The sequence below is a fragment of the Chromatocurvus halotolerans genome, from assembly GCF_004340525.1.
In the GTDB taxonomy this organism is placed as follows: Bacteria; Pseudomonadota; Gammaproteobacteria; order Pseudomonadales; family Halieaceae; genus Chromatocurvus; species Chromatocurvus halotolerans.
Genome location: NZ_SLWX01000008.1, coordinates 115,344 through 166,626, shown reverse-complemented (window position 1 = coordinate 166,626; position 51,283 = coordinate 115,344). Strand labels below are relative to the sequence as shown.

General features: G+C 61.3%; 39 protein-coding genes and 1 other annotated feature (1 of these 40 running past the window's edge). Of the genes, 19 read left to right on the top strand and 20 right to left on the bottom strand.

Features of this window, described 5'->3' with window-relative positions; genetic code table 11:
- The first annotated feature begins 264 nt into the window (after positions 1 to 264).
- Positions 265 to 501, top strand: a complete 237-nt coding sequence (locus EV688_RS10870) for a hypothetical protein (protein WP_117317899.1) — start codon at positions 265 to 267, stop codon at positions 499 to 501.
- Between the two features lie 400 nt (positions 502 to 901).
- On the opposite strand, the gene EV688_RS10865 is transcribed toward EV688_RS10870, so the two are convergent.
- From EV688_RS10865 to EV688_RS10850, 3 genes are all read right to left on the bottom strand, one after another.
- Positions 902 to 1,177, bottom strand: coding sequence for a HigA family addiction module antitoxin (locus tag EV688_RS10865; RefSeq protein WP_205686633.1), 276 nt, complete (start codon positions 1,175 to 1,177; stop codon positions 902 to 904).
- Between the two features lie 490 nt (positions 1,178 to 1,667).
- On the bottom strand, positions 1,668 to 2,648 hold the full coding sequence (locus EV688_RS10855) for a cytochrome b (RefSeq protein WP_117317901.1): 981 nt from the start codon (positions 2,646 to 2,648) through the stop codon (positions 1,668 to 1,670).
- A gap of 22 nt (positions 2,649 to 2,670) precedes the next feature.
- Positions 2,671 to 3,669 carry an NADP-dependent oxidoreductase gene (locus EV688_RS10850; protein WP_117317902.1) on the bottom strand — a complete coding sequence of 333 codons (999 nt, stop codon included), beginning with the start codon at positions 3,667 to 3,669 and terminating at the stop codon, positions 2,671 to 2,673.
- A gap of 101 nt (positions 3,670 to 3,770) precedes the next feature.
- On the opposite strand from EV688_RS10850, the gene EV688_RS10845 reads away from it, so the two are divergent.
- Positions 3,771 to 4,667, top strand: coding sequence for a LysR family transcriptional regulator (locus EV688_RS10845; protein WP_117317904.1), 897 nt, complete (start codon positions 3,771 to 3,773; stop codon positions 4,665 to 4,667).
- A 642-nt stretch (positions 4,668 to 5,309) separates the two neighbouring features.
- Here EV688_RS10845 and EV688_RS17900 read toward each other — a convergent pair.
- Both EV688_RS17900 and EV688_RS10835 read right to left on the bottom strand, forming a co-directional pair.
- Positions 5,310 to 5,522 (bottom strand): cysteine-rich CWC family protein, encoded by a 213-nt coding sequence (locus tag EV688_RS17900; protein WP_117317908.1) that lies wholly within the window; start codon positions 5,520 to 5,522, stop codon positions 5,310 to 5,312.
- A complete protein-coding gene (locus EV688_RS10835; protein ID WP_117317910.1) occupies positions 5,519 to 6,262 on the bottom strand; it encodes a pseudouridine synthase in 744 nt (247 codons plus the stop codon). Before EV688_RS10835 ends, EV688_RS17900 begins: the two co-directional genes overlap by 4 nt.
- A gap of 311 nt (positions 6,263 to 6,573) precedes the next feature.
- On the opposite strand from EV688_RS10835, the gene EV688_RS10830 reads away from it, so the two are divergent.
- Entirely contained in the window at positions 6,574 to 6,804 is a 231-nt protein-coding gene (locus EV688_RS10830) for a hypothetical protein (protein WP_117317912.1), read from the top strand.
- A gap of 207 nt (positions 6,805 to 7,011) precedes the next feature.
- Here EV688_RS10830 and EV688_RS10825 read toward each other — a convergent pair whose 3' ends face one another.
- From EV688_RS10825 to EV688_RS10800, 6 genes are all read right to left on the bottom strand, one after another.
- Entirely contained in the window at positions 7,012 to 7,704 is a 693-nt protein-coding gene (locus EV688_RS10825; protein ID WP_117317914.1) for a GGDEF domain-containing protein, read from the bottom strand.
- Between the two features lie 9 nt (positions 7,705 to 7,713).
- Positions 7,714 to 8,948 (bottom strand): IS3 family transposase gene (locus tag EV688_RS10820; protein WP_117317916.1). Its coding sequence is split into 2 segments (ribosomal slippage): positions 7,714 to 8,663 and positions 8,663 to 8,948, totalling 1,236 coding nucleotides; the frame shifts between segments, so codons are not numbered across the junction.
- Positions 8,539 to 8,670, bottom strand: a sequence feature (AL1L pseudoknot). (Overlaps the previous gene by 132 nt.)
- A gap of 47 nt (positions 8,949 to 8,995) precedes the next feature.
- Positions 8,996 to 9,319 (bottom strand): PAS domain-containing protein, encoded by a 324-nt coding sequence (locus EV688_RS10815; RefSeq protein ID WP_162883908.1) that lies wholly within the window; start codon positions 9,317 to 9,319, stop codon positions 8,996 to 8,998.
- 277 nt (positions 9,320 to 9,596) lie between these two features.
- Positions 9,597 to 10,922 (bottom strand): M20/M25/M40 family metallo-hydrolase, encoded by a 1,326-nt coding sequence (locus EV688_RS10810; RefSeq protein ID WP_117317920.1) that lies wholly within the window; start codon positions 10,920 to 10,922, stop codon positions 9,597 to 9,599.
- A 135-nt stretch (positions 10,923 to 11,057) separates the two neighbouring features.
- Positions 11,058 to 12,116: an aldo/keto reductase gene (locus EV688_RS10805; RefSeq protein WP_117317922.1), complete on the bottom strand. Its 1,059-nt coding sequence runs from the start codon at positions 12,114 to 12,116 to the stop codon at positions 11,058 to 11,060.
- Positions 12,104 to 12,457, bottom strand: coding sequence for a TIGR04076 family protein (locus tag EV688_RS10800; protein WP_117317924.1), 354 nt, complete (start codon positions 12,455 to 12,457; stop codon positions 12,104 to 12,106). Before EV688_RS10800 ends, EV688_RS10805 begins: the two co-directional genes overlap by 13 nt.
- 136 nt (positions 12,458 to 12,593) lie before the next feature.
- Here EV688_RS10800 and EV688_RS10795 point away from each other — a divergent pair, with 136 nt between their 5' ends.
- From EV688_RS10795 to EV688_RS10775, 5 genes are all read left to right on the top strand, one after another.
- Complete coding sequence (locus EV688_RS10795) at positions 12,594 to 14,477, top strand: DUF885 family protein (protein ID WP_162883909.1); 1,884 nt, start codon at positions 12,594 to 12,596, stop codon at positions 14,475 to 14,477.
- Positions 14,477 to 15,778, top strand: a complete 1,302-nt coding sequence (locus EV688_RS10790; protein ID WP_240624362.1) for a divalent metal cation transporter — start codon at positions 14,477 to 14,479, stop codon at positions 15,776 to 15,778. Before EV688_RS10795 ends, EV688_RS10790 begins: the two co-directional genes overlap by 1 nt.
- A 245-nt stretch (positions 15,779 to 16,023) precedes the next feature.
- Entirely contained in the window at positions 16,024 to 18,156 is a 2,133-nt protein-coding gene (locus tag EV688_RS10785) for a hybrid sensor histidine kinase/response regulator (RefSeq protein ID WP_117317928.1), read from the top strand.
- Between the two features lie 293 nt (positions 18,157 to 18,449).
- Positions 18,450 to 20,246, top strand: coding sequence for a putative 2OG-Fe(II) oxygenase (locus EV688_RS10780; protein WP_117317930.1), 1,797 nt, complete (start codon positions 18,450 to 18,452; stop codon positions 20,244 to 20,246).
- A gap of 239 nt (positions 20,247 to 20,485) precedes the next feature.
- Positions 20,486 to 23,284 (top strand): TonB-dependent receptor plug domain-containing protein, encoded by a 2,799-nt coding sequence (locus EV688_RS10775; protein ID WP_117317932.1) that lies wholly within the window; start codon positions 20,486 to 20,488, stop codon positions 23,282 to 23,284.
- Between the two features lie 111 nt (positions 23,285 to 23,395).
- Here EV688_RS10775 and EV688_RS10770 read toward each other — a convergent pair whose 3' ends face one another.
- The gene (locus EV688_RS10770) at positions 23,396 to 24,367 is read right to left on the bottom strand and encodes a class I SAM-dependent methyltransferase (RefSeq protein ID WP_117317934.1); all 972 of its coding nucleotides are present in this window, start codon (positions 24,365 to 24,367) and stop codon (positions 23,396 to 23,398) included.
- 245 nt (positions 24,368 to 24,612) lie between these two features.
- Here EV688_RS10770 and EV688_RS10765 point away from each other — a divergent pair, with 245 nt between their 5' ends.
- From EV688_RS10765 to EV688_RS10755, 3 genes are read left to right on the top strand one after another with little or no spacing between them, the layout of a single operon-like run.
- Positions 24,613 to 25,986: a hypothetical protein gene (locus EV688_RS10765; protein WP_117317936.1), complete on the top strand. Its 1,374-nt coding sequence runs from the start codon at positions 24,613 to 24,615 to the stop codon at positions 25,984 to 25,986.
- A gap of 10 nt (positions 25,987 to 25,996) precedes the next feature.
- Complete coding sequence (locus tag EV688_RS10760; RefSeq protein WP_117317938.1) at positions 25,997 to 27,169, top strand: hypothetical protein; 1,173 nt, start codon at positions 25,997 to 25,999, stop codon at positions 27,167 to 27,169.
- Entirely contained in the window at positions 27,166 to 27,951 is a 786-nt protein-coding gene (locus EV688_RS10755) for a HEAT repeat domain-containing protein (protein ID WP_117317940.1), read from the top strand. The genes EV688_RS10760 and EV688_RS10755 overlap by 4 nt, the downstream gene beginning before the upstream one ends.
- 42 nt (positions 27,952 to 27,993) lie before the next feature.
- On the opposite strand, the gene EV688_RS10750 is transcribed toward EV688_RS10755, so the two are convergent.
- Positions 27,994 to 29,454, bottom strand: a complete 1,461-nt coding sequence (locus EV688_RS10750; protein ID WP_117317942.1) for a tetratricopeptide repeat protein — start codon at positions 29,452 to 29,454, stop codon at positions 27,994 to 27,996.
- Positions 29,455 to 29,715: 261 nt separating this feature from the next.
- On the opposite strand from EV688_RS10750, the gene EV688_RS10745 reads away from it, so the two are divergent.
- Positions 29,716 to 31,167 carry a metallophosphoesterase gene (locus EV688_RS10745; RefSeq protein ID WP_117317944.1) on the top strand — a complete coding sequence of 484 codons (1,452 nt, stop codon included), beginning with the start codon at positions 29,716 to 29,718 and terminating at the stop codon, positions 31,165 to 31,167.
- A complete protein-coding gene (locus EV688_RS10740; RefSeq protein WP_117317946.1) occupies positions 31,167 to 35,006 on the top strand; it encodes an alpha/beta fold hydrolase in 3,840 nt (1,279 codons plus the stop codon). Before EV688_RS10745 ends, EV688_RS10740 begins: the two co-directional genes overlap by 1 nt.
- 34 nt (positions 35,007 to 35,040) lie before the next feature.
- Here EV688_RS10740 and EV688_RS10735 read toward each other — a convergent pair whose 3' ends face one another.
- From EV688_RS10735 to EV688_RS10720, 4 genes are all read right to left on the bottom strand, one after another.
- The gene (locus tag EV688_RS10735) at positions 35,041 to 37,875 is read right to left on the bottom strand and encodes a TonB-dependent receptor plug domain-containing protein (RefSeq protein ID WP_162883910.1); all 2,835 of its coding nucleotides are present in this window, start codon (positions 37,873 to 37,875) and stop codon (positions 35,041 to 35,043) included.
- Positions 37,876 to 37,935: 60 nt separating this feature from the next.
- Positions 37,936 to 39,378 (bottom strand): ATP-binding protein, encoded by a 1,443-nt coding sequence (locus EV688_RS10730; RefSeq protein WP_162883911.1) that lies wholly within the window; start codon positions 39,376 to 39,378, stop codon positions 37,936 to 37,938.
- A gap of 50 nt (positions 39,379 to 39,428) precedes the next feature.
- Positions 39,429 to 40,088 carry a response regulator transcription factor gene (locus EV688_RS10725; protein WP_117317951.1) on the bottom strand — a complete coding sequence of 220 codons (660 nt, stop codon included), beginning with the start codon at positions 40,086 to 40,088 and terminating at the stop codon, positions 39,429 to 39,431.
- 217 nt (positions 40,089 to 40,305) lie between these two features.
- Positions 40,306 to 41,388 (bottom strand): diguanylate cyclase, encoded by a 1,083-nt coding sequence (locus EV688_RS10720; protein WP_162883912.1) that lies wholly within the window; start codon positions 41,386 to 41,388, stop codon positions 40,306 to 40,308.
- Positions 41,389 to 41,534: 146 nt separating this feature from the next.
- On the opposite strand from EV688_RS10720, the gene EV688_RS10715 reads away from it, so the two are divergent.
- On the top strand, positions 41,535 to 43,103 hold the full coding sequence (locus tag EV688_RS10715; RefSeq protein WP_117317955.1) for an SLC13 family permease: 1,569 nt from the start codon (positions 41,535 to 41,537) through the stop codon (positions 43,101 to 43,103).
- On the opposite strand, the gene EV688_RS10710 is transcribed toward EV688_RS10715, so the two are convergent.
- Complete coding sequence (locus EV688_RS10710; RefSeq protein WP_205686634.1) at positions 43,075 to 43,728, bottom strand: SOUL family heme-binding protein; 654 nt, start codon at positions 43,726 to 43,728, stop codon at positions 43,075 to 43,077. The genes EV688_RS10715 and EV688_RS10710 overlap by 29 nt on opposite strands.
- Before the next feature lie 205 nt (positions 43,729 to 43,933).
- Between EV688_RS10710 and EV688_RS10705 the strand changes: the two genes are divergently transcribed.
- The 5 genes from EV688_RS10705 to EV688_RS10685 all read left to right on the top strand — a co-directional run bounded on the left by EV688_RS10705 (position 43,934) and on the right by EV688_RS10685 (position 48,085).
- Positions 43,934 to 44,914, top strand: a complete 981-nt coding sequence (locus EV688_RS10705) for a phytanoyl-CoA dioxygenase family protein (RefSeq protein ID WP_117317957.1) — start codon at positions 43,934 to 43,936, stop codon at positions 44,912 to 44,914.
- Positions 44,911 to 45,753, top strand: coding sequence for a class I SAM-dependent methyltransferase (locus EV688_RS10700; protein ID WP_117317959.1), 843 nt, complete (start codon positions 44,911 to 44,913; stop codon positions 45,751 to 45,753). Before EV688_RS10705 ends, EV688_RS10700 begins: the two co-directional genes overlap by 4 nt.
- Before the next feature lie 42 nt (positions 45,754 to 45,795).
- Positions 45,796 to 46,695 (top strand): class I SAM-dependent methyltransferase, encoded by a 900-nt coding sequence (locus tag EV688_RS10695; RefSeq protein ID WP_162883913.1) that lies wholly within the window; start codon positions 45,796 to 45,798, stop codon positions 46,693 to 46,695.
- Positions 46,696 to 46,810: 115 nt separating this feature from the next.
- A complete protein-coding gene (locus EV688_RS10690) occupies positions 46,811 to 47,086 on the top strand; it encodes a hypothetical protein (RefSeq protein ID WP_205686635.1) in 276 nt (91 codons plus the stop codon).
- Between the two features lie 108 nt (positions 47,087 to 47,194).
- The gene (locus tag EV688_RS10685; RefSeq protein ID WP_117317963.1) at positions 47,195 to 48,085 is read left to right on the top strand and encodes a metallophosphoesterase family protein; all 891 of its coding nucleotides are present in this window, start codon (positions 47,195 to 47,197) and stop codon (positions 48,083 to 48,085) included.
- 29 nt (positions 48,086 to 48,114) lie between these two features.
- Here EV688_RS10685 and EV688_RS10680 read toward each other — a convergent pair whose 3' ends face one another.
- Positions 48,115 to 49,944, bottom strand: coding sequence for a purple acid phosphatase family protein (locus EV688_RS10680; RefSeq protein ID WP_162883914.1), 1,830 nt, complete (start codon positions 49,942 to 49,944; stop codon positions 48,115 to 48,117).
- A 23-nt stretch (positions 49,945 to 49,967) separates the two neighbouring features.
- Positions 49,968 to 51,283 carry the 3' portion of a TonB-dependent receptor gene (locus EV688_RS10675; protein WP_117317967.1) on the bottom strand. 1,291 nt of this gene lie beyond the right edge of the window, so the window shows 1,316 of its 2,607 coding nt (coding positions 1,292-2,607); its start codon lies off the right edge, out of view; the stop codon is at positions 49,968 to 49,970.

Genomic DNA, 51,283 nt, shown 5'->3' with positions numbered 1-51,283 from the left:
TGGTTTCGTTAAGAATTCCAGCGAGTTAGGTGAGATTCCGGCGGAACGTGACCGCCGATTCCGGCACCGTGACCGCTGATTCCGGGGAAAACCCCAAAATCGGTCACGATAAAACGGAATGGGCGGTCACGATCACCCGGAACAGGCGGTCACGATGAAACGGAATGAGTGGTCACGTTGGTCCGGAATACGCATACGCTACATAGTGCTCTCGATTGAAATTCAGAGAAAGTGCCGGAAGCGGTGTACCGAGCCGCTCACTGATTGACACCCGATGCGATACCGGATGGTTTGTTCGGTCTTCTCGGTGCGATTCAGTTGTGTGATAGCGATGGCGAGTGGCACGACGTGTCCGGTGAAACCATTGCGATCTCAAATGCCGCACCCGCGGAGAACCCGGATGTGCTGTTTACTGTGCCCGAGTTGAACATCGTTTCCATCAAATACCGGCAACGGCTTGCCCGGCTCTCTACCCTGTTCCATGATTTATTGAACCGCTGACCGACGGGGACGGCAGGAAGGACGGAGCAGGGTCTTAAGCAAGGCCTGCGCCGGACCCTCATGGCAGTAAGAATTTGGTCGTGGGCTGGCAACAAGCTAGCAATAACGATGTGCATCATGGTCTGAGACGAGACGGAGTGCCCCTTGTTAACGCCCTCGCCCCATCATTGCTGTAGCCCATCAAAAAGCGCCAAAATCTCCGCGGAGACGCTTTTCGGTTATAAGTGGCAATGAAGAAAGCGTTATTTAGGAATATAGTTTATAGGAACACTGACCGAATCGGCCACGGAGGGCGAAAAGGATCACGCTGCTCGACCCGAAAGATGTCGCGGCCCGCAGCACGCCGTTTATATGCCCAAAAAACAACTGGGTATCGACGCTGAACGTCTCCCGGCACTCATCAAGCCGCTCCCTGGCTGTGACGCAGTTGGAACAGGTCGTAATTGGCTTGCATAGAGAGCCAGAACTCGGCGCTACCGGCACCCGCCTGTTCCAGTACCAGAGCCATATCCGGTGTTACGGAGGCACTGCCATTGATGAGCCGGTTCAGGGTGTTACGGTGGCAGCCGAGTCGTTGTGCGACCGCGGCTACGCTGTCGATTTTGTGCCCGTCCTCATCCTCGATAAGTCGTTGCCGGATGATCTGGCCCGGATGCGAAGGATTATACATAGGCATCGTGTTTTCTCCTGTCAGTGGTAATCGTCATAGTCCAGCAGGTACACATTGCCGTCTCTAAACTCGAAGAACAGTCGCCAGTTGCCCGACACCTTTGTCGACACACTCCCCAGCTGTTGGAAAAAACCAGGGCGGAGCATGGGGGAGATGTGCGGGACTTGCTCTGCACCGTTGTGTTCCGTTGTGCGAAATTCGCCGTGGGCGCTGGATCGCCGGCCCGGTCGATTTAGTTTAATAAAATCAATTGATTAAAATTTTTCAGCACGACTCATAATACTGGCGTCGCTGGCCGGACCGCCGGACCGTCAAGTCCAGCCGTAGCTACCACCTCCCACCGCAGGCTGGTTTGGTACGAACTGAGGTGCCTCAATAAACCTGATCGTGACTGCCGATATCCATCAGAATAATGTCGCGATCCTGAATCAATAAATTCAACGCAATGCGATAACACATGTTGATCGACACCGACGACAGGCCGCTGAGAGCACCATTATCCCACCATGCGCTTGATAGCCTGTGGGTGCTTGTCGATGTAGTGATGCTTGAGCGCACCCAGGATATGGGCTCCCAGAGTGATGTAAAGGACGTAAGGCAACAGATACTTGTGGAAAAGGCCCCAGACAACGGTCCCTGTGTCGCTTGGGGCCCAAAGGGGTGGCAGTTCCCAAATAAAGAAGAACGTCGGATAGCCATGAAAACTCGTCATCACAAATCCGGTGACGGGCAGTGCGATCAGGAAACCATACAGCGCAACGTGCACCCCGTGGGCCAGCTTTCGCTCAACTGGCTTCAGGCTCTCAGCCAGGGCGGGGCGACGTGTTCTCAAATTCCAGATCAAGCGCGTGGCCAGTAGTACGAATACCAGGACCCCAATGGTTTTGTGAACCACGTAGTAGGCGTTTCTGTAGTCTGTGCCTTCAGGAATGATCGATGCAAAGGTCCCCATCGGGATCATGGTGATAAACAGCATTGCTGTGGACCAATGCAGTAATCGAGAGACACGACCGTATCGCTCCGGATCGTTTTCGGTCTTGAGCTCGAGTGCTTTATCCTCACCGGACTGCCTTATTCCTAACAGCAGCAGGAACAATCCCGCCGCCAAGGCAATAAGTCCCTGAAGCCACAGTAGTGTGGGCTTCGCTGAGTCCAGAGGTGTTTGATTGGGTTTCGGATTCTCCAGAATTCCTGTGCCCAGGACAAAGAGGAAAAACCAGGCGGCCACCGCCAGGCACCCCAATGACGCCAATATCGTGCCAAATGACCGGGCTTTCGGAGACACCGCGTTCATGCACCAGGCCGTGACCAGTGAGGTGACCACGATGGCGAGTGCGATCCAACTGTCCAGATCGTTCTCTATACGCGTTGCTGAGCCGTCGTTACCGGCGGACAGGTTTATCGCCTCGGAGGCGAGTGCGGGTTCTATCGCCAGCAATACCACAACCCCCACATAGGTCCATTTCAAATTGTTCATGCGATTCTGCCAAGGGAGTGGGTTAGAGTTTTACGATGAGCTTGCCGCGATTCTCGCCGGTGAAAAACAGGTTCAGACCGTCAATCGACGATTCCAGACCATGCAGGATATGGGTGCGATATTTAATCTTACCCGCCATGACATAGGGCGTGAGCTTGTCGAGCAACGCTGGAACGTCATCAAAATGATCTGGCATGGCAAAGCCCCGGATAGTGATCCGCTTTTTGATCAAAGGAATCCAGTTTGGCCCGGGAGCGGGTTGCTGGCTGGTGTAATCCGCGATCATGCCGCAGACCACAATTCGGCCGTGAGCATTCATGCGGTCGAACACATGCTGTTGAACCGGGCCGCCGGTATTTTCGAAATAGATATCAACGCCGTTCGGGGCGAGCTCTGCGAGTCTGGCTTCAATATCATCAGTCTTGTAGTTGATGGCGCCATCGAAACCCAGCTCCTCCTTGATCCACTGACACTTTTCCTCATCGCCTGCGACACCGATGACGTGGAGGCCGTCTGCCTTTGCCAATTGACCGACCAGGGAGCCGACCGATCCAGCGGCGCCGCTGACGACGATGGTCTCACCCGGTTTGGGGTCACCAAAACCGTACAGACCCTGGGTCGCCGTAAGCCCAGGTAGCGCAAAAACGGAGAGGACGGTTTCGGCATCGAGTTCGGGGCGAAGTTTGCTCAATCCCTCGCCCTGGCTGACCAGATATTCAGACCAGCCGAGCATGCCCCTGACCTGATCCTCCACAACGAAGTCCGGATGGTGACTGGCGACAACCGTCCCGACACCGCTGCTGCGCATGATGTCTCCAATTCCGACGGGGGGGATGTAGCTCTCTGGATCCGGACTCATCCAGCCGATCATCGCCGGGTCCAGGGACATGTGAGTCTGTTTTACAAGGATCTCCCCGGGACCGATTTCCGGGATCTCCTGCGTCCGCACGTCAAACAAATCCTTTGTAATTGGGCCTGGTGTTGGGCGTGCTGCGAGATGGATGCTGGTGTATGAAGCCATGATCGAACCCCTGTATTGGTGAAGGAGCCATTATTTGTTGTCTTTTAGATAATTTATATAAGAGTATTGTCCAAACTCTATTGCCATAAAGACAATAAAAAATGGACGAACTCAAAGCGCTGCGCTATTTCTCCAAGGTCGTTGAGACAGGTAGCTTTACCAAAGCCGCAAGCGTTTTTGATGTTCCGCCGTCGTCACTTTCGCGCCGGGTGGCCAACCTGGAGGCAAGCCTCGGTGCGACGTTGTTAAAGCGCAGTACCCGAGTGGTCCAGGTGACTGAGATCGGCCTGCTGTACCATCAGCAGGTTCAGGAAATCCTGCTTCAGATTGAGCAGAGTAATGAGACGGTCCGAAGCTATCACGCGAAACCCATAGGACGGTTGCGCATCAGCTCCATGGTGAGTTTTGGTGAGGGTATTCTCCTCCCGTTGATGGAAGACTTTAAGCAGGAGTATCCGGACATTGTCCTCGACATCAGTTTGAGCGACGAACTGACCGCGCTTGGGCGCGACGACGTGGATATCGCGATTCGAGGTGGCTACCCCCCGAACGAACGAATTCAGGCGTTGCGACTGATGGATAACGAGTTTGTTCCAGCCGCTGCTCCCGGCTATCTCAAGGTCCACGGCAGCCCAAAGTCAGCCTTTGATCTCAGGCAGCACAAGGGACTGTTTTTTCGTACCCCGACGGGACCCTCACCCTGGTTGTGTGAGAGCGACGGTGAGTGGCACGACGTGTCCGGTGAAACCATTGCGGTCTCAAATAATGCGCCATGGCTGGGGCGTCAGGCTCTGGCAGCCAAGGGGATCATTCTGGCGCCTGCATGGTCACTCGCGGATTATCTCGACAGTGGGAAGCTGGTGAAACTGGATTTATCGCCGGCCCCGAGGGTTAGCCAAAACTCTAACCTGGCGATTTATCTGCTCTATCAAAAACAGCGTTATCTGGTGCCGAAGGTGAAAGTCGCTGTGGATTTTCTGGTCGCACGTTGCCGATAGCGCAGCGGATGTGCTGTTTACTGTGCCCGGGTTGAACATCGTTTCCATAAAATACCGGCAACGGCTTGCCCGAATCACCAACCTGCTCCATAGTTTATCTAACCCCTGCCCGACCGGGATGGCAGGAGGCGGCGAAGCAAGGTCTGGAATACACAGCCAAGCGCTGGCAACCAGCCCGCAACACGCTTGTGCATCACGGTCTCAGACGAGACGGAGTGCCGCTCGTTAACGCCCTCGCCCCATCATTGCTGTCGCCCCATCAAAAAGCGCCAAAATCTCCGCGGAGACGCTTTTCGGTTATAAGGGACGGCCAGGAAAGTGTAACTCCGGGATATAGTGCATAGGAACACCGACCGAATCCGCCACGGAGGGCGAAAGGGTGACGCTGCTCGACCCGAAAGATGTCGCGGTCTGCAGCACGCCGACAACACGCCCCGGAGTTCAGGGCCGGAGCCCTGGCCCTGGCGGAGAAGGTCGGAGTGGCCAAAGCAGCGCAGGAACCTGAGCAGCACGAATCTCAGCTGTCTGGCTGGAGGACAAAAGCCCGGGCGGCTCAGGATCGGTCTGCAGGTCCAGTCGAGAGCCTGCCCGGCTTTATCGGGCACACTCTCAGCGAGGATGTCGACTCTCGGCAGGCCGTGCTCAGCGGGACCTGAACGACGCCGGGTCCCGATTGTAGCGACGCACACAGGCCTGGCAAATGCAGGCCTTGCCCTTTGCCGGAGCAGGAACCAGTTCAACAAGTTCCGCAGGTATGGTGGCGGCAATGCACCAGCAGGGCTGCCTGCTCTTCGCCATGCAGGTATTCGCTTCGCCACAGAATGGGCACTTGCCTTCCGCGTCGGCCGCCGTCATGGACAAAACTCCCGGTCTCGCGTTCCGAAAACCCGATGCGACACCTCCGCCAGTTCACTTGCGCCAATCGGCCTGGTGGCGCCCGGCTCCAGACCACCCAGGCACACAGGCCCTACCGAGACGCGGTGCAGCGCGAGCACCTTGTTCCGGAACGAACCGAACATGCGCTTCACCTGGTGATACTTGCCCTCGACCAATGACAGCCTGGCACGGTGCGCGGAGAGTATTTCCAGCCGGGCCGGCAGTGTGGTGATGCCTTCATGGGCAAACTCAATTCCCGCCTGAAACGCAGCTACATACGCCTCGTTCAGGGGCTCGGATAGCGTCACCTCGTAGGTCTTGGGGAGTTTCGTCTGCGGCAAGCTGATCCGGCGTGACCACGCCCCGTCATTCGTCAGCAGCACCAGGCCCGTGGTGTTGAAGTCGAGGCGCCCGGCAATGTGCAGCTCGTCCTTGCGGGGATGGTCAACCAGATCCAGTACCGTCGGGTGCTTGCTGTCCTTTGTCGCACTGACCATACCCCTGGGCTTGTGCAAAGCGAGATAGACCGGCTGCCTGCTCTGCAGGCAGACACCATCCAGCTCAACGTGGGTGAGCTTCGTCACCGCCTGCTGAACCGAATCCGCCACAGCGCCATCCAGCATTATCCGCCGCTGCGCCAGCAGCAGGCGAGTGTCTGCTATCGAGTAATCGCTGTGCTGGCTGATAAAACGATCGAGCCTGGTAGTGTAGGAGCTCATGGCAGGCTGGCAAACCGGACTGGCTTCGGCATCATTGTTTCACATCAGACGCAGGTCATCATCCAGAACTTCGGCGATGTGCCGAAAGCGTCAGCGAGATCCAATGCTGGCTCTGCATTGATACCGCACTACCTGCGGCTGAGTTCATTGCGCCGCGCCTTCGTCCAGCCTGAGCGGAGCTATACAGGAGAATCGCGAGGCTTGCGCTGCCTGCCCGTGTCAGGCTTGATACGCTTTGTTCGGATGCGTTTCGACCGTGCCTGTTGCATCAACTCAACCTTCTGCATCAAATAAATACCTGGAGCGATGTCATGAACCGAGTCTGCCGCCGCCTGTCATTACTGCCTGTGTTGCTGCTGGGTCTGTCCTTCGGTGCGGCCTGCGAGGATTCCCCCGAGCATGACTGGAACCCGGCCCACCGCGCGGGTGACCCCCTGACCCAGCCGCAGGCCCGGTCCTTTTTCGGGGACGCACTCTATGCCAGGAAAGATTCGGCAGGTGTTGTGGCAGACGCAGACGCCCTGCTGTCTCGCGAGGGGTGATGTGGAAGGCGCGCGCCAGATTCTTGAACAGCTCATGGAGGACCCGTTCTGGCCGGGTTTCGGCCGAATCGCTGCCGAAACGGAGCTGGCACAAATGGACGGGCTGCTCCCGGCGCTCCCTGCCGGGGGATAAACACGCCGCCGTGGCCCGCTGATCCGCATTACGCGAACGCGCGTCAAACAAGCCTGGACGATTGTGGGCCTGTGTCACTTCTCCAGGGGACCATCGGCGAAGCTGATCCGATTCGCACCCGCATGCTTGGCGTTGTACATGGCTTTGTCGGCGCGCTCCAGAAGCTCGTCGATGCTGATCTCACGCCCAAGGAACAGAGCTACACCAATGCTGCCCGTGCAGCGGTGCTCGATGTGTCCTGCCGGCTCATCGCCATTACTGTCGTTTGCTCGCAGCCGGTAGAGTCTGGCGAGCTTGACTCGCAGTTTCTCCGCCAGCTGTTGCGCCTTTGCCCGCGACGTCTGCTTGTCGGTATCCAGCGCACCCAGCAGCACAACGAACTCGTCACCGCCCAGGCGCGCCACGGTATCCGACTTGCGCACGCTACCCAGTATGCGCGCCGCGGCCTCAATCAGGAGCGCGTCGCCAAGGGCATGACCGCACTCGTCGTTGAGTTCCTTGAATTGATCAAGATCCAGCAGCAAAAGCGCACCGTAGTTGCCGCTGCGCTGGCTGGCTAGCATGGCCTGATCGATCCGGTCCTCCAGCAGACGGCGGTTGGGCAGTTCAGTCAGAGGATCGTGGTAAGCCATCTCCAGGATTCGCTGCTCGTCCGCGACACGATCTGTGATGTCGCGCGAAACCACGACAACGTGACTGGGCTTGCCAGCATCGTCCCGGACCAGCGCACCGCAGGATGAATCGCACCGGGTATTCCGGAGGCTCATTGGTTTGAGTCAGGCCGCCATGGCCGACTCGGCTTCCTGTTGATAATACGCTGCTTCGTACTCCGCGGGCGGCATATCCCCGATCGACGTCAGAAGCCGGCGGTTGTTGAACCAGTCAACCCATTCCAGAGTGGCAAATTCAACGTCATCGACGTTCTTCCACGGACCACGCTTGTGGATAATCTCTGCCTTGTAGAGCCCGTTAATCGTTTCAGCCAAGGCGTTGTCGTAAGAGTCTCCACGGCTGCCCACTGACGGCTGCATGCCGGCCTCTGCCAGTCGCTCCGAGTAGCGAATCGATAAATACTGGCTGCCACGGTCACTGTGGTGGATGACGCCCCGCACGCCACCACGAGCCCATACCGCCTGCTCCAGCGCATCGAGGACAAGGTCCGTACGCATTGAACGGGCGGCACGCCAGCCTACGATGTGGCGTGAATACACATCGACAACGAAGGCGACGTAAACAAAACCGCTCCAGGTCGCCACATAGGTAATGTCAGCGACCCACAGCTGGTTGGGGCGATCCGCAGTGAACTGTCGCTTCACCAGATCGGCTGGGCGGACGGCGTCCGTGTCGGGAATCGTGGTGCGACAGCGCCGGCCGCGCCGCGTGCCTTCAAGACCCAGGCGCTTCATCAGGCGGGCCACGGTGCAGCGGGCAATGCAGATGTCTTCACGATTCATCTGCCGCCAGACCTTGTGAATGCCATAGACGCGCAGGTTCTCGTCGAAAACACGCTGCACATCAACGCAGATTTCGTCATCACGCTTCGCTCGCGCGGAGCGGCGCTGTGGATCACGTTGTTTAGCTTGATGGTCATAAAACGTCGACGGGGCGATCGGCAGTTCCTTGCAGATCGGCTCGACCCCGTAGCTGTCTCGATGCTGGTCGATGAACGACACCATCACTTCGGTCGGCGCAGGAAGGCCTGCCCGTCGAGCTCCGCCTGGGCAAAATAAGCCGACGCCTTGCGTAAAATCTCGTTAGCCCGCTTTAACTCACGATTCTCCCGCTCCAGCGTCTTGAGGCGCTCGCGCTCATCGCTGGTGACGCCATCACGCAGCCCCAGATCTTTCTCTGACTGCCTGACCCACTTTCGCAACGTCTCCGCCGTACATCCAACTTTCGCCGCGATAGAATTCATTGCCGCCCATTGGGATTCGTGCTCTCCCTGCTGATCCAACAGCATACGAACGGCCCGCTCCCGAAACTCCGGGGAATATCTGCTTTGCTTTGTCATTGCTCCATCCTCTCAAGGTTAGGAGCCTCCGACAAACCCGGTGCGATTCAGGATTCCATGTAATGCTCGCTTCCATCGGGTAAAAGAAAACGGAACGTCAGCATGTGGCCACGGCCCGTCTTCACTGTTTCGCGGAACGCTGTCTTTACTGCCTTCAGGTCATCAGGGTGAACCTCAGCAAAGGAATCTGTGCCAACAAGATTGCTGCGGTTGCCGAACAAGGTTGCGTAGGAACGGCTGTTAAAAACGCGACGTCCCTCGAGGTCCAGCACCGCAACATAATCACCGACCTGTTCAGCAATAACGCGGAAAAACTCTTCTCTTGCCAGAGCCTCGGAAAGCGCAGTGCGCAAGGCGGCATTTTCCTGCACCAGCTTGCGGTGTCCTGACGCGCCCTCGCCTGCGCCGCCGTCCTCGCCCCTCATGCCTGCGCTCCTTGCACAATCGTCAGGTCTACCGAACAACACCGTATATCATTGTTTCGTCCCGGTCACAACGACAGCGCCCCAGGACGGTGGGGGGGCAAAAACCGTCAGCAAGTAAAACTGGCGGACGGTCAGATGGCTGCGTAGCGAAACTCGGCCTCCAGCCAGGCTGAGGCAAACAAGAATTCATGGCCCGCGCAGGACCGCGCGGCCACGTGCTCCACTAGCGCTCCGCCCCGGTCGTCAGCCGGTACAGAAAGATCGCGGCACGACTGGTCGCGGCCGGCAGAGACGTCAGGTCGAGAGACTCACCGGGGGCATGGGCACCGCGGCCTTGCATACCAAGCCCGGCAAGGCCGTCGCTGTAAGGTGCAACAAAGGAAATGTCCGCTGCACCGCGCCGACCCGGGTCATAGACCTCCAGGGTCCCGAGACCCAGGTCTTCGCTCACCTCGTTGTAGCTGGCCATGAGCGCCCGGTTGCCTTCCGTCGGCGCCATTGGTGGATAGCCATCCTGAAAAGTGATCGTCGCGGAGGTGCCGGGACGGCCGCCCTCCGCTACGACCCGACGCATGGCCTCGCGGGCCCGCTCCAGCTGCTCCTGGCTGATGGTGCGCAGCCCGCCCTGAACAACGACGCGCTGCGGCACCACATTGGTCTTGCCCGCGACCGTGCCGCGGTTCTCACCGGCATCGTAGGAGACATCCGTCCCCCCCAGAATAGCGCCGGCGTTAAAGGTGAGATACTCCTCGCCGCGAACCTCCTGATAAAACGCGTTGAGAATGCGCGCGGCCTCGAAAACAGCACCGGCTCCCACGTCTTCGGAAAAAATGCCGGACGAGTGCGCCTCCCGTCCCTCGACCTCAAGCATCCACTCGCTGGCACCGCGCCGGGCAATGCTCACGTACTCGGTATCGCCATCGCGTGTCGCGCCCTCGAACCCGAGCGCGACATCAACCCGCTTGCCCGCCTCGATCAGATCCCGACGCACGAGCTCCAGGGGCTGACCGGGGCTCTCCTCATCACCGATGAAGGCCACCGTGATATCCGCGCCCTCGAGGACGCCGGCAGCGGCCATGGCACGCAGGGCGAAGATGATCGCGACGTCACCGCCCTTCATATCCGACACACCGGGACCCACCACCCGGTCGCCATCGCGCTCGAAACCCTGGAAGGGGTGATCCGGCTCGAATACCGTATCCAGGTGGCCAATCAGGAGAACACTGCGCCCGGCATCGCCCCGGCGCCGGGCAAAGAGGTGGCCCGCGCGCTGCACCGACGGCGGCATCGCCACCCAGCGGGTTTCGAACCCCAGTGCCGCCAGCTCAGCCTCCAGCACATCACCGACCGCCCGCACTCCCGCAGCATTCAGGGTGCCACTGTTGATGCGGGTAATACGCTCGAGAAGCTCAACGGCCTCCTCCTCATGCGTGGTTATCCAGCTCGCCATCCGGCGCTCTGGCTCGGTGAGTTCGGCCAGGGCAACGGCGGGGGCCAGGATGAGGGCAAGAACAAGGGCAAAAAGGGTGCTGCCTCGGTCTGCATGCATGGGCGGTCTCCTCAGGGAAATTAACCCTCGAAAGTCAGGGGATTTTGATCAGGCCGTGCAGGGGACAGAGTAAGCAAAGGGCGCTGTGATCGCCAGCGTGGATTTCATCGCGCGGTTATCGGGCCTGGCAGGCGGTCAGTCACTGTTCAGGTCGTACTTCATGATACGCCCGTGGGGGCCATTCTTGTCGCGCTCCAGGTCGAACACATCGCCGGCCGGCACGCCCAGCTGCCCGCGCAGGGCTGCAATCACAGCGCGGTCCTCCTCATCCAGCTTCAGGCGGAAGATCTGCTCGCAGCGGTCAACATGCGCCGCGTTGCGGGCGCCGAGTATCACCGCGGCGACCTGAGGCTGATCCAGCACCCAGCGCGCCGCCACGCTGGCGATGCTGCTCTGGTGACGGTCGGCCACGGCTTTGAGTCCTCCGAGGAGGTCCTGCAGGGCATCCCAGCCGCCGGCTTCCTCGATCATCAGCCGGTATTTGATCAGCGAGCGGTTGTCGAGGCCGGGGCCACCGGGAGCCGTGGGATCCGGCTCGCCCAGCCAGCGGTCGCTGAGAAAGCCCCCGGCCAGGCTGCCGTAGCACAGCAGCTGCATGCCGTGCTCACGGCACAGGCCGATCAAGGATTTTTCCGGCCGCGGGTCCAGCAGCGAGTACTGCACCTGTGTGGTGGCGAGGGTGAGTCCGGCCTCGAGCAGGGCGCGGGTCTGTTCACTGTTGAAGTTCGTCAGCGAGAGCAGCGCGATCTTGCCCGCCTGCTGTAGCTCGGCAAGCCACTGCGCCGCCTGCTCGCAGCCCGGTGCCGCATAGTTCCACCAGTGGAACTGCACCATGTCCAGCTGCTCCACGCCGAGGCGTGACAGCGAGCGGTCAATGATCTGCTCGACCTTCGCCTTGGTCAGCTGACCGAGCTCCCCGTAGTCAGGCACGTACTTGGTGTGCACCCGCACCGCTAGTGGCTCGGCGCGCTGGCGATTGGCGGCGATGAAGCGGCCGATCAGTGCCTCCACGCCGGTATAGATGTCGGCGCAGTCAAAGGTGTCGATGCCCTGTTCCACAAAGGCGAACATGTCGGCCACCGGGTCATCTGACAGCGCCTGGCTGTGGCCTTCGGACAGCTGCCAGCCGCCCTTGATAATGCGCGAGATATCGTAATCGCTGCGCAGCTCGCAGCGCGGGATCATTCCTGCCATGGGTTGTGCTCCGGCAGGGGTTCGACGGTGGTCTCGGCGCGGCTGAAACGGCGCTTGCCGATGCGGCTGATGCGAAAGCGCGCCCCGCAGTGCGGATCCGGGCAGGCGATCACGTGGTCGGTGGCCATCCAGTCGTGGTCATTCAGTGGCCGTTGCTTGGCCGGAATCAGTGGCAGCAGGGCAGCCAGTGCGTACAGCGAGAACGGCTTGCCCGCATCCATGACAATATTCTCACCGCGCACCTCAAAGCCGCTGCCCAGTTCGTGGCTGCACACGAATGGCCGCTCGCCGGCGATGGTCTCTACGCGAAGATCATAGAGGGTAAAGGCCGGCTCACTCATGGCGCAGGGCTCCGCTGGGGCAGTGGCCGCGCAGTTTAGCATGTGGCCGGGTGCCTGTGGCTATGCCGGGACGCCTGCTATGATCGCGCAGCGGCTGCCCGATAGTGCGCGGGCTGAATCAACGAGGGGGACGGTGATGGAGCGACGGCAAAAACGGCGGGGCGTATGGCTGGCGGCGGTGCTGCTCTTCAGTTTCAGCTTCAGTTTCAGGATCGGGGCGGCCGAGTCGACCGAGGCCGCGCAGCTGGTCCAGGCGTATCTGGATGCCTGGGTGGCCTTCTACCCCAGCCGTGCCTACGCCGACGGGCATGCCCCCAGCGCCGCGGCCTTTGAGGATTATGCGCCCGAGCGTCTGCAGGCCTGGATCGGACACAACACGGCCGTGGCCAGCGCAGCACGCCGTCTGCTGAATGAGACGGAGCTAGCAACGTCCACAGCGCTGGATCTGCAGGTGCTCGCGCAGCAGGTCGAGGCCGAGCTGGCGCACTGGCAGCAGCAGAACCCGACACAGACTCAGCCACAGTGGTACAGCGAGCAGATCTCCCAGGCGCTGACCCACCTGCTGGTGCGCGCCGCAGACGGCCCGGTGCGCAGCGCTGCGGCCATTCGCCGGCTGGAGGGGGTGGAGATGCTGTGTCTGTTGGGGACTGAGACGCTGCAGCAGGGGCGCCTCGGACCCACGCGCACGGCGCTACGCACGCTCAAGGGCACCCAGGCGTTTTACAATAACGAGTTCGCCCGGATGGTGGCGCAGTGGCCAGCGGCTGCCGATGGCCGCACGGTGAGCGAGACGCTGACCCGGGTGCTGCCGGCGCTGGCAGCGCTGATTCACCATGTGGAAAACGCGGTATTGCCGGAAGCCTCGCCACAGCCGGGCATGGGCGAGGCGCGATACGCCGCGGGGCTGGCGCGCCGCACCGGTGGCCGCTATACGCCGGATTCACTGCGCGCCGTGGCGCTTGAGGAGGTGCGCGCGGCGCGTGCGCTGATGCAGCGCGAGGCGGTGCGCTGGTATCGCAGCCTGCCGGAAGCCGGGCGACCGGCCCTGTCTTTATCCCTGACAGACCAGGCGGCTGCGGCGGCAGGCCTGGCCGACCTGCCTGCGGCCGAGCCTTCGGCGGGTGCTGGCAGCGCGGCCGAGGCCCGCAGTGAGGCGCTGCTGGCGCTGGCTCTGGAGGCCATGGAGCAGGCACGCGATACGCGTGGCGCCGAGCTGCTGGCCAGCTTTACCGGGCTGACCTTCGCCGCCGAGCGTTTTGTCATTGCGCAGGATCTGGCCAGCGTGCCACAGCCCACCACGCTGAAGATCGCGCTGTCGCCGGCGCATTTCAGCGGCGCCGCGGTGGGTGGAGTCTACCCCAGCGGGCCTTTCGATCCGGACGCCGACACCCTGTTCTACCTGCCGTCAGTGCCGGACAGTGCCCCCGAGGCCGTGCGCGAGGGCTTCTACCGCTCCTTCAACACCCACTTCAATACCATGATCATCGCGCACGAGATGTTTCCCGGGCACTACCTGCAATACAAGGTTGCGGTCGCTGCCGCGCCGCCGGTGCGCACCCTGTTCCCGAACGGTCCCTACGTGGAAGGCTGGGGCACCTTTGTGGAAGAACTGATGCTGGATGCCGGCTGGGCTGACAATGCCCCGCTGACGCGTCTCGCGCACCTGCGCAAGCGGCTGGAGAATGCCACCCGTGCCTACGTGAGCGTGCAGGTGAATACCGCCGACTGGGGTGAAGCCGAGGTGCTGGCGTTCGCTCGCGATGAAGGCCTGCTGGCGCCGCAGTTCGCCAGTAATCTGTGGCAGCGCGTGCTCAACTCGCCGCTGCAGCTGGGGGACTACATGAGCGGCTACCTGCAGTTCCGCCAGCTCTATGCCGATCGCGAAGCCATGGGCTTTGCCACCGTGCGCGACTGGGTGGACGCCATACTGCGCGCAGGGCCGCTGCCGCTGGATCTGCTGCCCCAGGCGCTGGCTGCCGCCGCCGGCCCCGAGGCAACGACCGACGTTCGCCCGCGCTGATGTTGCTCGCCCGACTGCTGCGCGATCTGGTCGGCCCCGCGGCGGTCATGGCTGCCGGCACCATGGGTGCTGGCGCCATCGCCTCTTTTTTGCTGGCCGGGGCCTGGTTCCGCTACGAGCTGCTATGGGTGCTGCTGCTGATGCTGCCCCTGTTTGTGGCCTCGGCCGACAGCGCCTCACGCCTGGGTGCCCTGAACCCGCACACCGGCATGCTCAGCCTGGTGGGCCGCTGGCTGCACCCGGCGCTGGCCTGGCTGATTCTGCTGCTGGTGGTACCGGTGCACTTTCTGGTGTCCATGGGACAGCTCTCTGTGATGAGTTCTGCCCTGTTTTCCCTGACTGGCCTCAACGAGAGCGCACTGGCGCAGGACCTCCGGGTCGCCGTGCCGCTGTCGGTAACGCTGGCCGCAGCCGTGCTCTGGCTGGTGTTCTCCCGCGGTTACGAGCGGCTGCAGCGCGTGATGACCCTGCTCATGGTGCTGATGTTCCTGTGTTTTCTGATAGTGGCGCTGCGCGGGCTCAGCGAATGGCGCGCCATACTGCCGGGCTTTGTGCCCACTCTGCCGGCTGACCTGCCCCTGCCGGGCGGTAATTCGGTGCGCGTGGCCAGCACGTCGATCATCGCCATGGTCGGTGCCGCCATCGCCCCGGCCGCCCTGCTCGGCCTGCCCTATCTATGCGCGGATGCCGGTGCCGACAGCCACCAGCTGCGCCAGGCATTGCGCCAGTCGGTGCTCAATCTGGGGGTGATCTTTGGCGCCTATGCCTTCTTCGTGCTGGTCGCCGGTGCCTTCGCCCTCCATCCGCTGCCGGAGCACGCGGGTTTTGAGGATGTGGGCCAGGCCGCCGGGGTGCTGCGCGCCGCACTGCCCGCGGCGGTGGCGTTTCTGGGGCCGATGATCTTCTCGCTGGGCCTGTTCATCGCCGCCATGACCACGCTGGTGGTCGCCGCCCAGGTCACCGTCTACCTCATGCTCGATGCCTTCGGCAAACCCTGGCGCTTCAGCGCGGACAACCGCGGGTTCCATGTGCTGCTGGCAATATTCGTGCTTGGCGCTGCCGCGCTGGCGCCACTGTGGTCCTTCCCGGCCCTGCTGAAGGTCATCCTGCTGATGGGCATCAACGTGGTGGTTATCCCGCTGGTCTACCTTATTCTCATTGTGCTGATCAACACGCCCGGCGTCATGCTTGAGCACACCGCCGGCCGCTGGCGCAACGCCTTCCTGCTCACCGGCCTGCTGCTCTCACTGGGCCTTGCCGTGCACAAGGCGCCGCAGTACTACCATCTACTGACCGCTTGAGCCGGACCTGCGTGGCGAGGCCCCGAGCGTCAGCACATGATCGTCGTGCGCCTGCCTGCGCGGACCGCGATTGCAGCCGGTGGGGCTCGTCGCCGTCCATTTGGGGGTGCCCGGTAGACGTCTGCCTACATTCATAAGGTTACAATGTGCCTGCGCGATCAACTTGAACTGACCCGGTCACCAGGCCATGGCCTGCGCTCCGGGTGACCTTGCAGCTTAGGAGGGGACAGAAGGCGTCCGGGAAAATGGCTCCAATCGAGGATACAGGTCCAGACCGTCGCCAGCAGCAAGCGCAGAATGTCGTTCTGATCGCTCTGTTGATCGCGTTTTCCGGCGCCATGCTCGGCGTTGTCTTCGGTATCGTGCCAGGGTCGGTGAGCGGACCCGAAGTCGGGGTCATCAGCTTGCTGGCCATCGTGACGGGCGGGCTGACGATTCTGGTGGTGTTGAAACCGGCGATGGCGACAAGCGTCATCACCGGCGTGTTGACTGTTTACTTTGTTTTTCACCTGAACGCCGGCGCCATTATTGTTCTTGAGGCTTCCGGGGAGCTTGTAAGGACCATTCCCTACATTACGTGGTTCTTCCCCCTGGTCGTGTTTCACCAGTTCACGAATTTCGGCTTCCACAAACGCGTCATCAGCCTTCTTGTCAGTCTGAGCCCGTTACCGATGGCAATTTATGCGCTTGCGCATATCACCGAGCCGGTCGCCATCGAAACCGTGGATGCGATCGTGACATTCCTGTTCAGCTTTTTCGCCTTCGTCGCCTTTTTCGGCTTTTTCACCCGACACCGTGAAGAGGAGGTTCAGCGCGCGGCCATGGCAGAAGAGGCGGAGCGCAGCGCGGCTGTGCTGCGCGTGAGCGAAGAACGCTTCAGATTACTGGGCCTGGCCACGAATGACCTCATCTGGGACGCCGATCTGAAGTCCGAAAAGATATGGTGGAGCGAGTCCCTGTTAAACACATACGGCTATGACCCACATGGATCGAGCACTGAACTGACCACATGGCAGAGCTGGATCCATCCCGATGATCGCGACCGGGCAGTCAATGACATGCGTTCGGTGATTGTCAACGGTGAAACCAGCTGGACCAGCGAGTGTCGGTTTGTTTGTGCGGACGGCCGGGTCCTGGACGTGGTTGCTCGAGGCCTTTTCCTTCGGGACGAATCCGGCGAGCCGATCAGGATGATTGGCAGCGCGACGGATGTCACGGAGCTTCGGGTTCTGGAGAAGAAGCTGCGTCAGTCGCAGAAAATGGAGGCCGTGGGTCAGTTGACAGGTGGTATCGCCCATGATTTCAACAATCTTCTGACAATCATTGTGGGGAGTGCCGAGAGCCTGGCCGATATTCACGCAAATAACCCACAGGCGCATGAACTGGCCAGAACCACATTGCAAGCAGCGGAACGCGGGGCAGATCTGACCAGCCGCCTGCTCTCCTTCGCGCGGCTTCAGGCACTCATGCCCGAACATCTTCATCCGGGGCAGTTGCTGAGTGGCATCGAAGGGCTTATCCGCCGGACGATAGATGAAGATATCGAGATCGGGATATGCGTTGCCGATAATGTCCGGCCCATTGAGGTTGACCGAGGGCAGCTTGAGAATGCCATTCTCAATCTGGTGATCAACGCTCGCGACGCCATGCCGGAGGGTGGAAGACTGACAATCGAGGCTTCCAACGTGACACTCACCGCGGACGATCTACTACCCCATGAGGAAATGAAGACAGGCCAATACGTGGTGATTGCCGTGTCTGACAATGGCTGCGGAATGCCCCGGGACATCATGGAACGGGCCTTTGACCCCTTCTTTACCAACAAGGCAGTCGGCAAGGGGTCTGGCCTTGGCCTGTCGATGGTCTGGGGGTTTGTCCGACAGTCGAACGGGCACGCCCAACTCACTTCGGAGCCGGGTGAGGGAACGACGGTCAAACTCTACTTTCCGGCGTCCATGACGGTGGCACCCGAGAACCGAATGCCCACCACACCGGCGGGTCTGGCAAGCGGAACAGAGCGAATCCTCGTGGTCGAGGACGACGAACTGGTTCGGAAACACGTTGCAACGCAACTCGCCAGCCTTGGCTATGAAATCCGGGAGGCCGCGTCCGCAGCCGAAGCACTTGCGCTGATCGAGAGCGGCTGGACCGCCGACCTGCTGTTCACTGATGTTGTGATGCCGGGCGGCATGAACGGGAAGCAGCTTGCCGATGAGGCCCTTCTCCGGCAGCCAGGACTACGGGTGCTTTTCACCTCCGGCTACACAGAGGATGCAATTGCGCATCAGGGGCGGCTTGACCCTGGTGTCCACCTTCTGAGCAAACCCTACCGGCGCGCAGATCTCGTTGCGAAAATCCGGGAGGCGCTTGAGGGCTAGCAACGCGCGTCAGGCAAGTGCGGCCTTTGCTACCGATTTGACGTTCGGCACGTCATTTTACCTGAGCCTCCAAGTGTGCGCAATATTCAGTCTTGACCCGGAGAGCGCAACGCCTTCCTGCTCACCGGCCTGCTGCTCTCACTGGGCCTTACCGTGCACCAGGCGCCGCAGTATTACCAGCTGCTGACCGCTTGAGCCCCTCGGGATCAACAACATTCTGGACACGGAGGTGGGCTGAAGCCTACCCTTTTCTGTTATCGGCATTTGCGCGCCACGGCGGCAAATCAGGGTGAATGACAATGTCACTGGCAGATTCCCTGCAACAGATCTATTCGCTGTACCAAAAAAAACAGTTCGCCCGGGCCCAGGCCGCGCTGCGACCGATCATGGCGCGGCACGCCAACTCACCGGATGCCTGGCGTCTCGCGGGCATGCTGGGTCGCGCCACGGGACAGCGTGACCAGGCGGAGCACGCCTTGCGCTACGCGCTATCGCTGCAGAAAAACCATCCGGAGACCCTCAACACGCTTGGCAGCCTGATGCGCGACCAGCTGCGGGAGTTCGAGGCCGAAGGCCTGTATCGCACGGCTCTCGATCACGCGCCGCAGCACACGGCCGTCAAGACCAATCTGTGCCGGCTGCTGCTGGCTCAGCAACGCCCGCTGGAGGTGATACGCCTCACCCAGGACCTGGCGAGCCAGGGGCCGCCTGCCCTGTGGCGCCTGCGCGGCGAGGCGCTGCTCACCATGGGACGCGCCGAACTGGCGCTTATCGCCTTCGACCGCTCACTCGCCCTGGAACCGGCGTCGGCGACCGGCATGCAGGGCTGGGTACGGTCGCTGTTCGAGCTGGGGAAGATCGCCGACGGCGCAGCGGTTGCCGAGGCCCATGCCGCCGGCAACGTCGGCTTTGCCGTACTCCTGGTGCGGGCGCTGATGGAACAGGGCAAGTGGTCACAGGCCACGGAGCTCGCCCGGGCCACCGCAGCCCGGGATCCGAATGCCCCGAATGCGTGCTTTGTGGCGGCTCAGCTGCTCTGGATGCAGGGTGAGACGGCAGCGCTGGAGGACCTGCTGCAGAACGCAGTCGCCCAGGCGGCAGGGCCTGGCCCCCTGCTGACCTGTGCGGAAATACGGCGCAGCATGGGTGACACCGGGGCGGCGCACGCCCTGGTCGACCTGTGCGAATCCCGCTTCGGTGCCTCGACGCAAGCCGCCTGCGTGCGCAACAACACGGCCCTCGAGGAAGGCAACCTCGCCCTCGCCCTCAAGGCCGGCGAACGCGCCTATCAGCTCGGTGAGCAGGACATTCGCTGTCGCGCCTCCTTTGTGCAGTCACTGCTGGTGAATGGCGCGGCCGAACGTGCGCTGCCTATCATCGAGGAGACGCTCGGGAAGGCCCCCCAGCACCAGCTGTGGCTGGCCCTGTGGCGCGACGGACTGCGCCAGCTCGATGACGAACGACAGGCATGGTTGATGGATTACGACAAAATGGTTGGCAGCATCCGGCTGCAGACTCCCCCAGGCTACACCGACCTGGCAGAGTTCAACCGTGCGCTGGCGGAAGTGCTCAGGCCACTTCACCAGGCAAAGCACCACCCCCTGGACCAGTCACTGCTGCAGGGAAGCCAGACGTCGATGGACCTGCGTTTCATCGACAGCCCCGTGATCCGGCGGTTCATGGATAGCGTGGGTCAGGCGATCAAGGGCTTTGTGTCCGCAATGCCAGACGACAATACCCATCCGCTGTACTGCCGCAAGGACACCCTGGCCGCCCCCACGGCCATGTGGTCCGTGCGCCTCGAACCCACGGGCCGCCACGTCAACCACATTCACTCCCAGGGCTGGCTGAGTTCGGCCTACTACGTGGACCTGCCTCCGGACGACGCGAGTGACCCTCGGGCGGGTTCGCTACAGCTGGGTGAGCCAAGGTACCCGACGCCCGGTACGGCGGTTGAGCGGACCGTGCCTGCCGAGGCGGGTAATCTGGTGCTCTTCCCCTCCTACGCCTGGCACGGCACCGTGCCAGCACGGACCGGCACGCGCCTGAGTATCGCCTTCGACATCACGCCACAAAGCGAACTGCGCTGAGCTGTCAGGCAAGCCGGCGATCACCGACCTGCAGCACTTTCATTCCCTGAATCTCACGATCCTGCGCCCTGCAGACCTGACGGCCTGAGTGCCGTGGACTGTATTCCCTGTTGATTGCGTGAAAATGTCGCAAAAAAAAACGCTGCGTGCGTACATCTGTGCGCAATCCGTGATTTACTTCCGGCGTGGCGCGCTCTGTCAAGGCTCCACGCCGAAACATAACTCAAAGGGGATTTACCATGTTTGCAAAAAAACGTCTCAGTATGGCGGTCACCGTCGCCATGGGCCTCGGCTCCGTCGTGGCAGGTGGACCCGCAGCGCACGCACAGGAGCCGCGACTGGTCGAGGAAGTCGTGGTGACGGGTTCGCGCATCGCGCGCAGGGACTTCACGTCCAACAGCCCGGTGGTGACAGTGGATGCAGAGCAGTTTGAGCTCACCAACACCGTCAACACCGAAAACCTGCTGAACCAGCTGCCGCAGACCGTCGCGGGTTTTAACTCGACCAGCAACGGCGGTGGCGACGGGACCGCTACCGTGAACCTGCGCGGCCTGGGCGCTCAGCGCACACTGGTATTGATGGACGGTATTCGCGTAACGCCATCCAGCGACCAGGGTATCGCGGACCTGAATACTATCCCGCCAGCCATGATCGAGCGGGTAGAGGTAGTGACCGGCGGTGCATCGGCGGTATATGGCTCCGACGCGATCGCCGGTGTTGTGAACTTTATTATGAAAAAAGACTTCGAAGGCATCGATATCTCTGTTGCACAGCAAATGTCAGGAGAAAACGATGGCGGAACGACGAACTTCAACTTGACCATGGGCGGTAACTTCGCCGATGGCCGCGGCAACGCGGTGGTGTCGCTGGGCTACAACGAGCGTGAGTCACTGCTGTCCAGCGAGCGAGAATACAGCCGCTTTGCGCTGGCGCAGGACCGTGCCAACGACCGCGTTGTTCCCGGCGGTTCAACGGCGAGGCAGGGCACCCAGATACAGGTCGGCTCCATCAAGTTCGACCCGGACGGCAACGTGTCTCCCTTCGTACAGCCCGACGACCTGTACAACTTTGCGCCCACCAATTATCTACAGATCCCGCAGGAGCGCTTCCAGCTCTCCAGCTTCGCCCGCTTCGAAATCAACGAGAAACTGGAAGTGTACGCTCGCGGCACGTTCACCAACTACCAGGCCGACCGCCAGCTGGCGCCGCTGCCGTTTGGCTTCTCCGGCCCCACAACCTTTACCGTCGACGGCAACCCGTTCCTGACCGCCGCGGCACAGCAGGAGCTGAGCGAGCGTTACGGTGAAGGCCAGCCGGACGTCAACGGGAACGGCCTCGCCGACCAGGTCAACGTGCTGCTGTTCGGCCGAGTGACAACGCCGCGTGAGTTCATCTCCAACCGCAACGTGGCCCAGTTCGTCTTCGGCGCGCGAGGCGACATCACGGACAACTGGAGCTACGACGTGTACTTCTCGGAAGGCCGTTTCGAGAACGCCGAGACGGTGATTGGCCAGTTAAGCAATCCCAGCCTGTTCCAGGCTCTGCTGCTCGATACCTCCGATCCCGACAACGTGACCTGTCAGGATACGTCTCTGGACTGCGTGCCGGCGAACATCTATGGGGAAGGCAATCTCACGCCCGAGATGGAGGATTTCTTCCTGGTAGATGTCAACGCCAACACGGACGTTACGCAGCGCGTGTTCGCGGCCAATATCAACGGTGACTCCGGCAGCTTTGAACTCCCGGGCGGCAAGATCGGTTTTGCCGGCGGGTACGAGTTTATCTACAACAGCTCCGATTTCCGTCCCTCCGAGAACCTCGGCAACCCGAACCTGAACCAGCAGGCTTTTCCGCCGGTTAACGGTAAATTTCACAGCAAGTCGCTGTTCGCCGAGTTCTATGCGCCAATCCTGAGCGGCGCGCCGTTTGCGGAGATCCTGGCGCTGGAAGGTGCTTACCGCACGTCGGACTACACCACCGTGGGTACGGTTGATGCTTACAAGATCGCCGTTGAGTGGGCGCCGATCGCAGACATTCGCTTCCGCACATCGTTCAACACCGCGGTTCGCGCACCCAACATTGATGAACTTTTCGGGCCGCAGTCGTTCGCCGCCCAGGGCGCGGTTGACCCCTGCTCCGCCGTGGCCTTCGAAGAAGGCATCGCGGACGTGGCGGGCCGTCGTGCGCTGTGTATCGCCACGGGCGTACCGGACAACCTGGTGTTCTCTCCGGACATCAACCTGCCGGCTGATCAGGTTCGTGCACTGACCGGTGGCAACCCCGACCTGGCGGAAGAAGAGGCGGACACTTTCACGGCCGGTTTCGTACTCACTCCCGCCATGCTGCCCGGTCTGACCGTAAGCGTCGACTACTTCTCCATCGAGATGGCGCAGCGCATCGGAATATTCGGCGGCGGCGGCGAAAACATTCTGAGCACCTGCTACGGCGATCCCAATATCGGCGGCCTGGGTTCCCCGTTCTGCAACGCGGTCGTACGTTTCCCCGGCGGCCCGGTAGAGCTGACGCTTGCGAACAACCAGAACGCGGCGGAATCCAATCTTGAAGGTGTCGACCTGGCAGTCCAGTACAGTTGGGACAACAGCCTGGGCTTTTGGACGGTGAACTACGCCAGCACGTTCTCGATGGAAAACAGCTTTGTCGCCTTTACCGGCGCGAATGAAGTGGATTGCGCCGGCAGGTTTGGCAACACCTGTAATCCACTGATTGGCACCGCGGATCCGGAGTATCGTCACCGCGCTACGCTGCGTTGGAACAACAACGCCAATCTGACGGCACAGCTGGTCTGGCAGCACATTGGTGAACTCGATAATACGGACACTACCGCCGTGACCGAGTTTCGCACCATCGACGCCTACGATTATCTTGACGGATCTGTCTCGTACAAGTTCATGGAAAACTACCGCGCAACCTTTGGCGTAAACAATATTGCGGACAAGGAGCCACCGCGCGCGGGTGCCAACGCCGTGTTCGACCAGATCGGCAGGATGTTCTTTCTCAACGTGGGTGCGTCTTTCTAGTCGCAGAAAGTCGTTTCTCCGCATCAAGGGTGGGCTTAACAGCCCACCCTTTTTTTTGCCAGGCCCCCGTGCCGACGCAGACCGGTTCGCGCCCGGGCAAGGCCTTCGACATCACGCCGCAGAGCGAACGGCCAGGAGCTGCCAGGCAAGCGGCCGCGCGTCGACCTTCAGCGCTCCGGCTTCGCGTACCGACAGTCCCTGTTGCTGCCAGGCGCGGGTGACCGACGCCATCTGTTTCGCGCTCAGTGCTGCACTGACCATGCCCTGCATACGCCCGTGGTAGCTGTTCAGCTGGTCATCAATGCGGCGCAGCCAATGCAATACCGCGGCCGGATCGTGGAATCCGGCGCGTTCGTAAACCTGGCTCACATCCTGGCAGAGGCGACGAACCCAGGGCATGGCCGCACAGCTCGGACCGGTCCTCACCAGGGTCGCCGTCGCCTGTGTTGCCCTGCGCAGTGCCGCGTTAATGCGGTTGAGGTCGCGTCGTCCGCCCGTTCCCGGGGCGTCCAGCAAAGTGAACAGTCCCAGCATGCCCTTCAGCAGACCACTATCGCGCATGGCGGCAAGCACCCGGGCATTGTCTCGACAGCCCTGGGCGATGGTGCCCTCGGCGTGGTGAGACAGCAGCATCAGTTGCCCGTCGGGCGCCAACAGCGCCGCGACATCGAGCAGCGCGTCACGCCCCGCATACTCGAGGCCGAACTGACTGACCACGGCGTCCATGCTGCCCGCTGCTATCGGTAGCCGTGCGGCATCCCCGACCACGCCCTGCAGGGCTCCCCCGGACGCCGTGCACAGTTGCCGCACGGCCGGCTCCGCCACATCCAGCGCCAGCAGCTGCCAGTCAGCTCCGCCCCCTGCCAGTGCCGCCATCAGCCGTTGCGTGACGAAGCCGCCGCCGCAGGCAAGGTCGACAAGGCGTCCACCCGTCCTGCCGGCGAGCTCTTCCGCGCGCTGGTCCCAGAACCGCGTCAGCGCCCGGGTGCCGGGGTGGTCATCCGGCATCGCTTCCCCGGTGCTGCCCGACTCCCAGTAGTCGCTCCAGGCGTCTCGCGGCGGAACGCCAGCGTCAGGACTCATCGGCTTGTTGATAAAACGGATGGTTGTTTTGCCTGTCCACAGCCTTCACCTCTCTCTGCCATCATTTACTGCCTGCCTCAATCGTAACCGGACTTAAGCCCTGGCCCACGCGTGGAAAATGAACGGCGCATTCTGCCCCTTCGTGTCTATACTTAAAAACATTGTCGAAGCCGTCAGAGTAATCGCGGTCCCGGGCTTCGCAGGATAGTGACATTCTCTCTGATCCGCAGCAGGGGTGCCCAGTCATGACCTATCGAGACCATTTCCGCCCGCTCGACCGCAGGGAATTTATCAAGCGAGCGGGCGCGGTCGTTGGCGGCGCGATCCTCCTGCCCTATGGGTGCAGCGAGAGCCAGAGCGGCGTCACCGACAATGCGCCACCCACGCAGTACACCTTCTTCAGGATTCTGGACAGTTCTTCGCCGGTTCTGCCAAAGGCGGCGGAAATTACGCCCGGCATCATGATCAATGACGCGGGTCGCATCCTGTTTTATGGCGACCTGGGAGGTGACAATTATGCACTTTTCGAACTGTTCATGGATTACACAGCCAGCGGTCCGGTGGTGCGCGAGGCGCAGATCGTGGTTGAAACCGGACAGGCCTATGACGGAGGGCCAGCGGTACAGCGGATTCATCGAGCTGATACCAATGGCCGTGGGGATATCTCCCTCGTGCTCGATTTTAGTGAAACAGGCACCGGGCCGGCGGAGCCAGCAGAACTGCCTGCCGTTTTCCTGCGCGCAGAGAACCGCCTGCAGCGCATTTTAAGCTTTGGTGATAAAGGACCCGACGGGGCGATGTTTGGGGGCGCCTTTGGTGACCTGGCCATTAACAATGACCGGGACGTGCTTCTGGTGTCGCATTACGTTTCCGCGGAGAAGGATTTTGGTCACGGCGTTTTTTCATTGCCAGAGGCATCCCTGACAGCTTCCCGCCTGCTGCAAAGCAGCGGCACGGCGCTACAGGGGAGAAACGATGCGTTCATCAGGGGCTTTGGCCTGGTTGATCGCTACGGCGGGGGCAACTATCTCGCGCAGACACAGGTTGCAACACAATCACCATTGACGGCTGGCGCCGGCGGGCCGGGGAGCGGTTCCGTGGGTTCGTTGTTACAGGGCAACGTGCAAGCGGGCCGGACCGCTGCGCCTCCCCGTGTACTGAGCGCGCCACAGACGCTCAGCCTTGAATCAGAGGTGTCGGGAGAAATCATCATGGGCCCACGCGCCGGTGCCGACAATGCCGCAGCCTGGATTACCCACAGCCCGGACGGTGAGCAGCAGCGCCTGTTTTTCAGCAGCAATGCAAGGCCTGTGTCTGAAATCGCCAATACGGTCGGCGATCCCGCAATCTTCTCGCTATCCGCTCCCGTTCTCAGCGGCAACGGCACACTGTCGTATCTGCAGATCAACGATGACGAACAACGCCCTCCCGAGTTGAAGGTGGTCGGCGCGGACGCGCCGGTAACTGTCCTGCAGGTCGGTGACAGGATCGGCGGAGAGGCGATCACCGGGCTGATGTACGGTTATCACAGCCGCCAGGCCGATGAGGCTGGCCGCATCGTCGTTTACGCGGAATTCGGCGAAGGCGAGGCGGCAATTCTCGTCGGCATACCCGCATAGGAGGGCGATCATGGCAACCATCCAACCCACCCGGATTGGCACCGCCTATACCCGCAGTGGCAGCACTGACGGTCTCGATATCTGCGATGGCGTTCCTCTGCTTCCACAGATTGGCGCCCTGCAGGCAGGCACCTCCTTTTCCTACCGTGACCCGGTCAGGATCCTGGCTGTCAGCCCCAAGCGCATTCTGTTGTGGCGACTGTCTGGCAATGTCGGCTACCAGCTGGTGGCCGGCGTCTGCGGACCGGCCTACGCCGCGACGTTCATGGTAGAGGGAGAAACCCGCGGCCGAGACGTGAACCTGCGGGTATCACAGGACGAAGCGGCGGCGGGCGTGTTTGCTGGCATACGCGTGGATTTCCCGGGCAAATTTCAGGTTGATGCGGGTTCGCCGCGGTGGACCTATAAAAAAGGGTTCTATCTCAAGTGGTCGACGGCGTTTCGGAAAACCTTTACGCCATCCATCGATGTCCTCGGCCTGCTCATCAAGATCATCAGGAAACTGATGCAGGAAATGAGCAAAAACAGCGACATAAAGGAAGGTGAAGAGCTCGAAGGTGAGCCGAGGGAAAACAAGGAAGAAGAGAAGAAACCCGAGCCCAAGCCTAAACCGAGTGTCAGGGTGAAGTCCTGGGGGATGTTTGACAAAACCGATAACACATTCAACAGCAACAAGGGCACTGTCTCACCCGAACCGACGCTAACCCTGATTGTCGACCTTGTCCCTCTGTGGCCTGAGCTGGTGGCAGTGGACAAGGGCCTGAAGGCCCTCTGGGGTGGATTAAGCCTTGGACCGAAGTTCCACTTTATCGTGCCCGTGCACATTCGCTTCAAGCGGGTGCAGCTGGATGAGGCCGAAGTCCGCTCCCTTGAATACAAAGACGGTGGACTCACGGGAACGCTGGACCAGGCTGTCGACACGGTAACCCGCCTGCAGGTAGACATGGACCACAACCCGGCACTGACGTTCGGCACCTCGTTTTACCTGAGCCTCTCGGTGTGCAAAGTGTTCAGCTTTGATCCGGAGAGCCCAATGCTTCGACTGGACAGGATACTTGGCGTCGAAGTCAGCGGAGGCCACTACTGCAATGGTTTTGTGAATGAAGTGGGCGTCGAGACCTCTCCGGCGGAGCCGCTGGTACCCTGCGCGGATGCCTCCATCGCGGTCATTCTTGATCCATGACGGGTGATGCACAGGTACGGGAGTTCCGGATCAGAAGCGTGGGGGATCTGCTGCCTCTGCTGGACCATGCCGATCCCGGGGTCCGTGCCGCGGCGTTTTCAAGCGTGCTCGCCGATCCCGACAAAGCGATGGCACTGGCGTCATACAGGAACCGGGATATCGTCGATATTTTCATCGACAGGCTGAAGAGGCCTCTGCCGCAACGCGACAAGGTCCCGCTGCTTTCTGTCCTCGGTCAATTCAACGATCGCCGGGTGGCTGCCTTCTTCCGTGGGCTGCTGCTGCGGGAGAACAGTGATGAACTCCTGCATATCGCGGCGCGATATGTCATCGATACCGGTCTTGAGGTACCGATGGAAGAGCTGCTCCGCTTGCTTCACAGTACCGACAGCATGAGCAGGAACCGCATCGCCGCCGCGCTGCTGCATGGTCACAGAAACCTCAGCAGCGCCGACTGTATCCGGGTCGCTGCATTCAGTTCAGGCACGTCACCGTTTCCGCCGCTGGATAGCGCGACCGCAGAGGCCTGGCAGCAGCAGCTGGATTCACCCTTGCGTGACTATCTATGCCTGGTATTGGAGACGAGCGGGCCTGCGCTTGAGGACTGGGAGATTCTGTGGCCAGCCCTGGAGGCGGAGCTGCAGAGCTGGCTGGTACGGCGTGCCTGTCATCATTCGCCGCCGGTAGACACCATCATTCAGCTTGGCCTCGCTTCACCGCGTGACGCGGTGCGGTTGTCAACTGCCCGCTATATCCGGCTTTATGGACTGGCGCGACCCTGATGCATCGGGGGTATGGCGCGCTTTCAAGGCGATGACACTGCGTTATGATTCGCCGTCATCCGGCCAGAACGCTGTGAGCTGCTCCGCCTGAGCGTATATCTCAGGCCGTACCCGGTTGTGCACCACATAGGCCAGAAACCGCCCGGGCGTGATGTAGGGTTGGAAGGTGTGCGCCAGTTGCAGCATGGTGTCTTTCGCTGCGTCGAGCCTGCCCAGCTCGAGGCACGCCAGAATCTTTCCGACATAGGCGGGCGTATACCCCACGAGGGCGATGGACTGCTCAAAAAAAATCAATGCCCGTTCCGGATCGCCGCGTGCAGAGGCCAGGGCGCCGCGGAAAAAGTTCCATATGTACTGGCGGGGATCGCGGGGTGACAGTGTAAAAGCGAGATCTATCTGCTTTTCGGCTTCGTCGATCTTTCCGCACTTCAGCAGCATGTAGCCGTAGTCCGCCTGGACGTGCGCATTGGTGGCGTCCGCATCGACCGATTTTGCCAGGTAGGGAAGCCCCTGTTCATAGCTGTCGAAAAATGCACTGACCCAGCCTCGGGCATGCAGAACAAGCCCGTCCATGGGGTCGAGCCGGACTGCCGCCTCGGCATCGCGTATCGCCTGCGCTTTGTCATCGCGACGCTGTTCGCTGAAACCGAACGCGACAGCGGTCGCAACAGTGACGGCGCGGGTTGCCAGCGCCCGCGCATCCCCCGGGCCGCGCGCGACGGCGATCTCAGCCAGCTTCCTCGCCTCCCGGAACGTGTCTCCGTCATGCCCGCTGAACAAGAACGCGTGGTAAGCCAGGCGGGTGAGAGCGGACGCACTCAGATTATCGGTGCCAAGATTGAGCGCGTGTCTGACTTCAGCGCCAATGATGGGAGGCACTAGCTGGGAAGCAATCTGCAGGGCGAGGAAGTCACTTTCGCCGACGGATTCGCCCAACTGCCGTGAATAGTAAGCAGACCAGAACTGGCCGCCTGTCCGCAGATCGGTGAGCTCGGCGGTGATCCTGATATCCGCTCCGCGCGGGCGGGTGCGGATTTCCAGTGCGTACTTCATTCCCTGTGAACGGAGCGTGTCCAGAGGGACCGCGTCATTCAGAAAGCGAACCTCAAACAGCGATGAGCGAACCAGGATGGTTCTCAGGTCGTCGTTAAGCTCGTTTGCCCAGTCGTCATCCCGGTCGTCGTTGACCTTGTCGATGACCGGCAAAATGGCAAGGGTCGCCTCTGACGCCATGGGGGTTGACGCCGCGAAAGGCTCACGCGCAGGAATCAGATTCGGAGCGCCCGGCCCGGCGGCGGTCATTGCCGGTTCTCCCTGCGCGCCTGCTGCTGCCACGACCGGTGCCGGGGCCGACTTTTCTGCCAGGCTACGCGACCTGTCGGACCGTCGATCGCGAACAAGCCTGTAGACGGGACTGAGAACAAAGCCCAGCAGCGCAAGCAACCCCACGACAGCACTGATGGCTGCCTCGCGTTCACCAAGCCATGCGATTATCGTTTCCATTGTGGGTTGCCATTCACCCCGTATGGCTATTCCGGTAACAAGTCTACATCAATCAATCAGCGTTTAGCGCGCACGACGTGAAAAGCCGTTCGACGCGTCCGGCTTTGTGGTCTATATCATTAGTGGGACAGGTGGTGAGTTACGCGACGCTCTGAGTGACGGCTTCATGGCGGCCGGGGATTTCCAGGACAGCGGCTGGGTCTTTCCGAACTCGCTGTGCAATCCACAGAACACCTATGATAACAACAAGGTAAGCACAGGATGGCAATACAACTGATCTGCCTGTCGGATCTGCACCTGGGGGCTGATCACAGCGTCCTGACCCAGCTTGACGGTACACAGCGCGCGAGTCGTTCATTATCGGCGTTTGCCGATGCGTTTTCGTCCTTGCTGGAGCATTTGCCGGTCACGAAAAACACGCGTCTTGTCCTGCTGGGGGATGTACTGGATCTTGGGTTCTCCAGCCTGCCTGACGTCGTTGCGACCTTCAGGGTCTTTGCCGAGACCTTTCTCTCGTCGAGGGGCGGTAAAAAGCTCTCGCCGGACATCTTGTTCGTCCCCGGCAACCACGACCATCAGCTGTGGCAAACGGTAAAAAACACCTACATGGTGCGCCAGGTCGTTGAGGGCATGACGCAGGATCCGCGGGAAATTACCCACCTGTTCAATCCGCAGCACCTGGAGTCCTATCTGCTGCAGGATATTCTCAAGTCCGTACCCGGGACCCGGGACTGTAGCGTCCAGATTGCCTATCCCAATTATGCGGTGCTGGATGACAGTGGGCAGAAAGGGGTGGTGCTGCATCATGGACATTATACGGAGTCCATGTATCTGGCCATGAGTGCCCTCCGGCAGCGGCTTCAGGGCAGGCTGTCGCTTTCCGAGGATATGAGTGAAATCGAGAAAGACAATGGCTACTGGGTGAACTTCCTCTGGTCAAGTCTGGGGTCATCGGGCTTTGGTCACACGGCGTTCAACATGTACGAGACCCTGCTCGATACGGGCGCCAGTCACGAATTCATCAGGGCGTCGGGGAAAGTCATCAGGAAGTTCATGGTGGAATCCCTGAGTCTGAGCGACAACACGGTACAGTCTCTTGAACCGGGGCTCAGCCTGGAGAAGATCATCGACGCCATGCTGGATGCCAGCGTGGGAAAGTTTGCCGGATCCGAGCGCCTGAGTTTCGGCAGCGTCCTCTCACGAGACGGTATCGTAAAGCTCAAATGGTATCTTGGCGGCCCGGTGAAAAACCAGTTTCTGCAGGAGCGGGTTGACGTGCCAAAAGACCTGAGCTTTGTTTTCGGACACACGCACAAACCCTTTGAGGACAGGCTGCCCATCCCGGGCTTCGCAGATCCTGTCAAGGTGTTCAACACGGGCGGGTGGGCAATCGACAAACCGGTAGTCAGCAGTGTTCAGGGCGCCGCCGCCGTCTTTATCGATGACAATTGTGATGTCGGTTCCCTGCGGCTTTTCAACTGCTCTCCCAATGGCGAGGTGACGCCACCCCATATCGCAGGTGCCGGCAGTCTCGATGACGCTGAACGGCCACTTCTGCGGCTGCTTGAAGACGCGCTGTCGCGGAGTACGGAAGACTGGTCGAAGTTCAGCGCCGCGGTGAGTCATGACGTGCAGCGCAACACCTCCCGAGTGCTCGATCGTTACTTTGATCCCGCGTCGGACACCGGCGTCAGAATCGGCAGGGCGGTGTGATGAAGCCGATTTCCATCACCCTCGATAAGGCCAGAGACCATTACGACATCCTGGTGGTGGGTTCCGGGTATGGCGGCGCGGTTGCGAGCTCACGCCTGGCCCGCGCGGGTCGCCAGGTCTGCCTTCTGGAGCGTGGATGCGAGATTCTTCCGGGCGATTTTCCCGATAGCATTTCCTCCGCGAAGGACCAGTTTCAGCTGAATACACCCATGGGACCCATGGGCAACCCCAAGGGTCTGTTCGATATCAAGGTGAACGAGGATCTCAATGCGCTGGTGGGCTGCGGACTCGGGGGAACCTCGCTGATAAACGCGAACGTGGCGCTGGAGTTCAAAAAGAACGTCTTTGACCAGGATAGCTGGCCAGAGCAATATCGATGCGGCGACTTCCTGGAAAAGTACTATCAGCTTGCCCGGGGCATGCTGGGCGCCAATCCTTACCCGCGGGATGATCTGAACAAGCTCAAGGCGCTCGAGCAGTCTGCCCGGTCGATGGGCCTGGATTTTTACAAGCCACCGATCAACGTGACCTTTGAGGATCGTATCAACGAGTTTGGTGTCGAGCAGCGCGCCTGCACGAATTGTGGTGACTGCTGCAGCGGCTGCAATTACGGCTCCAAGAACACCACACAGATGAACTATCTGCCCGACGCCCACAACCACGGTGCAACCATCGTCTGTGAGGCACGCGTTGAGAGGCTGGAGAAACTCGCTGATCAACAGTGGCAGCTGCAGGTCACTGACCTGTCCGACGATGCCGCCACCCCGCGGGTTTTGACCGCCAACATCGTGATCCTGTCTGCAGGCACCTTCGGTAGCACCGAAATCCTGCTGCGCTCCCGTAAAGAGAATGTGCTGGAATTCTCTTCGCGGCTCGGTAAGCGGCTTTCCGGCAATGGCGATGTTCTGGGTTTTGGTTACAACAACTACTGGGCACTCGACGACGAGAAAAAGCCCAGGCCCGTATACGGCGTTGGAATGGGCGCAGCAACGGCGCCGAAGACCGTGTTTCCCGGACCCTGTATCACCGGCATTATCGACAATCGGGAGTCTGTCAGCCTTGAGCAGGGCCGCGTCATCGAAGAGGGGGTTATTCCGGGTGCGCTGGCAATGGCGTTACCGCCGGTCTTCTTCTTCGCCGGTGCCCAGTATGCCAATTTCCTGCATTACGGTATGCAGCAGGCCGCTGAGCGGCTTGAAGACGCCAGCGACCTGGGCAATGCCATTGCCAATGACCCGGGATCCCTGGCATCGCTCGCCTACTCGGGCACGGTATCGAGAACCCAGACCTACCTCATCATGAGCTACGACGACTCCGGAGGCACCCTGCAGCTGGATAACATGGGCAACGTGCGGGCCAGCTGGAACGACGTCGGTCGCAGCAAGTGCATCCGTGATGATAATGCGGCGCTGCAGGATGCCAGCGCGGGCATCATGGGACAGTTTATCCCCAATCCCATGTGGTCTGAGCCCCTGGATTACAAGATCATCACCGTACATCCCCTCGGCGGCTGCTGTATGGGTGATGACGCTGATCGCGGCGCGGTAAGTCCGCAGTGTGAGGTGTTCAGCGCGGACGGCAGCGTGCACGATGGCCTGTATGTGATGGACGGTGCCGTAGTGCCCACGGCAGGCGCCGTCAATCCGTTGCTGACAATCGCGGCTATTGCTGAGTACGCCGTAGCGAGCCTGGCTGGAAAACACGGCTGGACCATTGACTACTCACTCAACGCCTCACGACCGATAGTGCCTGAAGCGCCCTCTGATCATCGCAAGCGTGCTTCCCACGGTCGCCACGAGGGGACTGCCACGCTTGCCGAGCATATGGACGATTCCGTCCTGGAAAAACACGCGGCCTGGGGAGCGCTTGGCAAGCTGCTCGGCCGGCTGAAAGCATCGCTTGAGAATGACTCGATCGACGTGGCGAAGCGCATACTCCGTGTCCTGGTGAAGGACTATCCGGACTTCTTCAGCCCGGGCGTCAGTTTTGCGGAGACGATGCGTGGCTTTGCCACCACAAATTTCGACACGCACAAGCCAGACCCGGCGCAGAGAATCTCAAACGATTATCAGCTGGCGTATGCGCAAGGCAAAGGTGACGGTCATGCGATTCAATACGATCTCACTATCAGTGCAGAGAACCTGCACGAGTTCACCGAGAACCATCGTGCGGAAATTACCGGACATGTCTCCTGCACGCTCCTTGGGAAAGCACCTCTGGAAGTGACCTCAGGTGAGTTCTTCCTGTTCAATCCGGATGAGGACCAGGTAGAAACCTGGACAATGAACTATCGCCTGCACCTGAAGGGCGAGCGAGGCCCACTCTACTTTGAGGGAACCAAGTACCTGCAGCGGAAGGCGCATTCGCACTGGTGGACCGATGTAACAACATTGTATGTCGACGTTTATGAAGGTGACGGCAGGCACGGCAAGCATCTTGTCCAGGGCATGATGTTGTTGGGCATCGATGATGCGATCGCCATGAGCCAGACTGTCAGGACACCGCTGCAGAAACACAAGCACCGGCCGCTGGAACACGCGATGGCGAAGCTGCTGGCATCCATGGCCAGAAAATACCCGAAACTGGAAAGTGCGCTGGATACGCTTTTCGTTGCGCGATTTGGCGCTTTTGTGGCGCAAACGGTGTTCACGGCATACGGTGGGTTGCTGGCAAACCTGAAAAATTTTCCCAGCGCTGAAAACGCGGTTCGGCAGGGTGACCGGCGGGCATTGAGCCTGCCGGAGCCAGAGAGGATACCGCTGACAATGCCTGACGGGGCAGGCATCACCCTTTATCGCTATGCGCACCACGAGGCGAAGCCACGCCGGCAGATTGTGCTGGCACCGGGTTTTTCGGTCACCGCCGACTCATTTGCCACCCCGACAGTGGATCGCAACCTTGCAGAGTATCTCTTCCATGCCGGCCCAGAAGACAATGCCTCCGATCGCGGTTTCGACGTCTGGATGCTGGCCTACCGTGCCAGCCCGGATTCCGGCAATACCCGGACCGACTACAGTATCGACGATATCGCAACTCATGACTGGCCCGCCGCCATCCGCTTCATTCAGGAAGCGTCAGGGGTAAGCGACGTACATGCCATTGCGCACTGCGTGGGGTCAATGTCGCTGCTGATGGCCTTGCTGAATGGCATGACCGGCGTGCGCTCAGTGATCAGCTCGCAGCTGACCCTGCATCCGGTGACCAACTGGCAGAACTTCCTCAAGGCGGACATTGACCTCGTCGCGCTGCTGGAGCACAGCGACGAGAACCACATACCCGACAGCCTGCCGGATATGCGTGAAACGATCCCGCTCGTCCCCGCAAAGGCCGACAGGAGCGGCAGTCCGGACAAACAGTCTGCGGCGCTTGACGTACTCTGCTGGCAGGTGCCCCTGCCGCCGGGTGAAGAGTGCAACAACCCCGTCTGTCGCCGGGTATCAGCCATTTTCGGCCCCTCGTATACGCATTCCCAGCTCAATCACGCAACGCATATAGCGCTGGAAGAGTGGTTCGATACCATTGCGGTCAAGCCATTCCGGCAGCTGGAACGGATTATCGAAAAGCAGTATTGCGTTAATCGCGAGGGCGAAAATACCTACCTGCCCCAGGTTTCGCGGCTGGCTCACATACCGATTCATTTCATCGCCGGGGGGCGTAACGAGATCTTTCTGCCGGAGACATCGCTACGCACCTGTGAATGGCTCAAGGCCCATAACACGAGCGGCGACTACAGTCGCCAGGTGTATGAGCGATACGCGCATATGGACTTTTTCATTGGCCGCTCTGCGGCAGCGGACGTTTACCCGGATTTTCTCGTTTTCCTTGAAAAACATTCCTAGTGGGCCATGCCCGGATAAACGATCCACAAAATAATTACAACAGGCGCTGAGTCAGGCGCAGCCAGAAGGTGGTGCCGAGCAGGCGATAGGTCGAGACATCGGTGTTACCTTCATCCGCATTCACGAACAGCGGTGGTTGATCATCCAGCAGATTGTCAATGCCGAACACCAGTGACGTTCGAGTTGGCAGCGCATAACCCACGGTGACGTCGTGGTAGACGACGTCGCTTATGCGGTTCACGGTGCCCGGGAATACCTCGCCCCCGCTCTCCTCGAGGGCCCCAATCCACTGGGCCTCGTACCCGACTGTCCACGAACCTGCACGCCAGTCCAGCCGGTAGTTGCCCTGCCATTCCGGGATGGCACCGAAGTTGTCCCGGTCGAATCCGCCGGCGCCGGCGAAGGGCGCCGCACCGGGAAACGCCACCAGCTCCCGATCCAGTACATGGCTTATCATCAGCCGATGGCTGAAGCTTCCACCGAAGCCCGCGTGTCGGTACTGCGCGTCGAGGTCAAGTCCCCGCGCGGTTTCCGTTGCGAGGTTCTGCAGCTGAGCCTGTACGTCCACGATACGCCCACCCAGCTCGCGATTGATCCGTCCGCAGAAAGCCTCGGCGCCTGTCGCCAGGCATTGCTCAAGAATCGTATTGGCGCCGAGACTGGCAATACCGGCGTCAATTTCCATGTCATAGTAATCCAGGCTCAGCTGAAACTCCGACACTGACTGCGGCGTCCAGGTGACTCCCAGGGTACGGACTTCTGCCTGCTCCGGACTCAGGTTACGGTTGCCGCCAGACAGCTCCGGGGTCTCCTCGCCGCTTTGAGCAAAGCTGCCGTCGGCGGGAACGCCCTGGGCCACGCAGCGATCAATCTGGACCGACGTCAGGCGAGAAAAATCAGCGCAGGGATCGAGGACAATCGGATTGGCCTGGCTGAAACCACCAAACAGTTCACCGACGTTGGGTGCTCGGAACGCCTCGGACCAGGCGCCACGCAGGCGCACAGACTCGTTCACGCTCCAGTACAGCCCGGCCTCGGATACAACTTCCGTGCCGAAATTGGAGAAATCCACCCAGCGCGTGCCAAGATCCATCGATACCGATTGTACCCACGGCGCATCGGTGAGCAGCGGAATCCCCACCTCAAGGTAGGCTTCATTGCTGTCAAAGCTGCCGCGGGTTATCGCGCGGGCGCTGCCACTGGTGTTGCCGCGGACCGTCTGCGGATCGGGTATATCTGCCGCTTTCTCCTCCCGATACTCGAAACCCACGGCCACCTGCAGGGCGCCCGCCGGCAATGCAAACAGATCACCAGCAAGGTTGGCACTGGCAACCGTCTGCTCATTGAAGCCACTGTCACGCAGATCAGTACCGGCGTAGGCGAGCATTTCCGACGTGATACTGCCCGCGCCACCGAACAGGTTCAAGGGCACGCAGTCGGCGATCGGTGCGGCCGGCGTCCCGCAAACGGCGTTGCCGCTGCTGTCGCGGAAGGACGGCCCCAGTGCAGTGCGCAGCCGAGAATCCAGAAGGTCGCCGGTCTGGCGTTGATCGATGGTGTTGCGGCCGCGGTTCAGGCTGACGTCCCAGAACCAGCCTTTCACCGTTCCGTCCGCGCCGAGCACGAAACGCCATGCCTCATTATCCTGCACAAAATCGCGGGGCCCGCCCTCGATCAGGCGACGCCGCACGTCGGTGAGCCTTTCGCCAAAGGGATTGAACAGGTTATCGGCACTGACATCCACATCTTCTTCGCGGTTGGTGAAAAAAGGAAGCGGTGCCAGTCGGGTGCGGGAATCGCGCTGGTGGTACAGCGTCTCGGCGAATACATTGAACGCCGCGGTGACGCTGTAGCGACCCTGTGCAAACAGTGACAGGCGTTCCGAGGGTTGCTGCAGATCCTCGAAGGGGTTGAAATTGTAGCGATCGGTATCGGGGGCGGTGTTGTCGCCGATCCAGGGCCGGAAATCACTGAGGCTGTCGCCATCGGCGCCGTCGATCAGCGTCAGGTTGCCAAGCCCGGTGTTGAAGCGTCCCTGCGGCGGCGCAGAGCTGCCATCAAACGTCGGCGTGTTGTCAGGGCCAGTAAAGGTGAGCCGGCGCTCGGAGAAACTGCGGTCTCCCTTGCCCACGGACTGTTGATCAACGTACTCCGCGCCCAGCATGAACTGCCAGCGATCCCGCTGCTGGCCATAGGCGAGGCTCAGCTGCGCCGCTTCGCCATCGCCGCGGCGGGTACTGGTACCCTGTAGATTCACGGCCAGTCCGTCGGTCTGCTCGCGGGTGATGATGTTGACGACGCCCGCCACGGCGTCAGCGCCATATTCCACCGAGGCGCCGGACTTGAAGATCTCCACCCGCTCGACCATGACCATGGGCAGCATGTTGAGGTCGACGATGCCACTGCCACCGCCGCCCCCGGGGACCATCCGGCGGCCATTGATCAGCACCAGGGTGCGCTCGGGTCCGAGTCCGCGCAGCTCGACGGAGGCGATGCCCCGGGAAAGCCCGCCGCCCTCCCCACGCGCGCCGGTGCTCGTATTCAGGGGCGATCCCGCCATGAAGGGGGCCTGCTGCAGAAATTCACCAAGGAAACGCTGCCCCGATAATTCAAGTTCCTGTCGTCCAATCGCCGTCAGCCCATAGGCGCCGTCGGAAATATCCGTGCGCAACCGTGTGCCGGTCACAATGACGTTTTCCAGCTTACGCGCCGTGGCGCTGCTCTCGCTGCTTCCGGTCTGGGCGCGCAGGGCCGCGGGTGTCACCAACAAGGCGCTCGCCGCCAGCCATAGCACCAGGGCTGACAGGCCGTGCAGCGTGCCGGCGTCGACAGGGTTGCGGCTGGGTGGCAGGCTCATTGTCTTGTTCATGTGCATGATCGTTTCCTCGATTGCCCCGATGCACCCTAGCAAGATGAGCTTAAGGCAATCTTAAGGGGTGTTCGCGGACCGGGACAGGTTCGCAAAGACCACCCGTACACACAGACCGGCGTCTGGCGCGGTCGGCAGTATGTCGATCCGGGTCCCGTGTAGCCTGGCGATGCGCTGCACGATCAATAAACCCAGCCCGTGACCGGACTCATCTGTCTGGCGCTGCCCTCTCCTGGGTGGCGTGTCGCCCGCGTCCAGAAACCCCTGCAGTTTTCCCCGCTGCTGTCGCGACATGCCGGCACCCCGGTCACTCACGCTGAGGCTTACCCTTCCATCTTCATGCTGGATAGCAACACATACCTCCGCACCCGGGGGTGAGTGCCGGATGGCATTGTCCATGAGGTTACGCAGCAGGATTGACAGGCTGACAGGCTCCGCATTCAGCCTGCAGACCTTGCCGCTGATCTCGAGGACGAGCTCGACAGCCTGCTCATCCGCGACTGGGGCAAGATCCGCCATGACATCCCGCGCGAGCACCGCCAGGTCCACGGACTGGTGTCGCAGCGCAGCGTCATCGCCTTCCATTCGCGACAGCTGCAACAGCTGGTCGAGTACTCGCGACGCGCGCGCACACTGGCGAATGATTTCAGCGTAGGCGACGGCCGATCCGTCTTGCAAAGATCGGGACGCCGCCAGCTCCGCCGTGGTTTTGATCACGCTGAGGGGCGTGCGCAGCTCGTGTGCAACGTCGGCGCTGAAGCGGCGTTCACGATCAAATGCAGCGGTTGCCTTGTAGAACAACTGGTTGAGTGCGGCTACGAGGGCACTCACTTCCTTTGGTGCCGCGGTTGCCACCGGTTCCAGCAGATCCGCGCGCCGCGCGCGGATCTGCTGCGACAGACGCTGCAGGGGGCGCAGACCATGCCCCACCACCCACCAGACCAGGATGCCGACCAGCGGTGTGAACACGAGGGTGATGCCCGACTGGCGGCGCACAATATTGGTGATGAGCTGGCGCCTGATATCATCCCGTTCGGCAACGCGCACCGTGAACTGCCGTGCCGCGTCATTCAGCGTATAGACGTGCCAGAGGGTCTTTGCGCCATTCGTTTCCTGCCAATGCTCAGAGAATCCCGGCTGCCCGGATTGCCGCAGCAGCGTCGGCGCATTCGGCGACGCCACTGACAGGCAGGCGTCCGAGGTACTCTGGCCGTGTGACTCGCAGATAATCGCATAGGCAAGCTCGCGCCTGTCATCTGCCGCCAGCGCGTTTTTTTCACGCTGCAGATACACACCCTGCATCAGCGGCAGCAGTCTCTGGAGTTCGGCTCGGAACCGCGCCTCATCCAGGTGTTCGCCAGCGCGTGGCTCTGTCTGCGTCCACAGCAACATGATTGCCGCGCTCTGCTGCAGGTGGGCGTCGAACAGGGAGGCAAGTTCGCGCCGGGCCCCCGAACCGCTGATGCCGATAATCAGCGCCAGCGCGCAGACAAGAGAGAACATCAACCCCAGCATCAAGCGAGCGCGTATGGAATTGACTGCCGACGTGGCAATCAGGACGTCACCAGCATGTAACCGACACCGCGCATGGTGCGAATTCGCTCGGCGCCGAGTTTTTTTCGAAGATGATGCACGTGCACCTCAATGGCATTACTGGCGACAGGGTCGAGCCAGCCGTAGAGCTCGGTTTCCAGTCTGTCGCGAGTGACAATCCTGCCGGCATTTTCCAGCAGCAGCCTGAGGAGCATGAATTCGCGGCGCGTGAGCGGTAGCGGCTGGCCAGCGAGCGCGGCGGTTTGCGTGGCAAGCTCAAGCCGAAGCGGACCGCATTCCAGCGCGCTGGCGCATGTCCCGGATGCACGCCGCAGGATCGCTCTCAGCCTGGCGAGCAACTCATCGAAATCGAATGGCTTTGCGAGATAATCGTCGGCACCGGCATCCAGACCGAGGACACGATCTTCTGTGCCGTGGCGCGCCGTCAGTATGAGAATGGGCGTGTTGCTGCCCGAGTTCCGCAGGCGCCGGATCACATTGATGCCAGACAAATCCTGCAATCCGATATCGATGATGGCCAGATCAAACGACCCGCTGTTCAGCAGGCGCAGAGCGTCGATGCCCGAGTAACTCTGCTGAACGCGGTAGTCTGCTGCCACAAGGCCTTCTGTCAGTACAGCGGACAGCGCATGATCGTCCTCAACCAGGCAGAGGTTCATGCCGTGACTCTCAAGGTCGGGTTAGACTCGCATGGTAGGGCGGCGGAAGGGGCCGGGCAACTTTCGCTGGCACCACTGTCACCGTCCCGACATCTCAGTCATTGTGTCGTGGGCAATGTCTCGTCGCTTTCCCAAGAGAATAACCGAATTCCACCCGTTCAAAAGCGGCGTGCGGGATCAACGATCACCCGTTGGGCATGCGCGACGGGGATTTGAATCAGCAGGCGACCAGATTCCGGCCGCCATCCTTTGCCTGGTAAAGCCTGTCGTCCGCGCGCCGCAGGGTGTCTTCAATACACTCGCCAATGCGATGATCCGCGACACCCTGGGAAACGGTAACCTGGCCTCCCCCGGGCAATCCGGAAAAATGCCGGGCTGCAACTGTGTCACGGATACGCGTTGCCATTGCGCAAGCGTCATCCAGCGATGTCTCGGGGAGAATAATCACAAATTCCTCGCCGCCGAAACGGCCCACAAAATCGCCCTCGCGCACCACGCCCCGCAGGGCATCTGCAATCTCGCACAGAATCCGGTCGCCGGCCTCGTGCCCCCAGGTGTCGTTGACCTCCTTGAAATTATCGACGTCCAGCATACTCACGCACAGTGCGTCCTGCTCATCAGTGCGCCGCTCGGTGCGTGCTGACTCTCTCGTCAGTTGCGCCATCAGGGAGCGGCGGTTGGGCAGCCGTGTCAGCGGGTCCAGCGTGGCCAGTTCAGCCAGTTCGCGGTTCTGGGTTTTCAGCCTGCGACGCATACTCGCAACGACACTGCCGAGGTAGGCGTTTATCACCAGTACGCAGGTGTAGGCGAAGACGACAACGGCTTCCAGCAACAGATTGACGCGCTCAGGCGCCCACAGTGACAGTGCCACCAGCAATCCCAGATAGCCCCCAAGAATACAGCCGACCATCAACAGCATCCCGCATCTACCGAGGCGGAACATGCCAAACAGCAGACTGCTGGTGCCCATAAGCAGCAGGACCATACGGGCCTGCGGCTCCACGACATGGAACATGATATAGATGACGGGAAACACGGATAGCGTGATCTGCCGAGCCGTCATGCTGGGGTCTTCAAAGCGCAGGTTGACGCCGGTTTTTACCAGCGCGAAAAACACGAGATCCAGGGCTGCAATCATTCCCAGGTAAATCATCACCGGCAGGCCGGGGACCATACCCATGCCGTACAGCGCGCCAACAATCAACATGGTACAGGCTTGAACGCCAACGCCCCAGACCATGCGCTTGAGGCGCAGCGACTGTGCCTGATCGACAGTGTAGGTTTCTTCGTTGATGACCATGCTTTGCATTAAGGCGGTGAGGGTACGTTATAGTACGGGACGCCTTGCCGCCAGCAAAGGGCGCTGGCCCGGGCGATCGGAGTTTCTGCGTCGCCTGAGCCACATGCCGGTGCCCTCGGGCGCGGCAGCGCCGGAAGAGCCAACACATGCCAACACATAACAACAGCAAGGACGCACTAACGCCCATGCCACCAGACAGCAACACCGCGCCAGACCCGAAAGCCGCCAACAGCCGGCCTTACTCCAGAGCCCAGGCAATCGGCCTCGCACTGGGCCCGTCGCTGTTTGCGCTGACGATGCTGTTCTTCACGCCCGACGGCCTGGATTACGCGGGCCGCGCCGTTCTGGCCACAACGCTGTGGGTCGCCACCTGGTGGATCACCGAGGCCATTCCCATTCCCGGCACCTCGTTGCTGCCACTGGTGCTGCTGCCGGTCTTCGGCGCGCTGGACAGCGCAACGGTGACCTCGTCCTACGGCAATGACATCATCTTCCTGTTTCTCGGTGGCTTTTTCATCGCCACCGCCATGGAAAAGTGGAACCTGCACAAACGCATTGCGCTGGGGATCATTGACGTTGTCGGCACCAGCACCCGGCGCATCCTGCTCGGCTTCATGCTCGCCACGGCCTTCCTGTCCATGTGGGTGTCAAATACCGCGGCGGTCATGATGATGATCCCCATGGCACTGGCCATCACCGCACAGGTGGCCAGCGGCCTTAAGGGCAAGCCCGAGGAGCGCGACCTGCCCACCTTCGAGAAATCGCTGATTTTCGGTGTCGGCTATGCCGGCACTATCGGCGGTGTCGGCACCCTGATCGGCACGCCTCCCAACATCATTCTGGCGGCACAGGCACGGGTCCTGTTTGATGTCGAGATCACCTTCGCCGGCTGGATGGCGGTCGGCGTACCTGTGGTCATCCTGCTGCTGTCAATCGCCTGGCTCTACCTGGCCCGAGTGGCCTTTCCTACTCGCATCCGCGAACTGCCCGGCGGTCGCCGCGTGATCCACGCCGAGCGGGAGGCCCTGGGTCGCACCTCCTTCGAGGAAAAAGCGGTGGCCGCAGTGTTTCTCTTTGCCGCCTTCCTGTGGATCACCCGAGGCTTTATCTGGGCCGACCTGCTGCCGGAAATCCGCGACGGCATGATTGCCGTGACCGCGGCCGTGCTGCTGTTTGCGATTCCCGCGAAAAGCCATCGGGGCAGCCGCATCCTGGACTGGACTGATGCGGTGAACATTCCCTGGGGTATCCTCCTGCTGTTCGGCGGCGGCCTGGCCATCGCCGCCGGCTTTCGCGAGACCGGCCTGGCGGAATGGATCGGTACGCAGCTCACGGTACTGGAGGGCCTGCACCTGATGGTCATCATCAGCTGCGCGACCCTGCTGATTCTGTTCCTGACGGAGATCACCTCCAATACCGCCACGGCCACCATGATCCTGCCGGTGGTCGCGGCCCTTGCGCTGGCCCTGGAAGTCCATCCCTATGCACTGATGATCCCCTGCGCCATGGCCGCCAACTGCGCCTTCATGCTGCCGGTTGGCACGCCCCCGAATGCCATCATCTTTGCCACCAACAAGCTGACCATCCTGGAGATGGTGCGCACCGGCTTTCTGATGAACCTGATCGCGGCGGTGATTATTGTGCTGATGGTATATTTCCTGGTGCCGTGGATGTGGCGCATGGACTTCAGCGCGATACCGGCGAGTTTCCGCTAGCCGGCACCCGCACAGGCACCAGAATCTCGTTGCGACGCAGGAACCAGGGCATGAATGGCGGATTGTATTTCGCCCAGGTTGCCGGCCCGACCGCCTGAAGACCGCGCGCTTCGATCCATTCCCGCAGCGCTGCCTCGTTCCTGTCGTAGGCGGACTGGCTCCAGAAGCCCGAGTAGCGGACTGCCGCAACAGTCCGCGCCGGCACCTGGCGCAGGGTAATTTCCGGGCTCTCCGGCTCGGGGAGGGTCTCAAGCGTGAAATGGGACGGCATCATGAAGCTCACGGCCCAGCCCTCTCCCCGAGGCTCCTGGCCGACGGGCGTCGTCATGTCAATGTTGCCCGCAGGCGCCGACTGCCCGACCGGCGAGGTCATGGCGATTTTCTGCCGTGGCCTGTTGTTGCCGGCAATGTACTGAAAAAGCCGGTTGAAGGCCTGGCTGCCTGCCCCCTCAAAGTCACTGGAAACCACTGTCTCCGCGACAATGTGCGGCGCGTAGTCGCGCAGCTCAAAGGGCTTTTCCGCTAGCCTTACCGTGTATTTTGCCTCTTCAATTGCCATGACCTTCCCTGCCGCCAGCAGCTCCATGAGGAGCACTGCCAGGATGATGAACTGTCGTCGGATCATTGTGCAGGCTTCCGGCATCCGCGCGCACCTTCCGGGCGCTTGAGTCATCATTGTAGCGAAAGAAACCGCCAGGTGGCTTGTCCGGCGCAAGCCCCGGATTTCCCGTACTCGGGAATGGCTTGTGCGCATTCGGTTTCAAAAAGGCACATTTCCCGCGCTGCGCCAGTTTCGTTAAGCTGTTCCCTCAGATGATCCGGGAGTTCCGATGTCCGAAAGCGCCGCAAGCGATAACACCGATATCAGTCAGCCGTGGGATCAGGATAACCAGGCCTGGTGGGACTGGTATGTCAGCCTGGCAGACAACGCCGGTGAAGACCCGCGGATCCTGCCGGCACCACCCATACCGGACCTGGAACTCCCCGATGACCCCGCCATTGTCAGGGAGCTATGCGCACCCTATCGCGTCAGCGAAGCGCAGCGCACCTTTTTCCGCAACAACGGTTTCATCAAGCTGAAGCAGGTGTTCTCACCCGGTGTGCTGCTGCGGCTGCGCCGTGAGCTGGTTCGGCTGCTTGACATCGAATTCGGTGTCGATCCGGATACCGATGCCCGGAACCGCTTCCTCAGTCTCGAAATGATCTGGCAGGACAACCCGCTGCTGAGGGCCTATGTCCTGTCCCCGCGGCTGGCGCAGATCTCCGCGGAACTCCTCGGCGTTGGCGCGGTTCGTCTGTACCACGACAACGTGCTGGCCAAGCAACCCGCCTGCGGGCGCACGCCGTGGCATTTTGACGATCACCACTTCCCCTTTGACACCCACAATGTGGTGACGGCCTGGGTCCCCGCCCAGGCAATCCCGCTGGAGATGGGCCCCCTTGCCTTTGCCTACCCGCTGGATGTTCATCGCCTGGTGGACGCAGTGAGCTTCGAGAAATCCGGCACCGGCTATGACCGCAGCGTCGCCGATATCTTTGCACGGAATAACGTTGCCATTGATGAAACGCCCTTTGACATCGGCGATGTCAGCTTCCACCACAACCTGAGCTTCCACACCGCCGCCAGTAACCGCACCGACCGCAGCCGGATTGTGCTGGCCAACACCTACTACGAGGATGGCGCCCGCATTATCGATTCCCCGACCCTGGTGTCCGGTGACTGGCAGAAGTTCATGCCCGGCGTCGGCCCGGGCGAGGTCGCGGCAAGCCCGCTGAATCCGGTGTGCTGGCCCGTGGAGATTGAGCGATGAAAGACGAATTGCTGGCGCGAAGTTCAGCGCACTGGTCAGAGGCCCGGCGCCCGGGCATGGAGGCCTTCTACACGCTTGCCACGGACGATTACCGATACCTGGCCGAGGCACGCGACTGGGCGACCTGGCTTGCACAGGCGCAGGCATCCGCCGGCGAACGGTCTCTTCGCCTGCTCGACGTTGCCTGCGGATCCGGGAAATTCCCCAACGCACTGGTTCGCCATGCCGGCATCGCCGCGCGCAGCCTGCCTCCGATCATTACCGATCTGCTGGATCCCTCGGCATTCTCCATTGCAGAAGCCCGTGCGGCACTGCCGCTGCCATTTACGCCCGCGGATGAGCATGAGGTAACCCTCCAGGACTTTGATCCACCCCCCGAGGGTTATGACATCGTCTGGGCAACCCATGCGCTCTATGCCGTGCCGCGCCAGGACCTGCAGGCGGCGTGCGCGAAGTTCTGCGCCGCCATCGGCAACAACGGCCAGGGTATTATCGCCCACAGCGCCGCAGCCGGCCATTACGTGGAGTTTCATCGGCGCTTCCTGGCTGCCTTTGGCAAAGGCGATATCGAACCCTACGTCTCTGCGGAGCAACTGGCTGCCTGCCTGCGGGCAAGCGGCGCCAGAGTGGATGTTACCGACATCTGCTACGACACCATTGCCCACCCCGACGCCACCGGTGCCGTGGAGGGCTACCTGCAGCGCTGCGTGTTCGACGACAGCGTTCCGCTCTCTGAGCTGCTGTCGCGGTCGCCGACCTCAGAGTGGCTGGCAGACTGCCAGACGACCGATGGCTGGCGCTTCCCACAGGTGGCTCACCTGCTTGACGTCACGCTCTGATTCCCGTTAACCCTGCAAGCGGCAGGAAAAAGGACATTCCCGTTGAACAATTTCAGTCCCCTGCGCTCCGAATGGACAGAAAGCCTTGCACGCGGCGAGCAACCCGACGCCGGCGCACTACGTTTACACCTGCGCGCCATCCATCAGGATCATGCCGGTTTTACCGAGACCTGCGCGCAGGCGTGTCGCGACGCGGCGGGACGCACGAGCTACGAATGGCTGGCCGAAGCCGCACCCCATGGCGAAGCCCATGTGCTGGACCTTGCTTGCGGCTCCGGCGTACTGCTGGATATTCTGCATGCACGAAACCCGGCGCTGTCCCTGGTCGGTATTGACATGTGTCCCGAAGAACTGACGCTGGCGCGGCATCGACTGCCCTGGGGAGCTGCACGATTGCTGCAGGCGGAAGCGCAGCATCTGTGCGTACTGCAGGATGACTCGATGGACGCCGTGCTGTGTCACTGGGCCCTGACCCTCATGTATCCGATCGAGCCCGTCCTCGGAGAGGTAAGGCGAATCCTGAAGCCGGGCGGTACCTTTGCGGCGCTGGTGGACGGGCCGATGCAGGCTGCCCCGGGCTATGCAGAGACACATGACCTGATCTATGGGCATGTGCAGGCGGAACTCCCCGACTACGGCACTATTGATCTGGGTGACCCGCGCGTGCGCGGCACCGACAGTCTGATTGAGCTGGTGCGCGCCGTATTTCCGCAGGCAGACGTGAGCGTCGAGACCGGCGTCGTCGCCATGCACGGAACAGCGGCGGAAGTGGCAGAGGCTGCGGCCGGTTTCTTTTACGCAGCCTTCACGCTGTCGGGCGCGCGGCGAGCGCAGATGCTAACGGAACTGTCACACCTGCTTTGTACCCCGGCCACCACCGCGTCAGCGGATACCCCGGCCCGCTTCGCCATGCCGGTCAACCGTTTGCTGGTAAGGCCGTGATCACCCACCGAATCCGTCGCGCGGATAGTCTCCTGGCTGGCACCGGGTTTGAATGAGGGAGGGTAGCCGACTCCGCGGTGGCGGTTGCTGTGAGCTGTGTCGCCGACAGGTCACAGTGCTTACGCGACACCACCTGATCCCCCAGACGCGCCACAGGAACCGCCGCAACAAGCGCGATTTCGACCGCGATGACGTGAAGCACAGGATTGCACTGCTGTGCCGGCCCTGCCACGCACATGTGCACGCAACGCTCGACAACAAAGCTCTGGAGCGTGAATTCAACACCGTCGAAGCGCTGGCCGCGCATCCCGAGATCGCCCGCTTCGTGGCCTGGATCGCGCAGCGGCCGGACGGGACGCGGGTCGGATTCCGGCGCTGGAATGAGACGTGACGGCAGCTTGTCGCGACTCCTCCGAGGTGTTCGCCGAGGCGCTGTCACACTCACGTCATTGTTGTGTGTTACTTCTCTCCAACTTAACTTCCATACCCGGAGACCCCCATGACACGGATTCAAAGCGGCGCTATTGCCCTGACACTGTTGCTCGGCCTTGCGCTTGTCATCCCGGCGGCCTTCAGCGCCGACAGCAAAGACGTTGTTCTGCGATTCGCCGCGCTGGGCGACGCTGAGCCCAAGCCCGAGCCCCGCTTCCCGCACATGGCGGCGGCGGTAGAGGACGTCAACAGCCTGGCGCAGGCCATGGATGTGGATTTCGTCATCGGCGTTGGCGATATCGCCCACAAGGGAACCCGCATTCAATACGAGAACGCGACCGAGGTCCTGCAGGCGCTGAACCTGCCCTTCTATCCCATCATGGGCAATGAAGAGCACGGCAGCACGGTGGCGCGTTACCTGGCCTACGCCAATCGCTGGGGCGCACAGAAGGCGGAAATCAAGGACCCCAGTTACGTGGTCGAGACGGATACCGTGGCGCTGGTCTTTGCCTCGCCGGACGTCGGCCGGGATTTCAAGGACAGCGGCATCGAGTGGATGCTGGAGCAGATCGGGCAGCTTGCACCCAGGCCGGTGCTGCTGATCGTGCACGGAGCGCAGACCGGTGCCTACCCGGAAAATCCGGACAAGGGCATCACCCATGCACGCTTTGCCGAGGTTGTCGGTCAGCCCAACCTCGCGGCCGTCATTTCCGGTGATCTGCACATGGACATGGAGCGGGTGAACCACTCCAAGCGGATCGGCGCGGTTCACTACCTGCACATTCCGGCGCTGGAGCGCACCAAGATTCCCGATGAAACCCGCCACACCGCCATGTTCCGTGTGTTCACCGTGCGCGCGGATGGTGAGGTGCTGGTGGAAACCTACGAGGTCGGCGTCGCCGAGCCGCTTGAGCGGCACGACTACCGCTTCCATCTCCGCAGAGACGCGCGCTCATAGCGGGCGACACTCAACCGATACACCTCGGCTCAGGGCTTCCTGAGCGCGAACTCGTCAATCACCTCGCCCGATTCGGCGATAGCGCGATAGCGCAGGGTTCCGTTAGCGGGGTCGACATCAATCACCTGGAAAGTGCGGGTGTCAGTCGCGCCAAACACCGCAAAATCCGGCAGCGACTGCTCGTACATCTTGGTCCCCGACACGGCCACCAGATACACGGTGCCGTGTTCGCCCTCGGCCACCGGCTTGCCGCCGCGCAGGGGTTGCGTGCGCATGTAGGCGTGATCGTGCCCCTGGAACGCGATGTCGACCCCGTGCCGGTCGAAGATCGGCAGCCAGGCGTCGCGCAGTGGCGCATTGTCGCGCTCGGGGTGGGAGGCGTAGAGCGGGTGGTGATAGATGACAGTCTTCCAGCGCGCGTCGCTCTCGCCCAACACGCGATCCAGCCACTCAGTCTGCGTCGCCGGATCAATCAGGTCGTAATTCGAGTCCATCACCACCACCAGCATGTCCTGGTAGGTCACGTGATAGGTGCGGCCCGGGTCCAACGTGTCTGTGCCGTTGTCGGGCAGCGCAAACTGCTGCAGATACAGCGTGGGATGTCCGCCGTGGCTGTCATGGTTGCCAATGGCGGGCAGCACCGGACGTCGATCGAACACGGGACTGCTCTCGGCAAAGAACTGGTCCCAGTTGTCGCGCTGCGTACCCTTGTCGATGAGGTCGCCGGCAATAAGATAGAAGCGGGACTTCGGAAAGCGGTGATCTGACTGACGGATCAGCTCGCCCCAGCGGTCGAGTCCGTTCTGCGGGTCGCCCAGGTAGACAAAGCTGTAGGGCTCAGCCCCGCGCTTCGCCGCCGTGCGGAAACTGCGCAGCTCACTCCACTGCCCGCCGTCGCCCGCACTCACCGCATAGGCATAGTCCGTGGCCGGCGCGAGATCGTCGAGGGTTACCCGGTGCAGCGTAATGGCGGGATCGTTGACGATCTGCGGGGTCGTCATGACGACGGGCTCCGCCTGCACGATGCGGGCGCGGCCCGGGTTTTCCCGCAGCAGGTCTGACTGGCGTGCCAGCCAGAGACGGCCACGGCTGCTCTCGCCGCGGGTGCGCCACTGCACCGTGATGCTGGAGGCAGGATCGCCCTGCCAGGTGAGCTGCACGTGGTCGGGATCCTCGCTGGAGGGATAGTCGGTGGCGCGGAAATGTCCCACGAGGCGGGAGACAAGCTCCCAGCTTTCGTAGGAGCGAAGCATCGGCAGCCCCTGCAGGCGATCGGGCAGCGTGGTGAGATCGTCATCGTCATCGAGAAAGGCCTGCTGGCCGAGGGTCGCCTCCACCACATCGACGCCAGGCACCAGCGGCTCAAGCTCGACGGCGGCGGCCTTGTCGGCCTCGATGAAGATGAGATAGGGCTTCATTTCGCCGCTAAATCCCGGAATCCCGAGACCGATCCCGCCAGCGGGAAAGCGCTTTGACCAGGTGGCATAGTCGTCCTCGCCATCGACCAGAAAGTCGAGGTCGCTGCGCCGCTCAAAGCCGCGCGCCGGTAGCCAGAAAGGGACTTCGCCGGGGGCGGATTCAAAGGCCACATGAACCGTCACCGGTGCCGAGACCTGCAGCCTGGCAAAGCCAGTGGAGAACAGCTCCCGCTCCCGCGCGTTCAGGAACGACGCGGCCGACTCAGGGGTCAGCGCCAAGCGCTCCTTGGCAGACAACGTCTGCTGCATCCGCTCGACAACCCCCGAGACGGCGCGTTCCAGTTCGGCATGGGGTGTCTGCGTCTCCGCGGAGACGCCTGCCACCCCCAGCGTCGCAAGGAGGATGCCGGTGGCGGCGGCACGAATCAGCGAGGTCTGCATGGCAATAGGTCCCATCAATGTGTTCACAGGCGAACCTGGATGCCGAGTCGCACGGTCCAGGAGTACTCCTCGTACTGTAACAGCCGGCTGGCGCCCGGGCCGCGCTGGAAGGCCACAAAGGGCTCGTCCGTCAGGTTGAGGAACTGCGAATAGACCTTGATGTTCTCGTTGACATCGTAATTGGCCGTCAGATCCACCTGCAGGTGGTCCCTGACGTAGCGGTCCTCCTCCGGGGAGCCCTCCAGCTCATCGAGGTACTCATCCCGATAAGCGGCGGTCAGGCGGACGCTCAGTGGGCCGGACTCATAGCCGAGCATGGCGTTGTAGGTCTGCTCCGCCGCGGCCGGCAGGGGAATCGTGCGCTCGCCGATATCGCCCTCGGCGTCGGTATAAGTGTAGTTGAGGCCGAGCAGGAGACCATTGAACGGCGCCGGCAGCTGCGTCAGCGCGTGCTGGTAGTTGAACTCGACGCCCTGCACCGTGGCCTCGTCGCCGTTCAGCGGGATGATCCCCTCGTCGAAGGGAATGCCGTTATACACGCCGTTGAAGGGCGGCTCGTCGCCCTCGAAGCGTGCATTGACGATGAAATCGTCGATTTCCTTGTAGAACAGTCCACCGGACAGGACGCCGTTGTCACTGAAGTACCACTCGACGCTCGCGTCCACGTTGAAGGCCTTGTAGGGCTTCAGTTCCGGATTGCCGAACTCGCCCTCGCGGTCGCCACCCTCGGATTCCTCGATGATAAAGATCGGCGCCAGCTGCTCCGGACCGGGGCGCACCAGGCTGTTGAAGAAGCCCGCGCGCAGCACGATGTCGTTGCGCAGATCATAGCGTGCACTCAGGCTGGGCAGCCAGTCGGTATAGCTGTTGCTCTCTTCACTGGGCGTGAAGCTCACCTGGTCTTCCTCGAGCGCAACGCCGCTGACAACGCTGCCCTCCTCGAGAATCTCGGTGAGATTGGCGCGCACTGTGTTGTCGGTCCGCTCCACGCGGACGCCGCCAATCACCGTCAGCGGCCCCGACTCCCAGCGCGCCATGAGGTAGCCCGCGAGGATATCCTCGTCCACGCTGAAATTCTCGATGTTGGACTCCAGGCGGGTGTCGAAGTCGTTGAGAACAAAGCGGTCGAGATTGTCGATAGTGAAATTGCGCACGGCGCCGAGGCCGGGTACCGGGTCGATGTCGGCGAGGCCGAAACTCTGCCGGCCGGTGACGTCTGCCAGCGTGTAGTCACCGTCGAAGTCGTCGAACACCTGCAGGGACGTGTCGCGCTCCTTGGTGCGCTCGCGCAGCTTGCTGCCGAACTTGAGCTGCAGCGTGCCGCTGTCCATGCGGAAAT

Excerpts from the sequence above, each read along its gene's own strand:
- EV688_RS10865 (WP_205686633.1), bottom strand. The coding sequence starts at position 1,177 with ATGCCTATGTATAATCCTTCGCATCCGGGCCAGATCATCCGGCAACGA.
- EV688_RS10855 (WP_117317901.1), bottom strand. The coding sequence starts at position 2,648 with ATGAACAATTTGAAATGGACCTATGTGGGGGTTGTGGTATTGCTGGCG.
- EV688_RS10850 (WP_117317902.1), bottom strand. The coding sequence starts at position 3,669 with ATGGCTTCATACACCAGCATCCATCTCGCAGCACGCCCAACACCAGGC.
- EV688_RS10845 (WP_117317904.1), top strand. The coding sequence starts at position 3,771 with ATGGACGAACTCAAAGCGCTGCGCTATTTCTCCAAGGTCGTTGAGACA.
- EV688_RS17900 (WP_117317908.1), bottom strand. The coding sequence starts at position 5,522 with ATGACGGCGGCCGACGCGGAAGGCAAGTGCCCATTCTGTGGCGAAGCG.
- EV688_RS10835 (WP_117317910.1), bottom strand. The coding sequence starts at position 6,262 with ATGAGCTCCTACACTACCAGGCTCGATCGTTTTATCAGCCAGCACAGC.
- EV688_RS10830 (WP_117317912.1), top strand. The coding sequence starts at position 6,574 with ATGAACCGAGTCTGCCGCCGCCTGTCATTACTGCCTGTGTTGCTGCTG.
- EV688_RS10825 (WP_117317914.1), bottom strand. The coding sequence starts at position 7,704 with ATGAGCCTCCGGAATACCCGGTGCGATTCATCCTGCGGTGCGCTGGTC.
- EV688_RS10810 (WP_117317920.1), bottom strand. The coding sequence starts at position 10,922 with ATGCATGCAGACCGAGGCAGCACCCTTTTTGCCCTTGTTCTTGCCCTC.
- EV688_RS10805 (WP_117317922.1), bottom strand. The coding sequence starts at position 12,116 with ATGGCAGGAATGATCCCGCGCTGCGAGCTGCGCAGCGATTACGATATC.
- EV688_RS10800 (WP_117317924.1), bottom strand. The coding sequence starts at position 12,457 with ATGAGTGAGCCGGCCTTTACCCTCTATGATCTTCGCGTAGAGACCATC.
- EV688_RS10795 (WP_162883909.1), top strand. The coding sequence starts at position 12,594 with ATGGAGCGACGGCAAAAACGGCGGGGCGTATGGCTGGCGGCGGTGCTG.
- EV688_RS10790 (WP_240624362.1), top strand. The coding sequence starts at position 14,477 with ATGTTGCTCGCCCGACTGCTGCGCGATCTGGTCGGCCCCGCGGCGGTC.
- EV688_RS10785 (WP_117317928.1), top strand. The coding sequence starts at position 16,024 with ATGGCTCCAATCGAGGATACAGGTCCAGACCGTCGCCAGCAGCAAGCG.
- EV688_RS10780 (WP_117317930.1), top strand. The coding sequence starts at position 18,450 with ATGACAATGTCACTGGCAGATTCCCTGCAACAGATCTATTCGCTGTAC.
- EV688_RS10775 (WP_117317932.1), top strand. The coding sequence starts at position 20,486 with ATGTTTGCAAAAAAACGTCTCAGTATGGCGGTCACCGTCGCCATGGGC.
- EV688_RS10770 (WP_117317934.1), bottom strand. The coding sequence starts at position 24,367 with ATGAGTCCTGACGCTGGCGTTCCGCCGCGAGACGCCTGGAGCGACTAC.
- EV688_RS10765 (WP_117317936.1), top strand. The coding sequence starts at position 24,613 with ATGACCTATCGAGACCATTTCCGCCCGCTCGACCGCAGGGAATTTATC.
- EV688_RS10760 (WP_117317938.1), top strand. The coding sequence starts at position 25,997 with ATGGCAACCATCCAACCCACCCGGATTGGCACCGCCTATACCCGCAGT.
- EV688_RS10755 (WP_117317940.1), top strand. The coding sequence starts at position 27,166 with ATGACGGGTGATGCACAGGTACGGGAGTTCCGGATCAGAAGCGTGGGG.
- EV688_RS10750 (WP_117317942.1), bottom strand. The coding sequence starts at position 29,454 with ATGGAAACGATAATCGCATGGCTTGGTGAACGCGAGGCAGCCATCAGT.
- EV688_RS10745 (WP_117317944.1), top strand. The coding sequence starts at position 29,716 with ATGGCAATACAACTGATCTGCCTGTCGGATCTGCACCTGGGGGCTGAT.
- EV688_RS10740 (WP_117317946.1), top strand. The coding sequence starts at position 31,167 with ATGAAGCCGATTTCCATCACCCTCGATAAGGCCAGAGACCATTACGAC.
- EV688_RS10735 (WP_162883910.1), bottom strand. The coding sequence starts at position 37,875 with ATGAACAAGACAATGAGCCTGCCACCCAGCCGCAACCCTGTCGACGCC.
- EV688_RS10730 (WP_162883911.1), bottom strand. The coding sequence starts at position 39,378 with ATGTTCTCTCTTGTCTGCGCGCTGGCGCTGATTATCGGCATCAGCGGT.
- EV688_RS10725 (WP_117317951.1), bottom strand. The coding sequence starts at position 40,088 with ATGAACCTCTGCCTGGTTGAGGACGATCATGCGCTGTCCGCTGTACTG.
- EV688_RS10720 (WP_162883912.1), bottom strand. The coding sequence starts at position 41,388 with ATGGTCATCAACGAAGAAACCTACACTGTCGATCAGGCACAGTCGCTG.
- EV688_RS10715 (WP_117317955.1), top strand. The coding sequence starts at position 41,535 with ATGCCAACACATAACAACAGCAAGGACGCACTAACGCCCATGCCACCA.
- EV688_RS10710 (WP_205686634.1), bottom strand. The coding sequence starts at position 43,728 with ATGATCCGACGACAGTTCATCATCCTGGCAGTGCTCCTCATGGAGCTG.
- EV688_RS10705 (WP_117317957.1), top strand. The coding sequence starts at position 43,934 with ATGTCCGAAAGCGCCGCAAGCGATAACACCGATATCAGTCAGCCGTGG.
- EV688_RS10700 (WP_117317959.1), top strand. The coding sequence starts at position 44,911 with ATGAAAGACGAATTGCTGGCGCGAAGTTCAGCGCACTGGTCAGAGGCC.
- EV688_RS10685 (WP_117317963.1), top strand. The coding sequence starts at position 47,195 with ATGACACGGATTCAAAGCGGCGCTATTGCCCTGACACTGTTGCTCGGC.
- EV688_RS10680 (WP_162883914.1), bottom strand. The coding sequence starts at position 49,944 with ATGCAGACCTCGCTGATTCGTGCCGCCGCCACCGGCATCCTCCTTGCG.